Annotated in this window: 55 protein-coding genes (1 of these 55 only partly in view); 31 read left to right on the forward strand and 24 right to left on the reverse strand. The window is 63.1% G+C overall.

The window, feature by feature from the left end; all coding sequences use genetic code 11:
- Window positions 1-102 precede the first annotated feature (102 nt).
- A complete protein-coding gene (locus tag ACGYLA_RS05675; protein ID WP_394430989.1) occupies window positions 103-3015 on the forward strand; it encodes a Hint domain-containing protein in 2913 nt (970 codons plus the stop codon).
- A gap of 71 nt (window positions 3016-3086) precedes the next feature.
- On the opposite strand, the gene ACGYLA_RS05680 is transcribed toward ACGYLA_RS05675, so the two are convergent.
- Complete coding sequence (locus ACGYLA_RS05680; RefSeq protein ID WP_394430991.1) at window positions 3087-3689, reverse strand: NTP transferase domain-containing protein; 603 nt, start codon at window positions 3687-3689, stop codon at window positions 3087-3089.
- Window positions 3690-3831: 142 nt separating this feature from the next.
- Between ACGYLA_RS05680 and ACGYLA_RS05685 the strand changes: the two genes are divergently transcribed.
- A complete protein-coding gene (locus ACGYLA_RS05685) occupies window positions 3832-5142 on the forward strand; it encodes a DUF2254 domain-containing protein (RefSeq protein ID WP_394430993.1) in 1311 nt (436 codons plus the stop codon).
- A gap of 6 nt (window positions 5143-5148) precedes the next feature.
- Here ACGYLA_RS05685 and ACGYLA_RS05690 read toward each other — a convergent pair whose 3' ends face one another.
- Window positions 5149-6456 (reverse strand): HlyC/CorC family transporter, encoded by a 1308-nt coding sequence (locus ACGYLA_RS05690; protein ID WP_394430995.1) that lies wholly within the window; start codon window positions 6454-6456, stop codon window positions 5149-5151.
- Window positions 6457-6544: 88 nt separating this feature from the next.
- On the opposite strand from ACGYLA_RS05690, the gene ACGYLA_RS05695 reads away from it, so the two are divergent.
- On the forward strand, window positions 6545-7375 hold the full coding sequence (locus ACGYLA_RS05695; RefSeq protein ID WP_394430997.1) for a metallophosphoesterase family protein: 831 nt from the start codon (window positions 6545-6547) through the stop codon (window positions 7373-7375).
- Here ACGYLA_RS05695 and ACGYLA_RS05700 read toward each other — a convergent pair.
- The 3 genes from ACGYLA_RS05700 to ACGYLA_RS05710 are packed head-to-tail and all read right to left on the reverse strand — an operon-like array spanning window position 7312 to window position 10093.
- Entirely contained in the window at window positions 7312-8295 is a 984-nt protein-coding gene (locus ACGYLA_RS05700; protein ID WP_136720301.1) for a site-specific tyrosine recombinase XerD, read from the reverse strand. The genes ACGYLA_RS05695 and ACGYLA_RS05700 overlap by 64 nt on opposite strands.
- Window positions 8292-9938, reverse strand: coding sequence for a hypothetical protein (locus ACGYLA_RS05705; RefSeq protein WP_394430999.1), 1647 nt, complete (start codon window positions 9936-9938; stop codon window positions 8292-8294). Before ACGYLA_RS05705 ends, ACGYLA_RS05700 begins: the two co-directional genes overlap by 4 nt.
- A 5-nt stretch (window positions 9939-9943) precedes the next feature.
- The gene (locus ACGYLA_RS05710) at window positions 9944-10093 is read right to left on the reverse strand and encodes a hypothetical protein (RefSeq protein ID WP_007120408.1); all 150 of its coding nucleotides are present in this window, start codon (window positions 10091-10093) and stop codon (window positions 9944-9946) included.
- Between the two features lie 80 nt (window positions 10094-10173).
- Between ACGYLA_RS05710 and ACGYLA_RS05715 the strand changes: the two genes are divergently transcribed.
- Both ACGYLA_RS05715 and aroB read left to right on the forward strand, forming a co-directional pair.
- Window positions 10174-10770, forward strand: coding sequence for a shikimate kinase (locus ACGYLA_RS05715; protein WP_394431001.1), 597 nt, complete (start codon window positions 10174-10176; stop codon window positions 10768-10770).
- Window positions 10763-11869 (forward strand): 3-dehydroquinate synthase, encoded by a 1107-nt coding sequence (gene aroB, locus ACGYLA_RS05720; protein ID WP_394431003.1) that lies wholly within the window; start codon window positions 10763-10765, stop codon window positions 11867-11869. The genes ACGYLA_RS05715 and aroB overlap by 8 nt, the downstream gene beginning before the upstream one ends.
- A 346-nt stretch (window positions 11870-12215) precedes the next feature.
- On the opposite strand, the gene ACGYLA_RS05725 is transcribed toward aroB, so the two are convergent.
- Window positions 12216-12737, reverse strand: a complete 522-nt coding sequence (locus ACGYLA_RS05725; protein WP_394431005.1) for a single-stranded DNA-binding protein — start codon at window positions 12735-12737, stop codon at window positions 12216-12218.
- A 280-nt stretch (window positions 12738-13017) separates the two neighbouring features.
- Between ACGYLA_RS05725 and ACGYLA_RS05730 the strand changes: the two genes are divergently transcribed.
- Window positions 13018-13563: a lytic transglycosylase domain-containing protein gene (locus ACGYLA_RS05730; protein ID WP_394408923.1), complete on the forward strand. Its 546-nt coding sequence runs from the start codon at window positions 13018-13020 to the stop codon at window positions 13561-13563.
- Window positions 13564-13743: 180 nt separating this feature from the next.
- Window positions 13744-14271, forward strand: a complete 528-nt coding sequence (locus ACGYLA_RS05735) for a hypothetical protein (RefSeq protein ID WP_209218906.1) — start codon at window positions 13744-13746, stop codon at window positions 14269-14271.
- Window positions 14272-14376: 105 nt separating this feature from the next.
- Here ACGYLA_RS05735 and ACGYLA_RS05740 read toward each other — a convergent pair whose 3' ends face one another.
- The 5 genes from ACGYLA_RS05740 to miaA form a co-directional block, all read right to left on the reverse strand.
- On the reverse strand, window positions 14377-16467 hold the full coding sequence (locus ACGYLA_RS05740) for a dipeptide ABC transporter ATP-binding protein (RefSeq protein WP_394431008.1): 2091 nt from the start codon (window positions 16465-16467) through the stop codon (window positions 14377-14379).
- 62 nt (window positions 16468-16529) lie between these two features.
- Window positions 16530-17996 (reverse strand): ABC transporter permease, encoded by a 1467-nt coding sequence (locus ACGYLA_RS05745; protein ID WP_394431010.1) that lies wholly within the window; start codon window positions 17994-17996, stop codon window positions 16530-16532.
- 12 nt (window positions 17997-18008) lie between these two features.
- A complete protein-coding gene (locus ACGYLA_RS05750) occupies window positions 18009-19097 on the reverse strand; it encodes an ABC transporter permease (RefSeq protein WP_394431012.1) in 1089 nt (362 codons plus the stop codon).
- A gap of 308 nt (window positions 19098-19405) precedes the next feature.
- Window positions 19406-20182 carry an AraC family transcriptional regulator gene (locus ACGYLA_RS05755; RefSeq protein WP_394431014.1) on the reverse strand — a complete coding sequence of 259 codons (777 nt, stop codon included), beginning with the start codon at window positions 20180-20182 and terminating at the stop codon, window positions 19406-19408.
- 100 nt (window positions 20183-20282) lie between these two features.
- Window positions 20283-21173, reverse strand: coding sequence for a tRNA (adenosine(37)-N6)-dimethylallyltransferase MiaA (miaA, locus tag ACGYLA_RS05760; RefSeq protein ID WP_394431016.1), 891 nt, complete (start codon window positions 21171-21173; stop codon window positions 20283-20285).
- Window positions 21174-21303: 130 nt separating this feature from the next.
- Here miaA and pyrH point away from each other — a divergent pair, with 130 nt between their 5' ends.
- The 13 genes from pyrH (at window position 21304) to lpxB (ending at window position 33551) form a co-directional block, all read left to right on the forward strand.
- A complete protein-coding gene (pyrH, locus tag ACGYLA_RS05765) occupies window positions 21304-22029 on the forward strand; it encodes a UMP kinase (protein WP_067261559.1) in 726 nt (241 codons plus the stop codon).
- Window positions 22030-22202: 173 nt separating this feature from the next.
- The gene (frr, locus tag ACGYLA_RS05770) at window positions 22203-22769 is read left to right on the forward strand and encodes a ribosome recycling factor (protein ID WP_067261561.1); all 567 of its coding nucleotides are present in this window, start codon (window positions 22203-22205) and stop codon (window positions 22767-22769) included.
- Window positions 22770-22817: 48 nt separating this feature from the next.
- A complete protein-coding gene (gene uppS, locus ACGYLA_RS05775) occupies window positions 22818-23555 on the forward strand; it encodes a polyprenyl diphosphate synthase (protein WP_067261562.1) in 738 nt (245 codons plus the stop codon).
- 11 nt (window positions 23556-23566) lie between these two features.
- Window positions 23567-24358, forward strand: coding sequence for a phosphatidate cytidylyltransferase (locus ACGYLA_RS05780; RefSeq protein ID WP_067261564.1), 792 nt, complete (start codon window positions 23567-23569; stop codon window positions 24356-24358).
- A gap of 6 nt (window positions 24359-24364) precedes the next feature.
- The gene (gene dxr / locus ACGYLA_RS05785) at window positions 24365-25540 is read left to right on the forward strand and encodes a 1-deoxy-D-xylulose-5-phosphate reductoisomerase (protein ID WP_394431018.1); all 1176 of its coding nucleotides are present in this window, start codon (window positions 24365-24367) and stop codon (window positions 25538-25540) included.
- A 13-nt stretch (window positions 25541-25553) separates the two neighbouring features.
- Window positions 25554-26897 (forward strand): RIP metalloprotease RseP, encoded by a 1344-nt coding sequence (rseP, locus tag ACGYLA_RS05790; RefSeq protein WP_394431020.1) that lies wholly within the window; start codon window positions 25554-25556, stop codon window positions 26895-26897.
- A 136-nt stretch (window positions 26898-27033) separates the two neighbouring features.
- Complete coding sequence (locus ACGYLA_RS05795) at window positions 27034-27159, forward strand: hypothetical protein (RefSeq protein ID WP_269451576.1); 126 nt, start codon at window positions 27034-27036, stop codon at window positions 27157-27159.
- Window positions 27160-27352: 193 nt separating this feature from the next.
- A complete protein-coding gene (gene bamA, locus ACGYLA_RS05800; RefSeq protein ID WP_394431022.1) occupies window positions 27353-29686 on the forward strand; it encodes an outer membrane protein assembly factor BamA in 2334 nt (777 codons plus the stop codon).
- 4 nt (window positions 29687-29690) lie between these two features.
- Window positions 29691-30275 (forward strand): OmpH family outer membrane protein, encoded by a 585-nt coding sequence (locus ACGYLA_RS05805; RefSeq protein WP_394431024.1) that lies wholly within the window; start codon window positions 29691-29693, stop codon window positions 30273-30275.
- Between the two features lie 81 nt (window positions 30276-30356).
- Window positions 30357-30827, forward strand: a complete 471-nt coding sequence (fabZ, locus tag ACGYLA_RS05810; RefSeq protein WP_067264885.1) for a 3-hydroxyacyl-ACP dehydratase FabZ — start codon at window positions 30357-30359, stop codon at window positions 30825-30827.
- The gene (gene lpxA, locus ACGYLA_RS05815; RefSeq protein WP_394431026.1) at window positions 30824-31606 is read left to right on the forward strand and encodes an acyl-ACP--UDP-N-acetylglucosamine O-acyltransferase; all 783 of its coding nucleotides are present in this window, start codon (window positions 30824-30826) and stop codon (window positions 31604-31606) included. Before fabZ ends, lpxA begins: the two co-directional genes overlap by 4 nt.
- A complete protein-coding gene (locus ACGYLA_RS05820) occupies window positions 31603-32403 on the forward strand; it encodes an LpxI family protein (protein ID WP_394431028.1) in 801 nt (266 codons plus the stop codon). The genes lpxA and ACGYLA_RS05820 overlap by 4 nt, the downstream gene beginning before the upstream one ends.
- Window positions 32400-33551: a lipid-A-disaccharide synthase gene (lpxB, locus tag ACGYLA_RS05825; RefSeq protein ID WP_394431030.1), complete on the forward strand. Its 1152-nt coding sequence runs from the start codon at window positions 32400-32402 to the stop codon at window positions 33549-33551. The genes ACGYLA_RS05820 and lpxB overlap by 4 nt, the downstream gene beginning before the upstream one ends.
- A 6-nt stretch (window positions 33552-33557) precedes the next feature.
- Here lpxB and mnmA read toward each other — a convergent pair whose 3' ends face one another.
- On the reverse strand, window positions 33558-34700 hold the full coding sequence (gene mnmA / locus ACGYLA_RS05830) for a tRNA 2-thiouridine(34) synthase MnmA (RefSeq protein ID WP_394431032.1): 1143 nt from the start codon (window positions 34698-34700) through the stop codon (window positions 33558-33560).
- A 120-nt stretch (window positions 34701-34820) separates the two neighbouring features.
- Here mnmA and ACGYLA_RS05835 point away from each other — a divergent pair, with 120 nt between their 5' ends.
- The 5 genes from ACGYLA_RS05835 to ACGYLA_RS05855 all read left to right on the forward strand — a co-directional run bounded on the left by ACGYLA_RS05835 (window position 34821) and on the right by ACGYLA_RS05855 (window position 40439).
- The gene (locus tag ACGYLA_RS05835) at window positions 34821-35099 is read left to right on the forward strand and encodes a DUF1153 domain-containing protein (RefSeq protein WP_067266163.1); all 279 of its coding nucleotides are present in this window, start codon (window positions 34821-34823) and stop codon (window positions 35097-35099) included.
- A 95-nt stretch (window positions 35100-35194) separates the two neighbouring features.
- Window positions 35195-35902, forward strand: coding sequence for a response regulator transcription factor CtrA (gene ctrA / locus ACGYLA_RS05840; RefSeq protein WP_136720308.1), 708 nt, complete (start codon window positions 35195-35197; stop codon window positions 35900-35902).
- 101 nt (window positions 35903-36003) lie between these two features.
- A complete protein-coding gene (ligA, locus tag ACGYLA_RS05845; protein WP_394431034.1) occupies window positions 36004-38124 on the forward strand; it encodes an NAD-dependent DNA ligase LigA in 2121 nt (706 codons plus the stop codon).
- The gene (recG, locus tag ACGYLA_RS05850; protein WP_394431036.1) at window positions 38121-40211 is read left to right on the forward strand and encodes an ATP-dependent DNA helicase RecG; all 2091 of its coding nucleotides are present in this window, start codon (window positions 38121-38123) and stop codon (window positions 40209-40211) included. The genes ligA and recG overlap by 4 nt, the downstream gene beginning before the upstream one ends.
- A 99-nt stretch (window positions 40212-40310) precedes the next feature.
- A complete protein-coding gene (locus ACGYLA_RS05855; protein ID WP_269451604.1) occupies window positions 40311-40439 on the forward strand; it encodes a hypothetical protein in 129 nt (42 codons plus the stop codon).
- Window positions 40440-40632: 193 nt separating this feature from the next.
- Here the strand turns inward: ACGYLA_RS05855 and ACGYLA_RS05860 are convergent, their stop codons facing one another.
- Entirely contained in the window at window positions 40633-41094 is a 462-nt protein-coding gene (locus ACGYLA_RS05860) for an iron-sulfur cluster assembly scaffold protein (protein ID WP_394431038.1), read from the reverse strand.
- A gap of 75 nt (window positions 41095-41169) precedes the next feature.
- On the opposite strand from ACGYLA_RS05860, the gene hisI reads away from it, so the two are divergent.
- Window positions 41170-41529 (forward strand): phosphoribosyl-AMP cyclohydrolase, encoded by a 360-nt coding sequence (gene hisI / locus ACGYLA_RS05865; protein ID WP_209218889.1) that lies wholly within the window; start codon window positions 41170-41172, stop codon window positions 41527-41529.
- Between the two features lie 9 nt (window positions 41530-41538).
- On the opposite strand, the gene gluQRS is transcribed toward hisI, so the two are convergent.
- The 4 genes from gluQRS to ACGYLA_RS05885 form a co-directional block, all read right to left on the reverse strand.
- Window positions 41539-42396 (reverse strand): tRNA glutamyl-Q(34) synthetase GluQRS, encoded by an 858-nt coding sequence (gene gluQRS / locus ACGYLA_RS05870; protein WP_394431040.1) that lies wholly within the window; start codon window positions 42394-42396, stop codon window positions 41539-41541.
- On the reverse strand, window positions 42393-43007 hold the full coding sequence (locus tag ACGYLA_RS05875; RefSeq protein ID WP_394431043.1) for a class I SAM-dependent DNA methyltransferase: 615 nt from the start codon (window positions 43005-43007) through the stop codon (window positions 42393-42395). The genes gluQRS and ACGYLA_RS05875 overlap by 4 nt, the downstream gene beginning before the upstream one ends.
- 54 nt (window positions 43008-43061) lie before the next feature.
- Window positions 43062-44402, reverse strand: coding sequence for a methylenetetrahydrofolate--tRNA-(uracil(54)-C(5))-methyltransferase (FADH(2)-oxidizing) TrmFO (gene trmFO, locus ACGYLA_RS05880; RefSeq protein ID WP_271693628.1), 1341 nt, complete (start codon window positions 44400-44402; stop codon window positions 43062-43064).
- A 249-nt stretch (window positions 44403-44651) separates the two neighbouring features.
- Complete coding sequence (locus tag ACGYLA_RS05885) at window positions 44652-45437, reverse strand: enoyl-CoA hydratase (RefSeq protein ID WP_394431045.1); 786 nt, start codon at window positions 45435-45437, stop codon at window positions 44652-44654.
- 58 nt (window positions 45438-45495) lie between these two features.
- On the opposite strand from ACGYLA_RS05885, the gene ACGYLA_RS05890 reads away from it, so the two are divergent.
- Complete coding sequence (locus ACGYLA_RS05890; protein ID WP_209218884.1) at window positions 45496-45924, forward strand: PaaI family thioesterase; 429 nt, start codon at window positions 45496-45498, stop codon at window positions 45922-45924.
- Between the two features lie 253 nt (window positions 45925-46177).
- On the opposite strand, the gene ACGYLA_RS05895 is transcribed toward ACGYLA_RS05890, so the two are convergent.
- Window positions 46178-46408, reverse strand: a complete 231-nt coding sequence (locus tag ACGYLA_RS05895; protein ID WP_394431047.1) for a DUF1127 domain-containing protein — start codon at window positions 46406-46408, stop codon at window positions 46178-46180.
- 110 nt (window positions 46409-46518) lie between these two features.
- Here ACGYLA_RS05895 and ACGYLA_RS05900 point away from each other — a divergent pair, with 110 nt between their 5' ends.
- The 3 genes from ACGYLA_RS05900 to rpsI all read left to right on the forward strand — a co-directional run bounded on the left by ACGYLA_RS05900 (window position 46519) and on the right by rpsI (window position 49059).
- Window positions 46519-47934, forward strand: a complete 1416-nt coding sequence (locus ACGYLA_RS05900) for a PLP-dependent aminotransferase family protein (RefSeq protein WP_394431049.1) — start codon at window positions 46519-46521, stop codon at window positions 47932-47934.
- A gap of 160 nt (window positions 47935-48094) precedes the next feature.
- The gene (rplM, locus tag ACGYLA_RS05905; RefSeq protein WP_067266879.1) at window positions 48095-48556 is read left to right on the forward strand and encodes a 50S ribosomal protein L13; all 462 of its coding nucleotides are present in this window, start codon (window positions 48095-48097) and stop codon (window positions 48554-48556) included.
- Window positions 48557-48558: 2 nt separating this feature from the next.
- Window positions 48559-49059 carry a 30S ribosomal protein S9 gene (gene rpsI, locus ACGYLA_RS05910; RefSeq protein WP_067266905.1) on the forward strand — a complete coding sequence of 167 codons (501 nt, stop codon included), beginning with the start codon at window positions 48559-48561 and terminating at the stop codon, window positions 49057-49059.
- A 147-nt stretch (window positions 49060-49206) separates the two neighbouring features.
- Here rpsI and ACGYLA_RS05915 read toward each other — a convergent pair whose 3' ends face one another.
- A complete protein-coding gene (locus ACGYLA_RS05915; RefSeq protein ID WP_271693632.1) occupies window positions 49207-49896 on the reverse strand; it encodes a hypothetical protein in 690 nt (229 codons plus the stop codon).
- Window positions 49897-50134: 238 nt separating this feature from the next.
- On the opposite strand from ACGYLA_RS05915, the gene ACGYLA_RS05920 reads away from it, so the two are divergent.
- Window positions 50135-51130: an LLM class flavin-dependent oxidoreductase gene (locus ACGYLA_RS05920; protein WP_394431052.1), complete on the forward strand. Its 996-nt coding sequence runs from the start codon at window positions 50135-50137 to the stop codon at window positions 51128-51130.
- Between the two features lie 12 nt (window positions 51131-51142).
- On the opposite strand, the gene ACGYLA_RS05925 is transcribed toward ACGYLA_RS05920, so the two are convergent.
- The 5 genes in view from ACGYLA_RS05925 to ACGYLA_RS05945 are tightly spaced (at most 56 nt apart) and all read right to left on the reverse strand, a layout consistent with a single transcriptional unit that may run on beyond the window.
- Window positions 51143-51760, reverse strand: coding sequence for a TetR/AcrR family transcriptional regulator (locus ACGYLA_RS05925; RefSeq protein ID WP_067266873.1), 618 nt, complete (start codon window positions 51758-51760; stop codon window positions 51143-51145).
- Complete coding sequence (gene ppk2, locus ACGYLA_RS05930; RefSeq protein WP_394409020.1) at window positions 51753-52622, reverse strand: polyphosphate kinase 2; 870 nt, start codon at window positions 52620-52622, stop codon at window positions 51753-51755. Before ppk2 ends, ACGYLA_RS05925 begins: the two co-directional genes overlap by 8 nt.
- A 49-nt stretch (window positions 52623-52671) precedes the next feature.
- Entirely contained in the window at window positions 52672-53652 is a 981-nt protein-coding gene (locus tag ACGYLA_RS05935) for an alpha/beta fold hydrolase (protein WP_394431054.1), read from the reverse strand.
- On the reverse strand, window positions 53636-54553 hold the full coding sequence (gene metA, locus ACGYLA_RS05940) for a homoserine O-succinyltransferase (RefSeq protein ID WP_394431056.1): 918 nt from the start codon (window positions 54551-54553) through the stop codon (window positions 53636-53638). Before metA ends, ACGYLA_RS05935 begins: the two co-directional genes overlap by 17 nt.
- 56 nt (window positions 54554-54609) lie before the next feature.
- Window positions 54610-55157: the 3' portion of an ATPase gene (locus ACGYLA_RS05945; RefSeq protein WP_394431058.1), read on the reverse strand. 313 nt of this gene lie beyond the right edge of the window; 548 of the gene's 861 nt are visible here — the last part of the coding sequence; its start codon lies off the right edge, out of view; it ends in the stop codon at window positions 54610-54612.

Raw genomic sequence — 55157 nt, forward strand, 5'->3', positions numbered from 1 at the left:
CCGCTCTGCCGTTCGGCGCTCCATTCCTCAAATTGAAACAGCATCCACTTCCAAGACGGCCGCGTTGCGCGCCGCGTGCAACACCGCTCAGGAGATTTCACAATGATTAGAACACTTGATTTCAATGCGTTCAGCGCAGGCACCATCATTGACGACGAATATGCGGATCTGGGCGTTACGGTTTCGGCCAGCGGCGGTTCTGGCGATGCGATGATCTTTGACAGCAGCAACCCCACGGGCGGCGACAGCGATCTGGCCTCCGACACGCTTGAGGGGCTGTTGATCGTCTCCGAAGATGGCGACCAAAGCGACCCGGACGACAACGCCGGCGGCGGCAGCTTGTTCTTTGACTTCGATGATATGGTGCGCATGAAGGGCGTGACCTTCAAAGACATCGAAGAGACCGGCGGGGAAGGCACCCGTGTCTTCTTTTACGATGACAATGGCGATGTGATCCAAAACCATTATGTGCAGCCCACCGGCGATGGCGGTGAGCGTTTCGTTCAGTTCAACATTGATGGCGTGTCGCGTTTCGAAGTGCGTTTCGAAGGCTCGGGCGCGATCGACAATCTGGTTTTCGACGATGGCCAACCGCAGGGCGGCGGCAATGACGCGCCCGTGGCCGAAGACGATGTGCTTGAGATCGACGAAGACACCTCTGGCACCGTCGACGTGCTGGGCAATGACAGCGACAGCGATGGCGATACGCTGACCGTCACCATGGCAACCTGCCCGGCGGGCCCGGTCGTCATCAATGACGATGGCACGCTGACCTTCACGCCCGACGCGGATTTCAACGGCGACACGACCATCACCTACACCGTGGATGACGGCAATGGCGGCACCGACACCGGTACCGTGAATGTCACCGTGAACCCGGTGAACGACGCCCCCGTCGCCAATGACGATACCGCCGACACCACCGGCACCGATCCGGTCGTGATCCCGGTTCTGGACAATGACACCGATGTGGACGGCGACACCCTGAGCGTGACAGATGCGTCGAGCGATGATGGCACCGTGACCATCAACGACGATGGCACCATCACCTTTGTCGCCAATGACGATTTCACCGGTGACGCGACGATCACCTATACCGTGGCAGACCCCGACGGCCTGACCGACGAAGGCTCGGTGACCGTGACGGTGGGCGACGGCGGTTCGACCCGTGACGGCTATGTCGACGGCACAGCGGGCGCAGACTTGATCGACACCGCCTATACCGGCGACCCCGATGGCGACATGATCGACAATGACGACGCGATCCTGCCCGATGCGGAAGGCGACGACGACTATGTTCGCGCGGGTGACGGCGACGACACAATTCTGGCGGGCGACGGCGATGATATCGTCGAGGCTGGCGCAGGCTCCGACGTGGTCGAGGGCGGTGAGGGTGATGACATGATCACCACCGGCAGCGATGACCTCGCCCCCGATCTGGGCTACCCGGAAAGCGACAGCGACGATCTGGGCTTTGACCCCGACGCCGACCCAGAGAATGACCGCGACTCTGTCGATGGCGGGGGGGGCAATGACACGATCAGCACCGGCGATGACCGCGACACCATCACCGGCGGCACCGGCGATGACGTGATCAACGCTGGCATCGACGACGATATCGTCGACGGCGGTGACGGCGACGACCGGATCGTCGGCGGCGAGGGCAACGACAGCCTGCTCGGCGGCGCTGGCAACGACACGATCTATGCGGGCAACGACCCCGATCTGGGTCTCGACGTGCTCGACATCCCCGACGAAGAGGATGCGTCCAACCCCTTCACCCCCGACCGCAACCCGAACAACGGGATGGACACGGTCGACGGTGGCGCGGGCAATGACGTGATCTATGGCGCCGACGATGCGGACATGCTGCGCGGCGGCTCGGGCGATGACTATATCGACGGCCAGATCGACGATGACGTCATCTCGGGCAACACCGGCGACGACACGCTGCTGGGCGGTCAGGGCAATGACAGCCTCTCGGGCGGTCAGGGCAATGACGAGCTTGACGGCGGCACCGGAGACGACACCCTGCGCGGCAACCGGGACGACGACCTGCTGGTCGGCGGCGAAGGCAATGACCTGCTCGACGGTGGCGGTGAGAATGACACTCTGATGGGCGGCGAAGGCGACGACGAACTGCAAGGCGGTCGGGGCGACGATCTGCTCGACGGTGGCGCAGGGGTCGACGTGATGACCGGCGGTGCCGATCAAGACAGCTTCGTCAACGTCAACGCAGGCGATGATGTCGATGGTGGCAGCGCGGGCGTGGATTACGACACGCTCGACCTGCGCGGCTCTGCCCCCGAGGGTGGCCGTCTGGAGATCACCTATACCTCCGACGACCGCGAAGACGGTTTTGTTGACTACTTCAACCAAGATGGCAGCGATGCCGGGCGTCTGAACTTTGTTGAGATTGAGAATGTGATCCCCTGTTTCACCCCGGGGACCAAGATCGCCACACCGCGCGGTGAGGTGCCGGTCGAGGCGCTTCAGGTCGGTGACCGTGTCATCACCCGCGACAACGGCATCCAGACGATCCGCTGGGTCGGCGCGCGTGAGATGACCGGGGCCGAGTTCGAAATGGCCGCCCATCTCAAGCCGGTGCTGATCCGCAAAGGTGCGCTTGGCAACGATCTGCCCGAGCGTGACATGATGGTCAGCCCCAACCACCGCGTCTTGGTCGCCAACGAGAAGACCGCGCTTTATTTCGAAGAGCGTGAGGTGCTCGTTGCGGCGAAACACCTGACCGGGATGGAAGGCATCGACGTGGTCGAGGTTTCGGGCACCAGCTACATCCATGTGATGTTCGACCGTCACGAGGTGATCCTCTCCGACGGGACATGGACCGAGAGCTTCCAGCCCGGTGACATGTCGCTGGCCGGTATCGGCGAAGAGCAGCGTCAGGAAATTTTTGAACTGTTCCCCGAACTGGCGACGAAAGACGGGATCGAAGGCTATACCGCCGCGCGCCGTTCGCTGAAAAAGCACGAGGCCAGCCTGCTGGTGAAGTAATCCGGCACGAGCCGAGCGTGACACAGTTTGAAAACGGGGCGGGCGACCGCCCCGTTTTTTTCATCTGCGGGCTATTCCTGCTCTGCGCGCCACGCCGCCCAGTCCTCGGGCGTGTCGAGGTCGCGCCGCGCGCGCTGGCCGGGCAGGGGCACAAGCTGCATCCGGTCTGCGGCAGCGCGCACAACCGCGCGGCCCCCGTCATCGCCGCGCAGCTGTTTCAGCTGATCGAAAAGCGCGGCGGCAAAGACGATGGGATGACCGGGCTTGCCGTCCGCCGTGGTCGCGCGCCAGATCAGGGTCTCGCCCGTCAGGTCCACCGCAGCCGCGAGGCGGGCAAGATCGCTGGCCTCAAGCGCGGGCATATCGGCCAGCAGCACCATGGCGGCGGGCGTGTCCAACGGCAGGGCGGCAAAGGCGCGGCGCAGGCTGGCGCCCATGCCCTCTGCGGCCTCGGGAACGGGCAGCGGCGTGATGTCCAACCCGCTAAGCGCCCTGTAGCGCGGGTGCGGCGCGGGCGGCAGGGCGACGGTGACGGGGCCAATGCCCTGCGCCAGCCGTGCCCGACGGCGCAGCAAGGGCTCACCTCCGATATCTTCCATCAATTTGTCACGCCCCCGCATCCGAGTGGAGGCACCGGCGGCGAGGAGGATCACGGGCAAAGGGGCTATCGTCATGCCGCCCAACCTACCGGGCACGGGGGGCGAGGATAAGAGCTTTCTTGCCCCCGCGCCGTCGGGCGGCGTTCCGCGCCGGGCCAGAGTGCAAATTCCGCTAAACCGCCGTTGGCAGGGCGCTTTTTCGTGCTACCCTTTCCCCATGAATATCAAGGACCTGATCCCGCACACGCTGTTTCGCAAAGCCCGCGAATATTCTCGCAAACTTTGGGTGCGGGTGGTTTTCATGGGGTTGCTGGCCTTTGTCGCCCTCGGGCTGACCCAGCTTTTTGAGCCCTTGGTGCCCAAGGAAGTCGCCACGAGGTTGACCGGCGAAGCGGCGGACCGTCTGTTGCAGATCATCGCCGATGCGATGCTGGCGGTCACGATCTTTTCGATTACGATCATGGTCACGGTCTACCGGGCCTCCTCGGCGCAATTCACGCCACGAGCGCATCGGCTGATCATTCAGGACCGCACCACCCAGAATACGCTGGCGGTCTTTATCGGCGCCTATGTCTATGCGCTAGTGGCGATCATCATGCGCGAGTTGGGCATCTATATCGACGAACGCTCTTTCGTGCTGTTCCTGACCACGGTACTGGTGCTGGCGATCATCGTGATTTTCCTGATCCGCTGGGTGCTGCATCTGCAAAGCTTCGGCAGCCTGATCGACACGACCCGCCAGATCGAGGCGGTGACCACCTCATTGTTCAAGGAGCGTCTAAAGACGCCCTGCATGGGCGGCCATCCCCTGACCGGCACGGTGCCCGATGAGGCCCGCCCGATCTTTGCCCCCGAAAGCGGCTATATCCAACATATCTACCCCGAGGCGCTGGACCAGCAGGCGCGCGAGCACGGCGTTGCGATCTATCTGCCGAGGCGGATCGGTGATTTCGTCTTTGTCGGTGAGCCTCTGGTCATGGTCACCCGGCGGGGCAGCCCGCAGGACGCGGAACATGATTGGGACAGTCTAGAGCAAAAGGTTTTGGAGACCGTGCAACTGGGCGATCTGCGCACCTTTGACCAAGACCCGCGTTTCGGCCTGCGGGTACTGGGCGAGGTTGCCTCCAAGGCGCTGTCGCCGGGGATCAACGATGGCGGCACGGCGATTGACGTGATCACTCGCATCGGGCGCGTGCTGTCCTATTATTCAGATGAGGCAAAGCCGGGCGGCAAGGTCGCGCTGCCGAACCTGCATATCCCGCCGATCCCGGCGGACGCGCTGATCGAAGACGGGTTTGGCGCACTGGCCCGCGATGGCGCCTCGGTCGTCGATGTGCAGATGGTCTTGCAAGAGGTGCTGACAGGGCTGATGCAGCACCCCGACCCCGGCCTGTCGGCCGCCGCCCGTGACGCGGCAGAGGATCACCTGCGCCGGGCCTTTGAAGAGGTGCCCTTCGGCCCCGACCGCGCGCGCATCTGGTCCGCCGCCTGCAAGGACGTGCAGGCCGCGGTGGACACCCCGGCCTAAGCCGGATCAGAGGGGGCGGATCTTAAGCTGGGTGATCCGGTTGCCATCCCGCTCGATCACCTCAAAGCGGAAGTTGTGGAAGGAGAAGACCTGCCCCACGGTGGGGATCATCTGCGCCTCATGGATCACCAGCCCGGCCACAGTATTGGCCTCATCATCGGGCAGGGACCAATCGGTCGCGCGGTTGAGGTCACGGATCGTCATCGCGCCTTCCACCATCAGATGCCCGTCGTCCGACTGTTTCAGCGGGTGATCCGCATCGGGGTCAAACTCATCCGTGATCTCGCCCACGATTTCTTCGAGAATGTCTTCAAGCGTGATCAGCCCTTGGAGCGAGCCATATTCGTCCACCACCAGCGCAAAATGCGTGCGACGGCGCAGGAACTGGCGCATCTGTTCGTCCAGGGTCGAGGTTTCGGGCACGAAATAGGGTTTCATCACCACATCGGCCACGTTGAACCCGTTGAGCGCTGCGGCATCGCCCTTGGGGCCGCCGATCAACTTGTACATGGCGCGCAACAGGTCCTTGGCATGGATCACGCCGATGATGTTTTCCGGGTCATCGCGAAAGACCGGCAGGCGGGTGTGGTTCGATTGCAGGCATTTCTCCATGATGTCGGTCGGGTCTGAATCCGCGTCGATCATCTCGATCCCCGAGCGGTGCAGCATGACCTCTTCGACCGCGCGTTCACGCAGGTCGAGCGCGCCCAAAATACGGTCGCGGTCTTCCTTTTCGACGACGCCTTCGGAATGGCCCAATTGCAGCGCTCCGGCGATTTCCTCGCGCACCGCCAGAATGTTGCTGTCGGGGTCGATCTGCACGCCGAATAGCCGCAGCACCCCGCGCACGAAATAGCGCACCGCCGTCACCACGGGCGAGAAGACAAGCACCACGATGCTGATCGGGCGCGAGACCAGCGCCGCCGCCGTTTCGGCATTGGTGATGGCATAGGTCTTGGGCAGTACCTCGGCAAAGACGAGCACCAGAAGCGTCATCACCAGCGTCGCCAGCGCCACGCCGCTTTCACCGAAGAGCCGCGTAAACAGCGCCGTCGCCATAGAGGCGGCAAGGATGTTGACCAAGTTGTTGCCCAAAAGGACCGAGCCGATTAGCCGCTCGTTATCCTCGGTGATCTTGAGCGCGCGGATCGCGCCGCTTGCGCCCTTGTCGGCCTGCGCCCGCAGCTTGCCGCGCGAGGCGGCGGTCAGCGCGGTCTCGGAGCCCGAGAAGAAGCCCGAGAGGACAAGGAGGAACAGGATAATTCCGGTGCTGATCCAGAAAGCGGTGTCAAAAAGGGCGGGGCCCGTTTCCATGAGGTCTAAATCCATCCATTATGTGTTGCGAATGTTATGGGCGCAGGGGCTGCGTCATTCAAGGGTTGCAACGGGGCAGGGTGGTGCGATGCAGGCGAAAATCAACTGTGCGGAGCTTGGGGTTTTGGACGGGCCGGTGCTGTTGTTCGGTGGGCCCTATTCCAACCTTCAGGCGGTCGAGGCGCTGGCGGCTTTCGCCGCGGCGCGCGGCATCGACGGGGGGCAGATGATCTGCACCGGCGACATGGTGGCCTATTGCGGCGCGCCGCGCGAATGCGTGGCGGCAATCCGGGCGCTTGGCTGTGCCGTGGTGGCAGGGAATTGCGAAGTGCAACTGGCCAGCGGGGCCGAGGATTGCGGCTGCGGCTTCGCGCCGGGCAGCAGTTGCGACATGCTTTCGGGCGCGTGGTATGCCCATGCGGCAGGCCAGTTGGACGCGGATGCGAAAGACTGGATGGGTCGCCTGCCGGATGTGGCGGTGTTCTGCCATCAGGGCCAGCGCTATGGCGTGATCCACGGCGGGGTGCGCGATGTGGCGCGGTTCATCTGGTCTGAGAGTGCGGCGGCGGTGTTTGACGAAGAGTGGCAGGCGCTGGAAGACATCGCAGGCCCCGTCGATCACATCATCGCGGGCCACTCCGGTCTGCCCTTCATCCGCGAGACAGCGCGCGGGCGTTGGATCAACGCAGGCGTGATCGGCATGCCGCCCCATGACGGCGGCCAGCAAACGCGGCTGGCGCTGCTCGACGGGGGCGAAGTGGGCTTTCACCGGCTGAGTTACGATGTGGCCGGGGCCGTAGCCGATATGGCCAAGGCGGGCTTGCCGCGCGCCTATGCAGACGCGCTACAAAGCGGTTACTGGCCTTCGGAAGACGTGTTGCCGCCGGGATTGCGGGTGCCGTCCTTGGCGAGGGGGTGACGCTCCAGCACGAGGTCCGAGAGACGCTCTTCCAAGACATGGGTGTAGATCTCGGTCGTGGCGACATCGGCGTGGCCCAGCATGGTCTGGATCGCCCGCAGATCGGCGCCATTGGCCAGCAGATGCGTGGCAAAGGCGTGGCGCAGGGTGTGGGGCGTGACTTTCTCGGGGGGCACGCCGCCGGTCACGGCGAATTCCTTGATTAGCAGATAGAAGCGATGCCGCGTCAGATGCCCCGTCGCCCCGCGGGACGGGAAGAGGTGCCGCGCGGGCGGTTTGCCCTTGGCTTGGGCCGCCTCATCCGCCTTGTCGCGCACCACGAGCCATGCCGCCAGCGCGTCGCGCGCGGGCTCTGACAGGGGCACCAGCCGTTCGCGGCCCCCTTTGCCTGCGATCAGCAGCAGGCGCGGATCGCCCCGCGCGGCGCTGACCGGCAGGCTGACCAATTCACTGACCCGCATGCCGGTGGCATAAAGCAGCTCCATCAGGCAGGTGTTGCGCAGCTGATCGGCCAGCGACCGGCCAGAATTGCGCGCGGCATCGAGCAGCCGGTCGACCTCTTCCTCGGACAGGATCTTGGGCAGGCGTTTGTCCTGCCCCGGCCCGGCGATTTGCACCGCTGGGTTGTCTTCGCGCAGGCCTTCCTCAAAGGCGAAACGGTAAAGCTGTTTGATCGCCGAGAGCCGCCGTGCGCGGGTGGATTTCGCCAGCCCCTGCGCGTCGCAATAAACAAGGTAATCTTCGACCTCGCCGCGGCTGGCGGTCAGGAAATCATGGTTGCGCTGCGCCAGAAAGGAATCGAAATCCTTCAGGTCGCGGCCATAGGCCAGTTGCGTGTTGGTGGCGGCACCCTGTTCGGCGGCGGCGGCCTCCAGAAAGCTGGAGATCCAATGGAAGGTCGGGGTCTGGGACATCATCATTGCTGGAGCAATACAATCTGCAAGGCGGCACGTCGGGCGGTGTCTTCCAATCCGAGGGCGCGTAGGGTGGCTAGGGCGTCGCGGAGCGCCGATGTGTCACCACTCGCCCCGTCATGCAAGAGCGACAATAGGCGCAAAATCGCCATGCCCAATTCCTTGTCCCGCGCCAGCGCCATCAGGTCGGCGCGGGGGGTGGGATTGGCGAAAGCGTCATGCACCGCGGCGGCCAATGGCGCATCGGGCGCGGGGCCGTTGGGCGCGTCGCCCACGGCCACGGCGCGCAGCAATTCGTCCTCGGGGGACTTGCCGATCACCCGCGCCGCGGCGGCCTCGTACTCAGGCGATAGCAGCGCCACATCCCGCGCCAGACGCGCGGCATGGCCCGCCAGCGGAATGGTCGAGAGCGGTTCGGCAAAGAGCGCGGCAAAGGCCACTTCGAGAGAGGCTTCGCGCATCGCCTCCCATGCGGGCGGCAGGGTCTTGGCCACCGCCTCGGCGCTGCCAGTGCGCAGGGCCGTCTCAAACCGTTGCAGCGCCGCGACCCGGTCCCAGACCCCGCCAGAGGCGGCGGGCTGCCTATCGGTGTAAAGCCCCAGCAGCAGGTTATCGGGTAGGGCGCCCGCGCGGGTCAGCCGCTCGGCAGCCTCAAGCTGGGCCTTCCAACCGGCAATGTCGCGCAGATCGGCCACCGCATAGGCGCGGGGCAGGATGTTGGAGGGCAGCGGCTCGCCAATGGTTTCGAACAGGCGGAAGGTCATCGGGTCCATCTGGCGCGGCACGCGCAGCGGTTCGGCCCCTTCGTAGAAATCCGGGTTGAGGAAGCGGTCGAAGAGTTCAAGCTGCGCCTCGGGCAGCAGGCCGAGCGCTTGGGCCGAGCCAAAGGTTAGGGCCGCGTTCTCCCAATTGCCGGCGCGGGCGTTGCAGAAAATCCGGGTGCCATAGTCGCGGGTCAGATGCGGGGATTTCACCAACCGCTCGCAGACGCGATGCTCGGTCCCGGTGAGCAGGGAAAGCTGCATCCACAGGTCGAAATGCGCGGTCGAGGTGGTCACCCCGGCCTGCTCGATCAGCGAGAGCGCCGGGTCTAGGGCGCCAAGCTCCATCAGCTTTTCGCCCCGCGCCAGCGCCAAAAGATCGCCGTTGCGCGCCTCCCCCTGCGGGGCCTGCGCCTCGGCCAGAAGCACGGTGTAGAGCAGCGCCTGCGCGGCGGGCAGATGCAGGTCCGGCAAATCGCGGATGCGGTCGATCAGGGCCGTCGTGTCGCTGCCCAGCCAGATGTCCCCGCGCAGCCCGGTGACAGAGCCGGGCACCAGCCCGATGCGGCGCGGCGCGCCATCGCCCAAGGGCGTGACCTGCACAGGCGGCGGCAGGGCGCTGTCGGCCACGGGCTGTTCCGGCACCCGGCCCGGATTGGGCGGGCGTTTGGGCCGGTTTTCGGGCGGCGATTGCGCGCCCAGCCAGTCGATCACCGAAAGCGGCTGATCATTGGCGGCGGGGGGCTGGTCTTGCTGCTGAGCCGCCTGTCGCGATTCGCGGCCCAGATTTCGGTCTTCTTCGGATTCGGCCAGCAGGGCCGTGGCGCTGACCGAGCAGATCAATGCAGCACAAAGGGCCCGTTTGCCTTTGGACAGGGCGTTTGCCACGCCGCTCAATCCGCTGTCAGCGTGACAGGCTGGCGCGTCTCAATCTGTTCGGGCGAAAAATCCACGCCAAAGAAAGGCCCGACATAGGCATAGCCCACGAGACCGATGAAGCCGACAATCAATAGAAATATCAAAAGCTTAAAAAGTTTACCCATGATTTATGCCTGCCCGGAATTCTGCTATTTTGCCAAACTATATATGGCCTTTTCGCCAAGATCACGTCATTCAGAGAAAAATGAGCGGAATTAAGCACAGCATGACCAATGGCGAGGAAACGCCGCCCCGCTACCGTCTGAACAAGACGGTGGCGCTGGTTGGCATGATGGGCGCGGGCAAGACGGCGGTGGGGCGTGCGGTCTCGGCCAAACTGGGCGCGCCCTTTCTGGATAGCGATGCTGAAATCGAAGCGGCGGCCAATCTGAGTGTGCCCGAGATCTTCATCCGCGACGGGGAGCCGTTCTTTCGCAAACGCGAGACCGAAGTGATCGCGCGGCTTTTGGCCGAGGAACGTTGCATCCTTTCGACTGGCGGTGGTGCCTTTCTGGCCGAGGTGAACCGCGACAATATCGCGGCTTACGGTGTGGCGCTTTGGCTGGATGCGGATTTGGACCTGCTGTGGAACCGGGTGCGCTACAAGGACAGCCGTCCGCTGCTACGCACGGCTGATCCCAAGGCCACGCTGGCCGCGCTTTATCGCGACCGGGTGCCGCTTTACCGGCTGGCGGATCTTTCGGTGCGCTGCGATCCGCGCCTGTCGATTGACGCCATGGCCAACCGGGTGATCGACAAGCTGCTGACAAGGCCCGATGTTTTGGAGAGATTGGATGCGTGAGACGGTTTCCGTCGCCCTGCCGGGGCGGGAGTATGACGTGGTTATCGGGCCGGGCTTGCTGGGGGATGCCGGCGCGCTGATCGCGCCGCTGCTGCGCCGCAAGCGGGTGGCCGTCATCACCGAAAGCCGCGTCGCCGCATTGCATCTGCAATCCCTGTGGGAGGGATTGGCCGCCGAGGGCATCGCGATGTCTGCGCTGGAACTCGCCCCCGGCGAGGGGACCAAGGATTGGGCCAATCTTCAGCGCTGCGTGGACTGGCTGCTTGATGAGCAGGTGGAGCGCGGCGATATCGTCGTGGCCTTTGGCGGCGGGGTGATCGGTGATCTGGTGGGGTTCGCCGCCGCCGTGCTGCGGCGCGGGGTGCGTTTCGTGCAGATCCCCACCTCTCTTTTGGCGCAGGTCGACAGTTCGGTGGGCGGTAAGACCGGGATCAACGCGGGCCAAGGCAAGAACCTGATCGGGGCCTTCCACCAGCCCAGCCTCGTGCTGGCGGATACCGAGGTGTTGGGCACCATGCCCAACCGGGATTTCCTTGCCGGTTATGGTGAGGTGGTGAAATACGGGCTGCTTGGCGATGCGGCGTTCTTTGACTGGCTGGAGGCGCAGGGCCCGGCCCTCGCGGCGGGCGATATGGCCGCCCGGATCGAAGCGGTGCGCCGGTCGGTTCAGATGAAAGCCGATATCGTGGAGCGCGACGAGACCGAGCAGGGCGACCGTGCGCTTTTGAACCTTGGCCATACATTCGGCCATGCGCTTGAGGCCGCGACGGGCTATTCCGACCGGCTGCTGCATGGCGAAGGGGTGGCGATTGGCTGTGCGTTGGCCTTTGAGCTTTCCGCCCGGCTGGGGCTTTGCCCGCAGGAAGACCCAAGCCGTCTGCGCGCCCATTTGGTTCAAATGGGCATGAAGACCGACCTGCGCGACATTCCCGGTGATCTGCCTGAAGCCGAGGAACTGCTACGGCTTATGGGGCAGGACAAAAAGGTGGTCGATGGCCGTTTGCGCTTTGTTCTGGCACGCGGCATCGGGCAGGCCTTTGCGGGGGCCGAGGTGGAGAACGCCGAGGTGCTTGGGCTGCTGCGGGATGCGCTCGGCTGAAGCCCCACGGCTACGGCTTCGCGTAAAGGGCCATCGCCTGCAGTTAAAATTCGGGCTAGGTAATTTTCGGATCAGTTGGCCTGAGACGTGTCTCTGCGCGAGGCTGCTGTCTAGCCGAGGGCCATCGCCTGCCCGCGGGTCGGCGATCCAACCTCGCTTCGTGCCACTTTATGCCTCAACCGTGATGTGCGTTCGCAAAGTCGCGGCTAACCTCACCAAATCGCCTACCCGGTGGGGCGGGCAGGCGATGGCCCGGCGCCTTCGGCTTGATTCCGGGCTGGGTGGTAATCTTGAGCCGTCGCTCAAGGCGGGCAGGGCGCTCCAGCGCCCCACCCAATAGTCTAAATCAGAACGGGATCTCATCATCGAGGTCACGGCTGCCGCCGCCGCCACCGCCGCCCGAAGAGGACGGGCCGCTGTCATAGCCGCCGCCGTAGTCGTTGCCGCCACCGCCGTAGCCGCCACCGCCGCCACCACCGTAGCCGCCGCCACCACCGCCGCCGCCGGAGCCGCCGCCGGGACCGTCGAGCATGGTCAGCGTGCCGCCGAAGCCTTGCAGCACGACTTCGGTGCTATAGCGGTCTGCGCCGGATTGGTCCTGCCATTTGCGGGTTTGCAACTGGCCTTCGATATACACTTTGGAGCCCTTCTTGAGGTACTGCTCGGCGATGCGAACGAGCCCCTCTTGGAAGATCGCCACCGAATGCCATTCGGTCTTCTCGCGACGCTCACCGGTGTTGCGGTCTTTCCATGTCTCCGAGGTGGCGATGCGCAGGTTGCACACTTTGCCGCCGTTCTGGAACGACCGCACCTCGGGGTCGCGCCCGAGGTTGCCGATAAGGATCACTTTGTTCACTGAGCCGGCCATCTTGCCCCCTCGTTTGTCATTGCTGTGTCATTGCGTCGGGCGCGAATCCGAGCGCGCCCAATTCGGCTGTTTATATCGTGCTTGTTCGCCGGATGACACCGGCTTTCCATCCCGCAGCCCATCGCCACGGCCCGCGAAATGGCCGGGATTTCGGGGGCTGGTAGAAGGGGCGCATTTAAGTATACTGCGCGCAATGCAACGGCAGGGGGCAGATATGCGAAAGACGGGACTTTTGGCCGGTCTGGCCGCGGTGAGTTTGACGGTAGCCGGGATCATCGCGATGGGGGCAGTACCAGCGGCTGCCGATATGTTCGCCAGCAAGAACCGCGCGGGGCTCTTCGCCTCGCAGAAAAGCATCCTCGATAATCGGGCATCCAAACAATATTCCGCCTCCGTGCGGCTGCAACCGCCCAAGGTCGTCACCCCGACGAAATGGGATGTGCCGAAATACAACGGGTCTTACAAAGGGGCCTTTCTGACCCATGCCCGCGCCGCGGCCACGCGCCATGGCATCCCGGTCGATCTGTTTTTGCGGCTGGTGCAGCAGGAAAGCGGCTGGAACCCCAAGGCGCTGTCGCACAAGGGGGCGATGGGGCTGGCGCAACTGATGCCGCAGACCGCGAGGGCGCTGCGTGTCGATCCCGCCGATCCGGTGCAAAACCTCGAAGGCGGGGCGCGTTACCTCAAGATGCAGTACCGCGCTTTCGGCAGTTGGGAGCTGGCGCTGGCCGCCTATAACGCGGGGCCGGGGGCGGTGAAGAAATACGGGGGCATCCCGCCCTACAAGGAAACCCGCAATTACGTTAAAGTGATCACGGGCAGTTAAGTCATTGATATTTATGGGCTGGGAGCTGCGCTTGGGCGTTTGTTCGCCTATTTGCACCCCCGCAAGCCTGTCTGGCATCGGCCCCCTCGGGAACCGTCGGGGCAATCGTGGTGTTCTCTGATCAGAAACTTTGCAGCGGGGCATTCTCGCCGCAGAGAGGAAAGATCAAAGGAGAACGACATGCTGACGAATATGAAAAACATCGCCCTTGCCGCTGGTGTAAGCGTTATCGCGCTGAGCGGCTCTGCCTTCGCCGATGACAAGATCATGGTCTCGAAAATCGACGTCGAATCCTCTGTCGCCGCCGCGGCTGACAGCAATGCCATGGATTTCTATCCTGATCTGGAAGAAGACCTGCGCGCCGAAGTGGCAGAGCGCGTGCCGATGAGCAGCGATGGGTCCGATCCGCAGATCAAGATCGACATCCGCAAAATCTCTCTGAACGGCGCGACCATGCTGCCCGACAGCAAGGAATTCAACGAGTTGGAAGGCGTTGTTGATATCACAAGCCCCACTGGTGACAACGCCGGCCTGAGCTTCCCGGTGATGATTTCGGCCTATAGCGGCGATGAGATCGCGCCCGAAGGCTATGTCAACGTGCAGCCGTCCGAGACTGAGTTCTATGTGGCGCTCGTCTCGACCTTCGCGGATGTTGTGGCCGAAGGTCTGGCCAATGTGAACACCGCCGGTTCGCCCGTTGATCCCTAAACCCGGGCCTGATTTGGCCATGCAGGCCGGATCGTCATAACCTCAGGCCGTTCCCCCTTAGATAGCCTGAGGCATGAGGCGTGGTTCTTCGGAACCGCGCCTTTTTCATTCCGCCGCCGTGCCTGTCTCGATCACCGGCTCCATCTCGGCGAATTGCTGGGCCGAGAGGTGGCATTTGATCTGATGGCCGTCGGCCATGATCACCATCGGCGGCACCTCGCGTTCGCACAGATCGCCGGGCACCTGCGACTTCCACCGGCAGCGCGTCTGGAAGGGGCAGCCCGGAGGCGGGTTCATTGCCGAGGGCACGTCGCCATCTAGCACGATGTGTTTCTTTTTCACCTTGGTATCGGCAATCGGCACCGCGCTCAGCAGCGCTTCGGTATAGGGGTGATAGGGCGGGGCAAAGACCTGACCGGTGTCGCCCAGTTCAACCACATGGCCCAGATACATCACCATCACCCGGTCCGAGAGATAGCGCACGATGGACAGGTCGTGGGAGATGAACAAAAGCGTCGTCTTCTGCTCGCGTTGGATCTCCATCAGCAGGTCGGTGACGGCGGCCTGCACGCTCACGTCGAGGGCCGAGACCGGCTCATCCGCCACCACGATCCGCGCATCCCCGGCAAAGGCGCGGGCGATGCCGACGCGTTGTTTTTGCCCGCCCGAGAGTTGGCGCGGCATCCGGCCTGCGAATTCGCGGGGCAGTTTGACCAGATCGAGCAGTTCGAGCATGCGCTGGCGGCGCTCTTTCTCGTTCTTGCCGATGCGGAAGATTTCGAGCGCGCGGATGATCTGCCGCCCCACGGTCATCGAGGGGTTCAGCGTGTCGAAGGGGTTCTGGAACACCATCTGCACATCGGCGACATTCTTGGTCGTGCGGTCATCAATCGGCACGCCGCCGATGTCCCGCCCGTCGAGGTAGATATGCCCCTCGGTCGCCGTCTCTAGCCCCATCAGCACCTTGGCGAATGTGGACTTGCCGCAGCCCGACTCGCCCACGATGGCGAGGGTTTCGCTTTCATGGGCCTCGAAGCTGAGGGATTCATTGGCTTTGACCACTTTGGTATTGCCGCCGCCGAACATGGCATTGGCGGCGACCTGGTAGTATTTCTTGAGCTTGTCCATCTTGAGGACGACCTCACCCACGTCGCCCTTTTCTTTGACCTCCGCCAGTTCCAAGGGCGCTTGCCAGTCGATTTCTTGAAAGCGGATGCAGCGGGTTTCGTGCCGGTCGTTGCCGGGGACGCTCTCCATCGGGATCGGCGCGGCGTCGCAGCGGCCGGGGACGAAATAGTCGCAGCGCGGGCCGAAGTTACAGCCCGGCGGGCGTTCGTGGGGCAGGGGGAAATTGCCCGGGATGGCCTTCAGGGGCCGCGCGTTTTTGTCCGCCCCCGGCAGCGGGATCGAGCGAAACAGCGCCTGCGTATAGGGGTGTTGCATCTCGTCAAAGACATCCTCGATCGAGCCTTTCTCGACCGCCTCGCCCGAGTACATCACGCAGATCCGGTCGCAGGTCTCCAGCACCAGCCCAAGGTTGTGCGAGATGAAGAGCATTGAGGTGCCGTATTTCTTGCCCAAATCCTTCACCAGTTCCACCACCGCAGCCTCGACGGTCACGTCGAGCGCGGTGGTCGGCTCATCAAGGATCAAGAGCGAGGGTTCGGACATCAGCGCCATGGCGATGACGATACGCTGCTGTTGCCCGCCTGATAGCTGGTGCGGATAGGCCTTCAGGATGCGCTCGGGGTCCGGCAGTTTCACGTCCGTGACCACTTGCAAGGCGCGTGCATAGGCTTCCTTTTCGGACATGCCGGCATGGATCATCGGCACTTCCATCAGCTGCTTGCCGATCCGCATGGCGGGGTTCAGGCTGGCCATCGGCTCTTGATAGATCATCGCGATTTCGCTGCCGCGAATGTCGCGCAGCTCTTCGGGGCTCATCTCGCTCAGGTCGCGGCCTTTGAACTTGATGGAGCCGCCGACGATCCGGCCATTGCGACCCAGATCCTGCATCACGCCCAGCGCCACGGTGGATTTGCCGCAGCCGCTTTCGCCCACCAGCCCCACGGCCTCTCCGGGTTGGACGTTGACGGAGAAATCCATCACGGCGGGAATCTCTCGCAGGCGGGTGAAGAAGGAGATCGACAGGTTGTTGATCTCAAGAATGGGACCGTCGTAATCAGTCTTTGGCATTTGGCTCTCCCAGTCGGGGGATCAAAAGGGGCCGGGAGGGCTGGCCCCCCGGAGGATGTTTCTTAGTCGCGCAGGGATTCTTCGCGCAGGCCATCGGCCAAGAGGTTCAGACCCAGCACGAGGCTTAGCAGCGCCAGCGCAGGCGCAATAGCGGCATGCGGGTAGAGCGACAGCAGGCGGCGGCCCGCGTTGATCGTGCTGCCCCAGTCGGGGCTCTCGCTCTCCAGCCCGAGGCCAAAGAAGCCCAGCGTGCCCAGAAGGATCGTGGTATAGCCGATGCGCAGGCAGAAATCGACGATCAGTGGCCCGCGTGCGTTGGGCAGGATCTCCCACAGCATAATATACCACGGGCCTTCGCCACGGGTCTGGGCGGCGGCGACGTAGTCGCGGGTTTTGATGTCGAGTGCCAAGCCGCGCACGATGCGGAACACCGTGGGCGAGTTCACGAAGACCACCGAGACGAAGACCACCAGCACGCCGGGGTCGATGTCGAAGAGGTCGATCATGCTGGGAAGGCCGGGGATGCGGTAGCTGTCCGTCGCCACGATCGCCCCGTCGGTGGAGACCAGCGACAGGTAGAGCCAGCCGACCACCCCAAGCACCACGATCAGAAGCGGCGTGCGGAACGACGGCTGCGTGTAGTAGCGCGCGTTCAACAGCACGGCGAGGAAGATCAGCGGGAAGATGAACAGGAACACCGCCATGTAGTTCGGGATGCCGGTCAGCACGATCTCGGGCGTGACCAGCAGGTAGAAGAGCAGGATCACCGGGAAGGCGAGGATCAGGTTCGCCAGAAAGCTCAGTACCGTATCCAACCGCCCGCCATAGTAGCCCGCAGGCAGGCCCAGCGTGATCCCCACCATAAAGGCAAAGAGCGTTGCCATCGGCGCGATCTGCACCACGACCCAAGACCCTTTGATCAGCCGGGAAAAGACATCGCGGGCAAGGTTATCTCCGCCCAGAAGGAACCAAGGGTATTCGCCTTCATCCGGGCTGCGCAGGGGCGTGCCGGGCAGTTTGTTCTTCATCCCCGAGGTCTGGCTGAGGCTGTCATGCGTCACCAACAGGTCGAACAGCCCGCCGAAGATGCCGGTGTAGACCCAGAACAGGACGATGGCGAAACCGATCATGCCGACGGTGCTGTCAAACAGCTTGCCGTAAAGGCCGAGCCGCCGTTTGAAGTGGATAGAGAGCGCGAAGGTCAGGATCAGCGCGATCCACACGGGCAGCATCTGCTGCGACATGCCGCCGATGATGCCCGCCTGTGGCCCCATGAAGGCGCCTGCGATGATATAGATCATCAGCACGAGGATCAGCAGTGCAAAGAGCAGGATCACCGCACGGTTGACCCCGCCCGCCAGCCCGCCTTGCCGGGCGACGGTGCCATCCGGGTTGATCTGGCGTGCCTCACTGGCGGGAAAGAAGGAAACGACGATCTGCACCGCTACGGCCAAGGCCAGAAGCACCGCGAGACCGAGGAAGATGATATTGAGCCCCGCAAGCGACCCGGTCCATGTCAAAGGTTCCATGTCCAAGCTCCGTTAAGAAATGCGAATGCGCGGGTTGAGGAAAACATAGCCGATGTCCGAGATCAGCTGCGTCACGAGGACGACGATCACCGACACGACCGACACCGCCAGCAGCAGTTCGATGTCGTTGTTGGCCGCGGCCTGCACCAGAAGCCAGCCGAAACCCTTGTAGTTAAACAGCGTCTCGACGATCACCACGCCGTTCAAGAGCCACGGGATTTGCAGCATGATGACGGTGAAGGGCGCAATGAGTGCGTTGCGCAGCGCGTGTTTTAGCACGATCTCTGAGAATTTCACGCCCTTGAGCCTTGCGGTGCGGATATATTGCGCGGTCATCACCTCGGTCATCGAGGCCCGTGTCATCCGCGCGATATAGCCCATACCGTAGAGCGAGATGGTCAGCACCGGCAGGAAGAAGTTCCAGAAGTTCGCATCCTTCATGGCAGAGGTGGCCGAGCCCAGAAACAGTGTTTTGCTGTCGATCCAGCCCCATTCGGCCAGCAGCGGCGATAGGCCAAAGCGCGAGGACGCCAGCACCGCGATGAAGATCACGCCAGAGACATATTCCGGCGTCGCCGTGGTGGCGATGGAGAAGGTGGAGAGCGAGCGGTCGAGCTTGGAGCCTTCGCGCATCCCCGCCAGCACGCCGACGATCAGCGCCGAGGGGACCATCAGCACCAGCACCCAGAACATCAGCTTGCCGGTGAGTGCCAGACGGGTGAGCACCGTCTCGCCCACGGGTTCTTTGAAGACGGTCGAGAAGCCCCAATCGCCTTGCAGGATGCCGCAACGGGTGGGCCGTGCCTCAACCGGGGTGCCGGGGGCGAAACAGCGGCCAAAGGTTTCCTCGGGCGTCTCGCCTTCGGTGACCCAGCCGGGCAGCACGCCCAGCCATTCGCCGAACTTGTCGACCGTGGGTTGCAGATAGCCGCGGTCTTCGAGGTAGCTGGCCACGGCCTCGTCCGACATGCGGAAGTTGCCTTGGGTCTTGGCGAGTTTTTCAAGGTTCGGATAGAGATTGGTCAGCCAGAATACGATGAACGTCAGGCAAAGCGCCGTCAGCAACATCACACCCAGCCGGCGCAAAATGAATAGTCCCATGTGGTCCCCTGTAGCAGGGTCGGGCGGTGACTTGGCCCGACGATGCGGCCTTTTGGCCTTTTTAATTCGTGCGGCGCCTTGGGGGCGCCGGTTCTGTCGTGGCAGGTTTTCTCTGCCTTGTGGCGCTGGGGTGCCGAAGACCTTTTGGCGGTCTTTCTGGCAGCCTGATCGTGTCCATTGCCCCGCCCCTTCGCGGAGCGGTTCAGCCATGAGGCACGGAAATCACCCGCGCGTCAACATTCGGCTGAGGAGTTTGGAGGAGTTTTGCGACATGCTGAGGGTCTGAAAACGACATTTCGGCCCGGCTCTCAGCGCAGTTTGCTGGGGGGCAGGCCGCTGTGCTGTTGCATGAAACGGGTGAAATAGGCGGCAGAGCCGAAGCCCAAGGTGGCGGCGATCTCGACCGCGGTGTGATCGGTCTCGGCCAGCAGGCGACGGGCGGCGTGGCAACTGCGCTCGGTCAGAAGGTCAGCGGCGGATTTGCCGGTGGCCGCTTTGACGGCGCGGGTCAGATGGGTTGGGGTCACGCCGAGAGCTGCGGCGTGTTCGGCCATGCTGGTGCCCTTGGGGGCGCCTTGAGTGACCAAGGCGCAGAACCGCGCGCTCAGCCTGTCGCCTGCCTTGGGTCGGGGGGCGGTATGAGCCTCTGCCATGATCTGGCGGCGCAGCCAGACCGACATCAGCGCCACCTGCGCTTTGAGCGCATCTTGGTGCAGGGGGCGGGCCTGTTGGACCTCCCGTTGGGTCTGTTCGATGAGGGTTGCGATCTCCGATTGCGCGGCCCCATCGCGGATGCGCAATTGGCGCGGGGTCTCGGGCAGGCTTTCGTCACTGTCTTCGGGGATCAGCACCGCATGGCCCAGACATTGATAGCCCAGCTCCAGCGCGAAGAGCGACCGCGCCGGTATCCAAAGCGCATTATGCGGGCTGATGCCGCGGCGTTGGCCATCAAGCAGCAGACGACCTTGGCCCCGGGTGATCCAGATCAAAAGATGGTGGTCGCGATCGTGCGCGAGGGTCAGCCGCCAGTCTTGCCCCGCCGAAAGCTGGGCCAAGGACTGGGTTTGAATCTCTGTCTGGGGCACACAGCGCTTTCGTTGAGAAATGGAAACCTTACAAGGGCAATCATCAACGTCAGGCTAGCGGAGGGTTGGGATAACGCAAGAAATTCCGCCCGTTCGGCGGCTATTCCGGCGTCACCCGCTGCCAATCTGCCATCTTACTGCGCATCCAAGTGCGCTGCCGCTTGGCAAAGCGGCGGGTGGCGACCACGGCGGCTTCGCGGGCGCGGTGCAGCGGCCAATCGCCGTCGAGGTGGCGGATCAGTTCCGGCACGCCAATGGCGCGATGGGCGGGCAGGGATGGGTCATAGCGCGGGCGGAGGGCGGCGACCTCTTCCAAGGCGCCTTGCTCGAGCATCAGGTCAAAGCGCTGCGCGATGCGGGCGTTCAGCCAATCCCGCTCGACATCGAAGACGATCGGCAGACAGTCCGCCAGCGGCAAAAGCGGCGCGCCGGTGTCGCGCTGCCAGTCCGACAGGCCGCGCCCGGTGGCCTGCCAGACTTCCCAAGCGCGCTGCACCCGCGCGCGGTTGCGCTGATCGATGCCGGCGGCGGTCTCGGCGTCCAGCCCGGCCAACAGGTCTTCGAGCGCCATCTCATCGCCTTGCGCGCGGACCTTCGGCGGGGTGGCCGGAATCTCCGCCAGCCCCTGCGTCAGGGCAGAGAAGTAAAGCCCGGTGCCCCCGGTGATGATCACCCGCTGGTCGCCGCCCAGCAGCGGGGCCACTTCGCGCAGCCAATGGCCGGTGGAATAGGGCGCATCTTCGGCCAGATGGCCATAGAGCAGATGCGGCGCGCGGGCCTCTTCCTCGGGCGAGGGGCGGGCGCTGATGATGCGCAGGGGGGCGTAGACCTGACTGGCATCGGCGTTGACGATCACGCCGCCTTGCGCCTCGGCAATGGCGAGGGCAAGGGCGGATTTGCCACTGGCAGTCGGCCCGGCGATCAACACCGGCCGTTCGGGCGGTAAGTCTTGCAACAGGGCGTCCATCTGGGCATTGGGAATATCCGGCATTTCTTTGCGTCTTCCTTACGTCCCGCATTGAACCTTGGGCGTATTTGCGACATTTTGGCGCGAAATGAAAACCCTTCACCGCCGCAAGGCTTAAATCTCCCCCGGTTGGTGAAATAGTAAGGTGTGCCCGATGTCCCAAGACACCCCCCAAGTCTCCTTTAACCGCGTGATGCTAAAGATTTCCGGGGAGGCGCTGATGGGTGACCTCGGCTATGGTCTGCATCCGCCAACCGTCGAACGCATCGCCCGTGAGGTGCAATCGGTGCACAGTCTGGGCGTTGAGATCTGCATGGTGATCGGCGGCGGCAACATCTTCCGCGGGCTGCAAGGCTCGGCGCAGGGGATGGAGCGGACCACGGCGGATTACATGGGGATGCTCGCCACCGTGATGAACGCGCTGGCGATGCAATCGGCGCTCGAAGGCTTGGGCATCCACACCCGCGTGATCAGCGCCATCACCATGAACGAAGTGGCCGAGCCCTATATCCGCCGCCGCGCCGTGCGCCACCTTGAGAAGAAGCGGGTCTGCATTTTTGCCGCGGGCACCGGCAACCCCTATTTCACCACCGACACCGCCGCGACCCTGCGCGCCAATGAGATGTCCTGCGAGGCGATCTTCAAGGGCACCAAGGTCGACGGTGTCTATGACAAGGACCCGGCCAAGTTCGACGATGCGAAACGCTATGATCTGGTGAGCTATGACGACGTGCTGCAAAAGCGGCTGGGGGTGATGGACGCCTCTGCCATCGCGCTGGCGCGGGACAACAACCTGCCGATCATCGTCTTCTCGCTGGATGAACCGGGCGGCTTCCAAGGTATCTTGGCGGGGCAGGGCACCTATACCCGCGTCGGGTAATTCCGCCCGCATTCCACGGCATCGCCCCACGGCGGGGCGATTGACCTGATGCTGCCCGCGTCCCTCACAACAGGGGCGCGGGGCGCGTATGGTGGCGCAACAATGGGCAGTTGTGAAAGCGCCGCGCCACCGTTAGAAAGCCGTAACGCAAGGAAACAACAAGCAGGCTCGCCATGTCAGACGAATTTATGCTCGATACCGATGATCTTGAACGGCGGATGAACGGCGCGATTGCGTCGCTTCGGACCGAGTTCGCATCGCTGCGCACGGGGCGTGGCTCGGCCTCCATGCTGGAGCCGGTGATGGTCGAGGCTTATGGCCAGATGACCCCGGTGAACCAAGTCGGCACCGTCAACGTGCCCGAGCCGCGCATGGTCACGATCAACGTCTGGGACAAGGGTCTCGTCGGCAAGGTCGAGAAGGCCATCCGCGAGAGCGGACTGGGCATCAATCCGCAGCTTAACGGCACCATCATCATGCTGCCGATCCCCGAGCTTAACGAAGAGCGCCGGACCCAGTTGACCAAGGTCGCAGGCCAATATGCCGAACATGCGCGCGTCTCGATCCGCAACATCCGCCGCGACGGGATGGACCAGATCAAGAAAGCCAAGAACGACGGCGCCATGTCCGAGGACGACCAGAAAATCTGGGAAGGCGAAGTGCAGGATCTGACCAACCGTTTCATTACGCTCATCGATGAGCAGCTTGAGACGAAACAGGCCGAAATCATGCAAGTCTGACCCCGCCGAGACGCAGGGAAACAGAACTTGAAAGAAAAAGGTCGAGACATGAGCACCGCCGAAATTCAGCCCCAAACGATACCCGGCGGGCCACGCCATGTGGCGATCATCATGGACGGCAATGGCCGTTGGGCCACCCAACGCGGGCGGCCCCGGCTTTTTGGGCATCATGCCGGGGCCAAACGCGTGCGCGAGATCGTCGAATGCTGCCCCGATGTGGGGGTCGAGTATCTGACGATCTTTGCCTTCTCGACCGAGAATTGGAAGCGTACGCAGGTCGAAGTGGCGGGGCTTATGTCCCTGTTTCGGCGCTATATTTCAAAGGAAATGCGCAGCCTCAGCGACTATGGCGCGCGGGTGCGGTTCATTGGGGATCGTGACCGGCTGGATGACAAGCTGATCAAGCTCATGGGAGAGCTTGAGGCCCATACCGCCCATAACACCCGCATCAATCTGACGATCGCGCTCAATTATGGCGGCCGCGATGAGGTGGCCCGCGCCACGCACCGCTTGGCCCAAGATGTCGCCAGCGGCAAGCTCGACCCCGACAGCGTGGACGAAGAGACCCTGCCGCGCTACCTCGATACCCATGTGTTGCCCGACCCCGATCTGGTGATCCGCACCAGCGGCGAGGCGCGGATTTCGAACTTTCTGCTGTGGCAGTCGGCCTATGCGGAATATGAGTTCATCGACACGCTGTGGCCGGATTTCACCCGCGAGGAATTCGCCCGGCTCTGCGCCGCCTATGGCGGGCGTGACAGGCGGTTCGGTGCGGTCAAGACCTGAGGAGAGCTGCGATGAAATCACCTGAACAATGGTCCGACCTACGCGCCCGCATGCTGTCGGCCAGCGCGATGATCCTGATCGGTCTTTTGGGCATCTGGTTGGGCGGCACCGTCTTTCATCTGCTGGTGGCGCTGATCTGCGGCATGATGGTCTGGGAATTGGTCGGCATGCTGCGCGGGCAGGGGCAGGCGGCGGCTTGGCAATTGGGGCTGGTGACCGCGGCGGCGGTGCTGGCATCGGTCTATCTGCCGGTGGGCTTTGGCCTGCCGCTTTTGCTGGCCCCGGCGCTGGCGGGCTTCGCGCTATTGAGCGCCAATCGCACGCTTTACATGAGTTTTACCGCGCTAATCCTGCTGGCGGGCTTTGGTCTGATCCAGCTGCGCGATGACATGGGTTTTGGCTGGTTGATGTGGCTGGTGCTGGTGGTCGTGGTGACCGATGTGGTGGGCTATTTCGCAGGCCGCGCCATCGGAGGGCCCAAATTCTGGCCCAAGGTCAGCCCCAAGAAAACATGGTCTGGCACCGCCTCGGGCTGGGTCGGGGCGGCTGTTGTCGGGCTGATTTTCTCGTTCAACACGGGCTTTGGCCTGCAACTCGTCGGCATCTCGGTGGCCCTGTCGATGGCCTCTCAGATGGGCGATATGGCGGAGTCGGGCATGAAGCGAAAGATGGGCGTCAAAGACAGCTCGGCGCTGATCCCCGGCCATGGCGGTCTGTTGGACCGTTTTGACGGGATGCTGGGCGCTGCCGTCTTTTTGCTGATCGTCGGGCCGCTGATCGGTTTCCCGCCGGGTGTGAATTGACCCGCTATGCCGCGCAAGATTTCGATACTGGGGGCGACCGGCTCTATCGGTCAGAACACGATTGACCTGATCCGCCGCGCGCCCGACGCCTATGAGGTCGTGGCCCTGACCGGCGCGGGCAATATCGCGCAATTGGCCAAGGATGCCATTGCGCTGAAGGCGGATGTGGCCGTCACCGCGCGTGAAGACCTGCTGGATGATCTGCGCGATGCGCTCAGCGGCAGCGGTGTCGAAGCCGCAGCGGGGGCCGAGGCGATCACCGAGGCCGCCTCGCGCCCGGCGGATTGGACCATGTCGGCGATCATCGGCGCGGCGGGGCTGGCACCGGGGCTGGCGGCGCTGCGCCAAGGTGGCACGCTGGCCCTGGCCAATAAGGAATCGCTGGTTTGCGCCGGGGCGTTGATCATGGGCGAGGCCGTACGCCACGGTGCCACGATCCTGCCCGTGGACAGTGAGCATTCCGCTGTGTTTCAGGCGCTGGTCGGCGAAGACATGGCCGCGGTTGAGCGTGTCATCATCACCGCCAGCGGCGGCGCGTTTCGCGATTGGCCGCTCGAAGACCTTGCCCATGCGACGCTCGACCAAGCCTCAAGCCATCCCAATTGGGACATGGGGCAGCGCATCACCATCGACTCGGCGTCGATGTTTAACAAGGCGATGGAAGTCATTGAGACGCGTGAGTTTTTCGGCGTCTCGCCCGAGGCGATCGAGGTGCTGGTGCATCCGCAGTCGATGATCCATGCGCTGGTAGGTTTCTGCGACGGTGGGCTGATGGCCCATGTCGGCCCCGCGGATATGCGCCATGCCATTGGCTATGCGCTGCACCACCCCGCGCGCGGGCATCTCCCGGTCGAGCGGTTGGACCTGACCAAGATCGGACGTTTCGATTTCACCGCCCCCGATGACGCCCGCTGGCCCGCGCTGCGGCTCGCGCGCGACGTCATGGCGGCGGGCGGTCTGATGGGCGCGGTCTTTAACGCGGCCAAGGAAGTGGCGCTTGATGGTTTCATCGACGGACGGCTGCGCTTCACGCAGATGGCCGAGATCGTCGAAGAGGTGCTGGAGCGCCGCGCCGAAGAGGCCGCGCAGGGCCGCGACGACGTGACACTTGAACTGGTGGCGCAGGCGGACCATCTCGCACGCAAGGCGGCAGAGGCCGCAATTCAGAAAAGGGCAGGGTAGCACGTTGGACATCATGGGATTTTTGCCGGAGTTCGGCGGGCTGATCTGGACGATACTGGCCTTTGTCGTGGCGCTGTCGGTGATCGTGGCGATCCACGAATACGGGCATTACATCGTTGGCCGTTGGACCGGGATCAAGGCGGATGTCTTCAGTCTCGGCTTCGGCCCCGTGCTCTTTTCCCGCGTCGACAGGCGCGGCACGCGCTGGCAGTTCGCGCTGCTGCCCTTTGGCGGCTATGTGAAATTCGCAGGCGATTCCAATGCGGCATCCGGCAAGGATGAAACCGCGATGGAAGCGCTGGCCGACGACCCCGAGGCGCTGCGCCACACGATGCACGGCGCGCCGCTCTATGCCCGCGCGCTGACCGTGGCGGCGGGGCCGGTGTTCAACTTTGCCCTGTCGATCATCATCTTCTTCGCCGTGGCGATGACGGCGGGCACCGCCCGTGATCCGCTGACCGTGGGCGAGCTGCGCGCACTGCCGAGTGACGCCTATGAGTTGGCTCCGGGCGATATTCTGCGCGCGGTCGAAGGCACCCCGGTGCCCTCGCTCTCTGCCGGGGAAGGCTATGGCGATTTCCTGACCAATCTGCCGCAGGAAGCGGTTCTGAGCTATGACGTCACCCGCGATGGCGAAGAGCTAACCGTGCCTGGCCCATATCTGATGCCGCCGCTGGTCAGCAACGTCGCCCCGCAATCGGCGGCGCAAGAGGCTGGTCTGCGCAGCGGCGATGTGATCACCGCCGTGAATGGGCAAGAGATCGTGGCCTTTGGGGAATTGAAAGAGGTGGTCGAAGCCTCCGAAGGGGCCCCGCAGGAGTTGACCGTCTGGCGCGATGGCGAGAGCTTGCCTTTCACTCTTGTCCCCAAAGCCACGGATGAGCCGCAGCCCGATGGCAGTTTCAAACAAAACCTGCGCATTGGCATCGTCGGCGGCATGGCCTTCGTGCCTGCGACCGATACCCCCGGCGTGGGTGAGGCGCTCGGCACCGGTTTGGACAACACTTGGCGCATCATCACCGGCTCGATCTCGGGTCTGCGTGAGATGATCGTGGGCAATATCAGCACCTGCAACCTCAGTGGCCCGGTGGGCATCGCCCAAACCTCGGGCGCGATGGCGAGCCAAGGGGCGCAGTCCTTCATCTATTTCATCGCGGTGCTGAGCACAGCGGTCGGTCTGCTGAACCTCTTCCCGATCCCGGCCTTGGACGGTGGGCATCTGGTGTTCTACGCCTATGAGGCGGTGACCGGCAAACCGCCCAGCGATGGCGCGCTGCGCTTTTTGATGAGCATTGGCATCGCCTTGGTGCTGACCCTGATGCTCTTTGCGCTTGGCAATGATCTGTTCTGCCCCTAAACGGCGCAGGGACAGCGAAAGAGAGCCTGCGCCTTGCCCTTCGGGGCAGGGCGCAATGCCTTCAAATGGCCACAATTGAACAAAATCGTGCCGCAATCTCTGGCTATGGTTCCCCTTCATCAAGAAGGAACCGAAGATGCACGTCTTGCAAGGAACATACCGCGGCCTGAGCCTGCTTTTGGACCTGAACTGGGACCGTGCGTTCTTTGGCGCGGCCATTGCCGCGGCGCTTTCCGCCGGGGCCTTTGTCGCCTCTCTCTGACCGCTGCGAGCTGCCGGATCGGGCAGTTCCACACGATCTTGTCCCATCATGTCATTCCGGCCCAACTTGCCGCATGATATGGTATATTTTTCCCGCCGTTGCTTTTGACAAACCCCGTTAACCTGCGTAGTCAGGTTGACAACAATGTCGTAAAAAACGGGTCGGTGTAATGGGACTGAGGAACGAGGGCAGAATGCCCGTCGAATGGGCGCAGCGCAGCAATGTCGGCAAGACCCTTCGGGGGGCATCGCTTTGTGTCATGCTCTCTGTCGCGTGGCTCGTGCCCGGCAGCCAAGCGCAGGCGCAGCAATATCAGTTCAACACAGTCGTCATCGACGGCAATGAGCGGATTGGCGATAGCGCGATCTTGCGCCGCGCGGGCATCGGGCGCGGGCAGGCGGTGACGGGCGGTCAGTTGAACGACGCCTATCAGAACCTGCAAAACTCGGGCCTGTTCGAATCCGTCTCGCTTGAGCCGCAGGGCGGTACGCTGGTGATCACGGTGGTCGAACTGCCGACGCTGAACCGCGTCAGCTTTGAAGGCAATCGCCGCATCAAGGATGAAATGCTGGCCGAACTCATCGGCTCGACCGAACGGCGGGTGTTCAACCCCAGCCAAGCCGAGCAAGACGCCGCCGCCATTGCGGAGGCCTATAGCAACGAGGGGCGCCTGTCGGCCCGCGTGCAGCCGCGCATCATCCGCCGCGACCAGAACCGCGTCGATCTGGTGTTCGAGATTTTCGAAGGCGACAATGTCGAGATCGAGCGTCTGAGCTTTGTCGGCAACCGCGTCTATTCTGACCGCCGCCTGCGCCGCGTTCTGGGCACCAAACAGGCTGGTCTGTTCCGCCGCTTGGTCAAACGCGACACCTATGTCGAAGGCCGCGTCGAGGCCGACAAACAGTTGCTGCGGGATTTCTACCTCTCGCGCGGCTATGTCGATATGCGCACTGAAGCGGTCAACGCCGAGTTGACCGAAGAGCGTGATGGCGTCTTTGTGGCCTATAACATCACCGAGGGGCAGCAGTTCCGTTTCGGCGAGGTGACGCTGGAATCCGAAGTGCCCGGCCTGAATGCGGCGGCCTATCGCGACCTGCTCAAGATCCGCCCTGGCGTGATCTATTCCCCGACCCTGATCGAGAATGACATCGCCCGGATCGAGCGCCAAGCGATCCGTGATGGTGTCGATTTCCTGCGCGTCGAGCCGGTGATCGACCGCAATGACCGCGATCTGTCGCTTAACGTCACCTACAAACTCTCCCGTGGGGAGCGCATCTTTGTCGAGCGGATCGACATCGAAGGCAACACCACCACGCTCGACCGTGTGATCCGGCGCGAGTTCGACAGCGTGGAGGGTGACCCCTTCAACCCGCGCGAAATCCGCCAAGCAGCGGAACGCATCCGCGCGTTGCAGTATTTCGAGACGGCAGAGGTTAACGCCCGCCAAGGCTCCAGCCCCGAGCAGGTCGTGATCGACGTGGATGTGGAGGAACAACCCACAGGCTCGCTGAACTTCGGCGGCTCCTTCTCTAACAATGACGGTTTCGGTGTGGCGGTCAGCTTCCAAGAGGAAAACTTCCTCGGGCGTGGTCAGCGGTTGAACCTGTCGATCTCCACTGCCGAGGATGCGACGCGCTATGGCGTGACCTTCGTCGAGCCGCGCTTCCTTGGGCGTGACGTGGCGCTTGGTCTCAAGCTGGATTACGCGGAAACCAATTCCTCCTACACTAGCTATGACACCGAACGTCTGGTCTTCCAGCCCAGCCTGACCTTCCCGGTTAGCGAGAATGGCCGTCTGTCGACGCGCTATACCCTCGAAGGGATCGAAATGCTGGAGCGGGACGACGAAGACAACAGCGCGACCATCGCGAATGAAATCGACGAGGGCGCGCTCTTCTCCTCCTCCGTTGGCTATACCTATACCTACGACACCCGCCGCAGCGGGCTGGACCCGACACAGGGCGTTCTGTTCGAGTTCGGACAGGACTTTGCCGGGCTTGGCGGGGACAACGAATATATCAAGACCACGGCCAAGGTCGCGGGCGAGAAGCGCATCTTTAACGAGGAAGTCACCCTGCGTGCCACGCTCGAAGGCGGTGCGCTGTCTTGGAACAGCGGCACCAACCGTGCGGTTGACCGCTTTATCCTCGGCCCGTCGATCATGCGCGGCTTTGAGCCGGGCGGCATCGGCCCGCGTGATCAGAGCAACGGGGTGGACGACGCGCTTGGCGGTAACCTTTTTGCCGTGGCCCGTTTCGAGGCGGAGTTCCCGCTGGGCCTGCCTGAGGAATATGGCATCACCGGCGGCGTCTTCTACGACGTGGGCAACCTGTGGGATCTGAGCGATGTGGACACCTCAGGCGGCACCATCGTCGGCGAAAGCGGTTCGTTCCGTCATGTGATCGGCGTCTCGGTCTTCTGGGACACGCCGCTTGGCCCGCTTCAGTTCAACGTCTCCGACGCGCTGAAGAAAGAGAGCTTTGACAAAGAGCAGAGCTTTGAGGTCACCCTGCGGACCACGTTCTAAGCCCATGCGCCGCGCCTTCATCCCCTTGGTGATGATGCTGGCCGGGGCCGCCCCCGGCCTTGCGCAGCAGGGGCCCTTGGCAGACCCACAGACAAACACGCCCGCCCCGGCGCGGGGCGGCGTGATCAGCCCGGTGCTGACAATCGATTCCGAACGCCTGTTCCGCGACAGTGCCTTTGGCCAGCGCGTCAGCCGCGAGATCGAAGCCCAGAGCGATGAGCTTGCCGCCGAGAACCGCGAGATCGAAGCGGCGCTTGAGGCGGAGGAACGCGAACTCACCGAAAAACGCTCTCAGCTGAAACCGGCGCAGTTCCGGCTTTTGGCCGATGCTTTTGACGAAAAGGTGCAGCGCACAAGGGCAGAGCAGGCGGCGAAGAACCGGGCGCTGAGCGAGGCGCTCGACCTTGAGCGGGAACGGTTTCTGGCCGCTGCGGCCCCGGTGCTTGAACAGTTGATGCGCAATTCCGACGCGGCGGTCATTCTGGAGCGGCGTCGGCTCTTTGTCTCGTCCTCCGCGATTGAGGTCACGGATGAGGCGATTGCGCTTTTGGACGAGACGATCGGCAGCGGGCTGACGGACGCCGAGTAAGCGCCGCCCCCGCCGGGATGCTTGCCCCCAGCCGTCCGAATTGGTAGCCCTTCGGCAACCTTCTGAGACAAAGGACAGTCCATGACCGAAGAGCTGCTGCGCGCCGATATCCAAATGATCCAGCGCATCCTGCCGCACCGCTATCCCTTTTTGCTGGTCGACAAGGTCGAAGAGATCGCGGGCACCGAGAGTGCTGTCGGCTACAAGAACGTCACCATGAACGAGCCGCATTTTCAGGGCCATTTCCCCGGCACGCCGATCATGCCGGGCGTGACGATTGTGGAGGCAATGGCCCAGACTGCGGGTGTGATGGTGGGCACGGCCCTCGGCATGCAGGACCGCGACATGCTGATCTATTTCATGTCCATCGACAAATGTAAGTTCCGCCGCAAGGTTGGCCCCGGCGATGTGCTGCGGATGGACCTCAAGACCCTGCGCGGCAAGCCGGGTGCGAAGATCTGGAAGTTCGGCGGCGTGGCCACCGTTGAGGGTGAAATGGCCGCCGAGGCCGAGTTCATGGCGATGTTGGACCTCCCGCAGGACGCGGCATGAGCAATATCCACCCCAGTGCCGTGATCGAAGAGGGCGCGCAGATCGACCCTTCGGCGCGCGTCGGCCCCTTCTGCATGGTCGGGCCCGAGGTCGTGTTGAAAGCGGATGTGGAACTGAAATCCCATGTCGTCGTCACTGGCCGGACCGAGGTCGGCGCGGGCACGGTGATCTTCTCTTTCGCGGTGATCGGTGAGATTCCGCAGGATCTGAAGTTCAAGGGCGAAGCCAGCCGTCTGGTCATCGGGGAGCGGAACCGCATCCGCGAACATGTCACCATGAACTGCGGCACCGAAGGTGGCGGCGGGGTGACCCGCGTCGGCGATGACGGACTCTTCATGGCCGGGTGCCACATCGCCCATGACGCCGTGGTCGGCAACCGGGTGATCGTGGTGAACAATGCCGCCGTGGCGGGGCATTGCGTGCTCGAAGATGACGTGATCATCGGCGGGCTGTCCGGCATCCACCAATGGGTACGGATCGGGCAGGGCGCGATCATTGGCGCGGTGACGATGGTGACCAACGACGTGATCCCCTACGGCCTTGTACAAGCGCCGCGCGGTGATCTGGACGGGCTGAACCTCGTTGGGCTGAAACGCGCGGGCGTGGCGCGCAGCGACATCACGGCGCTCAGGGCCGCCTTCCAGATGCTGGCGCAGGGCGAGGGGACATTTTCGGACCGGGCGCGGCGTTTGGGGGACGAGACCCAAAGCGATTACGTCCGCCAGATCGTCGATTTCGTCATGGCCGACACGGGCCGTCATTTCCTGACGCCGAAATGAGCCTTGCGCTGATCGCCGGGCGCGGCGGCCTGCCCGCGCGGGTGGCGGCGGCGCAGGACGTGCCGCCTTTGGTCTGCGCCTATGAGGGCTGCGCGCCCGATGGGCTGAAGGCCGATCTGACCTTCCGGTTGGAGACTTTGGGCAGCCTGCTTGCGCATCTTCTGGGCCTTGGCATCCGCGAGGTTTGCCTCTGCGGTGCGATTGACCGGCCTACGCTCGATCCTGCCAAGCTCGACATGCGCACGGCGCCCTTGGTGCCGCAGTTCAAGGCCGCCCTTGCGGCGGGCGACAATGGCGCGCTTGAGGTGATCAAGACGATTTTCGAAGATCATGGCCTGCGGGTGGTTGGCGCTGACGAACTGGTCCCGGACCTGCTGGCCGACAGCGGTGTGCTGTCCCGCGAGCTGCCCGACGGTCAGATACGCCGGGATGCGGCGCGCGGCACGGCGGTGCTGGACGGGTTGGCAAGCTTGGACATCGGGCAGGCCTGCGTGATCGGGCGCGAACAGGTCTATGGGGTCGAGACCATTGGGGGCACGGATCACCTGCTTGCGACCCTGCCAGAAGCGGTGCAGGGCGCGCGCGCAGTGCTCTGCAAAGGCCCGAAAACTGGCCAAATCCGTGAGATCGACCTGCCCACCATCGGCCCCGACACGCTGCGCGCCGCCCATGCGGCGGGGCTGGCGGGCGTGGTGGTCAAGGCGGGCGGCGTGATGTTGCTGGAGCGTGACGCCTGCGTGGCGCTGGCCGATGAACTAGGATTGGTGCTTTGGGTCCGAGAGGGGGACGCGGGATGAAGGTGTTCATTCTGGCAGGCGAGCCTTCGGGCGACCGGTTGGGCGGCGCGCTCATGGCGGGGCTGAAAGAGCTCTGCCCCGAGGTGACATTTGACGGCATCGGTGGGCCGCAGATGATGGCTGAGGGGCTGGAAAGCCGCTTTAATATGGATGAGCTTAGCGTCATGGGGCTGGCCGAGATCCTGCCGAAATACCGCGCGTTGATGGCCCGGATCAACGAGACGGCGCAGGCGGTGGTTGATACCAAACCGGATGTGCTGATCACCATCGACAGTCCGGATTTTTCGCTTCGCGTGGCGCGTAAGGTGAAAGAGCAATCCGACATCAGAACAGTGCATTACGTGGCCCCAACCGTCTGGGCATGGCGCCCCGGCAGGGCCGAGAAGATGGCCCGTTCCGTCGATCACGTCCTGGCGCTTTTCCCCTTCGAGCCGCCCTATATGGAAGCGGCGGGCATGGCCTGTGATTTCGTCGGCCACCCGGTGGTGGCCGAGCCTGTGGCCGATGACGCCGCCGCCGCGTCGTTCCGTGCCGAACACCGTCTCGCTGATGCGCCCTTGTTGCTTGCCTTGCCCGGTTCGCGCCGGGGGGAGGTCTCGCGGCTGGCGCCGGTGTTCCAGCAGGTCGTTGCGCGATTGGTCGAGGCCGAGCCGTCCTTGCGTGTCGTCGTCCCTGCGGCGGCCCCTGTGGCCGCCTTGGTCAAACAGGTCACGCGCAACTGGGCGGGCAACCCGCTGGTGCTGGATCCGCGCGACCAAAGCGTCGAGGCTTTCACCGCCAGCAAACGCGCCGCCTTCCGCGCGGCGGATGTGGCGCTTGCGGCCTCGGGCACCGTATCCCTGGAGCTTGCCGCGGTGAACACGCCGATGGTCATCGCTTATGACATGAATTGGATCAGCCGCCAGATCATCGGTCGGATGCTGCGGGTGGATACGGTGACGCTGGTCAACCTCGTCTCGGAAACCCGCGTGGTGCCGGAATTCATCGGCGCGAACTGCCGTCCCGGCCCGATTGCCGAAGGGGTTTTGCAAGTGCTGCGCGCGCCCGGCGCCCAGAAGGACGCCATGGCGCTGACGATGCAGCGTCTGGGGCAGGGGGGTGAGGCACCCGGCCTACGGGCCGCGCGGGCGGTGCTGGCGCGGCTGTAAGGGCTGTCAGCCGCGGTGAATCCAGCCGCCTCCAAAAATGCGCGTGCTTTCAGGATCATAGAAAACACAGGCCTGCCCGGGAGAGACGCCTTCCTCGGCGGTGAGTAGCTCGACCTCGGCCTCCGTCTCGCTGATCGGGCGCAGGATTGCATCGCGCGGTGGACGGGTAGAGCGCACCCGCACGGCAATATTCCATTCCGCCTGCGAGGTCAGGGGCGCATCGCCCAGCCAGTTGATCTCGCGCACCGGGATTTTGCGGGTGGCGAGCATGGATTTCGGACCGACGACAACCTCTTTCCGCTCAGGATCGAGCTTCACGACGTAGAGCGGATCAGCCAGACCACCGATGCCGAGGCCGCGGCGCTGGCCGATGGTGTAGTGGATCACGCCCTCGTGGCTGCCCAGCACATTGCCCTCGGTGTCGACGATATTGCCCGGATCAGCGGCCTCGGGGCGCAGCTTGCGGATCACGGCGGCGTAGTCGCCGTTCGGGACAAAGCAGATGTCTTGGCTGTCGGGCTTATCGGCGACCTCGAGCCCGTATTTCGCGGCCAGCTTGCGGGTGTCGTCCTTGCTGGGCAGATGGCCCAGCGGGAAGCGCAGGTAGGAAAGCTGCTCCTCCGTGGTGGAGAAGAGGAAATAGCTTTGGTCGCGGTTGCCATCCGCCGCGGCGTGCAACTCGGGGCCGTTGGGGCCCATCTTGCGTTGGATGTAGTGACCGGTGGCCATGCAGTCGGCCTCGAGGTCCTTGGCGGTCTCGAGCAGGTCCTTGAACTTCACCCGCTCGTTGCAGCGGATGCAGGGCACCGGCGTCGCACCGCCGAGGTAGCTGTCGGCAAACTCGTCAATCACGGCGTCCTTGAAGACGTTTTCATAGTCCAAGACGTAATGTGGGAAGCCCATCTCCTCGGCCACGCGGCGCGCATCCTGAATATCGACCCCCGCGCAGCAGGCGCCTTTCTTGGCCAGCGCCGCGCCGTGATCGTAAAGCTGTAGGGTGACGCCCACAACGTCATAGCCCTCGTCCTTGAGCATGGCCGCGACGACGGAACTGTCCACGCCGCCCGACATCGCCACAACGACGCGCGTATCGGCAGGCGCTTTGGCAAAGCCAAGCGAATTGAGCGGCGGGGTCTGATCAAGGGCCATGGGTCTCTCCGGAGTTTGTGCGCGAATATAGGAAAATCCTACCTAGTCACAAGGGCGGGCTTCACGCCGCGTTAAGGCAGGTGGGGGTTATTGGACGCCAAAACAATGGCGGATGATGCGATGTACCTGAAAAAAGTCGATGGGCCACGGTCTGTTACCCTCGCTGACGGGAGCGTGATGTCCCGCGCCGATTTGCCAAGCGCCGATACCCGCAGATGGGTCGCCTCGCGCAAGGCGGCGGTGGTGCGGGGGGTGGTCTATGGGCTGATCACCCAGTCCGAAGCGCTGGAGCGTTACGGCATCAGTGACGAAGAATTTATGGAGTGGTTACATGCGGTTACCGAACATGGGGAGGCGGCGCTGAAAGCCACGGCCTTGAAAAAATATAGACAACTTTAAGTTGTTAATCTATCCTGTCGAGTATCGGTAACGGGTAGTTAACCTTTTTTTGCTCAGGGTGAGCCCATCGTCCAAGATGAGCCGGAGTAACCGAAATGCGTGTATTGTTAGTTGAAGACGACCCAACGACCTCTCGCAGTATCGAACTGATGCTGACCCATGCGAATCTCAACGTCTACGCCACCGACCTGGGCGAAGAGGGAATCGATCTGGCCAAGCTTTACGATTATGATTTGATCCTGCTCGACCTCGATCTGCCGGATATGAACGGCCATGACGTGCTGCGCCAGTTGCGGCTCGCCCGGATCGAGACGCCGATCCTGATCCTCTCGGGCTCCGACGATACGGAAAATAAGCTGCGGGGCTTCGGCTTCGGCGCCGACGATTATTTGACGAAACCCTTTCATCGGGAGGAATTGGTCGCCCGGATCCATGCCATTATTCGGCGGTCCAAGGGGCATTCGCAATCCATCATCAAGACGGGCCAAGTGGCGGTGAACCTTGATGCCAAGACCGTCAGCGTGAACGATACCCCCGTGCATCTGACCGGCAAGGAATATCAGATGCTCGAACTCCTGAGCCTGCGGAAGGGCACGACCCTCACCAAGGAAATGTTTCTTAACCACCTCTATGGCGGCATGGATGAGCCTGAGTTGAAGATCATCGATGTCTTCATCTGCAAACTTCGCAAGAAGCTGAGCCAAGCCACCGGCGGGGAGAGCTATATCGAGACGGTCTGGGGCCGCGGCTATGTGCTGCGCGATCCTGACCCGGTTGAGATGGATTTGGCCGCCAGCGCCTGATCCCCCTCGGCCCCGGCTTGAAATCATTCGCCCTGAAATCGCTAGACCTGCCCCTGATCGCCACCTATCTAAGCGACAGATGACAATATCGGGGGCAGATCGTGACATCCCAGATCGAGGTTGAAGCGCTGACCAAAGCGCAGGCAGAGACGGAATTGGCCCGGCTGGCCGAGGTGCTAAGCGCGGCGAACACCGCCTATCATACGGAGGATGCACCGGAAATCTCCGATGCGGAATATGACGCGCTCAAACGCCGCAATGCCGAGATCGAAGCGCGTTTCCCGAACCTCAAGCGCGCCGATAGTCCCTCAGAACAGGTCGGCGCACCGGTCGCCCAAGGTTTTGGGAAGATACGCCATGCGGTGCCGATGCTCTCGCTCGCCAATGCTTTCGACGCCGAGGAAGTCACCGAATTCGACGCGCGGATCCGCAAATACCTCGGCCTCGGCGCCGATGCGCCGCTGGCCTATACGGCAGAGCCCAAGATCGACGGGCTGTCGCTTTCTCTGCGCTACGAGAACGGCGTGCTGGTCCAAGCCGCCACCCGCGGCGATGGCGCCGTGGGCGAGAATGTCACCGCGAACGCCCGCACGATCAAAGACATCCCGCAAGAGCTCAAGAACGCGCCCGATCTGCTGGAGGTGCGCGGCGAGGTCTATATGAGCCACGCCGATTTCGCGGCCTTGAACGCGCGGCAGGCGGAAAGGGGCGGCAAGACTTTCGCCAACCCGCGCAATGCCGCTGCCGGATCGCTGCGCCAATTAGACCCCGAAATCACCCGCGCACGGCCGCTGCGGTTCTACGCCTATGCCTGGGGCGCGCTTTCGGCCCCTTTGGCCAACACCCAAAAAGGCGCCATCGACCGTTTGGCGGAACTGGGGTTCTCGACCAACCCTTTGACCGCGCTTTGCGCGGGGCCGGGTGATATGGTCGCCCATTACGAGACGATCGAGGCGCAGCGCGCCACGCTTGGCTATGACATTGACGGCGTGGTCTACAAGGTCGATGACCTCGCCCTTCAGGACCGGATCGGGTTTCGCTCGACCACCCCGCGTTGGGCCGTGGCCCATAAATTTGCCGCCGAACTGGCATGGACCCGGCTTGAGAGCATCGACATTCAGGTCGGCCGCACCGGCGCATTGTCCCCCGTGGCGCGGTTGCAGCCGGTGACGGTGGGCGGTGTCGTCGTCTCCAATGCCACGCTGCACAATGAGGACTACATCAAAGGGCTCGACAGCAAGGGTGCCGAAATCCGCGGTGGCAAGGATGTGCGCGTCGGTGACTGGGTGCAAATTTACCGCGCGGGCGATGTGATCCCGAAAGTGGCCGATGTGGACCTCTCAAAACGCCCCGAGGATGCGGCGCCTTTCGTCTTTCCGACCACCTGCCCAGAATGCGGGTCGGATGCGATCCGCGAGCCGGGCGATGCGGTGCGCCGCTGCACCGGCGGGCTGATCTGCCCGGCCCAAGCCGTTGAAAAGCTGATCCATTTCGTGAGCCGCAAAGCCTTTGACATCGATGGCCTGGGCGCCAAACAGGTCGAACAATTCTACCACGACGGCTGGATTGCAGAGCCTGCGGATATTTTCACCCTGAAAGAGCGTTACGGCAGCGGCGTGCAGCAGTTGAAGAACCGCGAAGGCTGGGGGCCGAAATCGGCAGAAAACCTGTTCCAAGCCATTGAAGATCGGCGCGAAATCCCGATGGCGCGACTGATTTTTGCCCTCGGCATCCGCCATGTGGGCGAGGCGGCGTCGAACCTGATCGCGTTGCACTACGGCGATTGGCAGAGTTTCGAGGCCGCCATGGCCGAGGCGCGCGGGCTGGGCGGCCCGGCGTGGGACGATCTGATCGGCGTCGATGGGGTGGGCAGCGTCATGGCGGGCTCGCTCGTCTCGGCCTTCGCGCAAGAGGCGGAGCGCGCCTCCATCGACCGGCTGGTGGCGCATCTGACCGTGATTCCTGCCGAGCGGCCCGACACCGAAGGCAGCCCCGTGGCGGGCAAAACGGTCGTCTTCACCGGCACGTTGGAGAAGATGAGCCGTGCCGAGGCCAAGGCCCGGGCGGAGCGTTTGGGGGCCAAGGTTTCGGGCTCGGTCAGCGGCAAGACCGACATTCTGGTCGCGGGGCCGGGTGCGGGGTCCAAGGCCAAAAAGGCCGCCGAACTGGGGATCGAGACCTTGGATGAAGACGGCTGGCTGGCCCTGATCGACGGCCAATGAGCGGCAGACCGGAACAGCTTTTCCCGCTTTTCGCCGGGCTGGAAACGCTCGAAGGGGTGGGGCCTAAGACCGCGCAATTGCTGGGGCAATTGGGCATCCAAGCGCCGCGCGACCTGATCTTTACCCTGCCGCATGCCGGCATCGACCGCCGTTTGCGCGACAGCGTGAAGGACGCGCATCTGCCCGCGACATTGACCGTCGCGGTCACCATCGGCGCGCATCGCCCGGCCCGCAACAAGGGCGGCGCCTATCGCATCATGGTTGAGGACGCGCAGACCAGTTTTCAACTGGTCTATTTCCACGCGCGGGGTGATTACTGGCAACGCCAATTACCCGAAGGCAGCCGCCGCATCGTCTCGGGCCGGGTGGAGTTTTTCGACGGGATGGCGCAGATGGTCCACCCCGATTTCGCGGTGCCGGAGGATCAGGCCAGCAGCATTCCCGATTTTGAGCCGGTCTACCCGCTGACCTCCGGACTGACGCAGAAACTGATGTACAAGGCCACCCGCGGTGCGTTGAAAAGGCTGCCAGTGGTGGCCGAATGGGCCGATCCGGGGCAGGTGGCGCAGGCCGGCTGGCCCGATTTTGCCGCCGCCGCAGAGGCCGCCCATGATCCGCGGAAGGCCGAGGATCTGACCGCCACCGCGCCCGCGCGCGAGCGGTTGGCCTATGACGAGCTTTTCGCCCATCAGGTGACCTTGGCGCTGGCGCGACAGAATGAGCGGCGCAAGATGGGGCGGGCGAACCGGGGCGACGGGCGGCTGCAACAAAGGGTCCTGTCGTCCTTGCCCTATCGCCCCACCGGCGCGCAGCAGCGCGCCATCGAAGAGATCACCGCCGACATGGGCCGCGAGACCCGGATGAACCGGCTGTTGCAGGGTGATGTGGGGGCGGGCAAAACGCTGGTGGCTTTCATGGCGCTCTTGCGCGCGGTCGAAGCGGGCGGCCAAGCGGTGCTGATGGCGCCGACGGAAATCCTTGCCCGTCAGCACCTTATGGGGCTGCAACCGTTGGCGGAACAGGCGGGCGTTGTGCTGGAACTGCTCACCGGGCGCGACAAGGGGGGCGAGCGTCGGGCCAAGCTCGCGGCGCTGGAACGCGGCGATATTCAGATCCTCGTCGGCACCCATGCGGTCTTTCAGGCGGATGTCAGCTTTGCCGATCTGCGCCTCGCCGTGGTTGATGAACAGCACCGTTTCGGCGTGCGGCAGCGGCTGGAATTGGGCCGCAAGGGGAAGCTTGCCGATGTGCTTGTGATGACCGCTACGCCGATTCCGCGCAGTCTGGCGCTGGCGCAATACGGCGATATGGATGTGTCGATCCTCGACGAAAAGCCCCCCGGGCGGCAGCCCATTCGCACCGCGCTCGTCTCGACGTCACGGATGGATGAGGTTATCGACCGGATGCGCCATGCGATCAGCGAGGGGCGGCAATGCTACTGGGTATGTCCGCTGGTTGAGGAAAGCGAAGTCAGCGATCTCACCGCGGCGGAGGACCGGTTTAAGCGGCTGCGTGCGGCCTTGGGCGAAGGGATCGTCGGGTTGGTTCACGGCCAGATGCCACCTGCCGAGAAGGACGCGGCAATGCGCGCCTTCCAAGCGGGGGAGACCAAGGTGCTGGTGGCCACCACGGTGATCGAAGTGGGCGTCGACGTGCCCAATGCGACAATCATGGTGGTGGAACGGGCAGAAATTTTCGGCCTCGCGCAGCTGCACCAGTTGCGGGGCCGCGTCGGGCGGGGCTCAGGCGCCTCGACCTGCCTTTTGATGTATCAAGCGCCGCTGAGCGAGACGGGCCGCCAGCGGCTTGAGGTGCTGCGCGAATCCGAGGACGGGTTTGTCATCGCCGAAACCGACCTGAAGATGCGCGGCACGGGGGATCTGATTGGCACGGCGCAGTCCGGCGTGCCGCGTTTCCGCGTGGCGGATTTGGAGCGTCAGGCGGGGCTGATGGCGGTGGCGCAATCAGACGCTCGCAAGCTTTTGGTCGATGACCCCAGCCTCGAAGGGCCGCGCGGCAAGGCCGTGAGACTGCTTTTGTGGCTCATGCGGCAGGATGAAGCGATCCGTTTGATAACAGTGGGTTAGAGATCGAAACCTCATTATGTTCGCGGATGTTCTCAAAAAGTTCTTTACTTGCGGGTGAAGAAATGAGAACAAAGAAGCAACACAGATAAGGAGGTATTGATGATGACTTACACTGCCCTGAAATCTATCGCTGTCAGATCACAGGCCACATTGCTGCAAGATGCAGCAGGGGCCGCCGCTTTGATCGTGATGCTGGTGGTGGGTCTGCATCTGCCCGCCTTTATCTGAGTTCTGCCAAGGCTCTCATGCCGCTTTGCCGCTGCATCCGTCCCAATTTGATGCTCCGACTTGCCTGTCTGCGTCGGGTTTCGGCAAAGTGGGTCCCACATGAGGCATGCCGACTGACGCCGCCATCCTTCGCAGGATGTGCGGCGTTTTTTTTAGCTTTTCAGGGGGGAAGGCAGGCTGAGCTTGGCCGCGTTCAGCGTTCGCCCGCTTCGGCAGGTGCTTCGGCCTCTTGCATCGCTTCCGTCAATGCTTCGATGCTGAGCATGATGGAGGCATGGCGGTTTTTATAGGCCGTGGCGGGGGTTAGCACCTCGAAACCGTCGAAAGGGGCATCCGGCACCGGGCCTTCGCCCTTGAGCATGGCGCGCAGTTGATCGCGTGCGGTTGTGATCTGCGCAAGCGATCTGCCGGGGGCGGCATCGCCTACCACGGCGGCGGCGGCTTGCCCCAGAGCGCAGGCTTTCACGTCCTGCTTCATCTCGGCCAGATGCCCATTCTCAATCCGCACATCGACCGTCACGGTGGAGCCGCAGAGCGGCGAGCGGCGTTTCACACTGGCCTGAGGAGCCTCCATGCGGCCCAACTGGGGGATCTCGGCCGCGAGCGCGAGAATGCGCGCGGAGTAGAGCTTGATGAGGTCCGTCTCATCCGACATGGGCTGTTCCTTTTCGTGCTGAAACCCTACATAAGCGCCGCAGAGACAGATGCAAATATTTCCACGAGGTGCCCGATGACATTTGATCCTGCTAGCCTTCAGTTCAACGAAGCGGGGTTGATCCCGGCCATTGCGCAGGACGCCGAGACCCATGAGGTGCTCATGCTGGCGTGGATGAATGCGGAGAGCATCGCGCGCAGCCTCGAGACCGGCAAGGTCACCTATTGGAGCCGTTCGCGGCAGGCGTTCTGGGTGAAGGGCGAAACCAGCGGCAATGTGCAAAAGCTGGTCGAAATGCGTGTCGATTGTGACCGGGACTGCCTGTTGGTGATGGTGGATCAGACCGGGCCGGCCTGTCACACCGGGCGGCGGAGCTGCTTTTACACCGGCATTCAGGACGGTGAAGAGGTCGAACTGATGAAGCCGATGGATTAAGACCGTGCGCTAAAGCCCGACGATTTTACGAATTTCGCCGGGCGTGGCGCCGTTCTCGCGATAGAGCGCGATGGCGCGGGCGTCATCACGTTTGGCCAGTCTCTTGCCGCTGTCATCGCGGATCAGACGGTGGTGGTGATACAGCGGCGTCGGCAGATCGAGCAATGCCTGTAGCACCACATGAATGTAGGTCGCTTCAAACAGATCGGCCCCGCGCGGGACCAGCGTCACCCCCTGCGCGGCGTCGTCGAGCACGACCGAAAGGTGATAGGACGTGCCCATGTCGCGGCGGGCCAAGACCACATCCCCGACCGCGCCGATCAACTCATCAGGGGAGAGGGTGATCTTCCCAGTTTCGGCATTCGGCCCCTGGCCGTTTTCGGTGAAGCTTAGCTTGGTATTGCCAAGGGTTTCCAGTGCCTTACGCATATCGAGGCGCAGCGCGCCAGAGACTTTGGAGTGGCGTGCCGTGCGGCAGGTGCCGGGGTAGATGAGGCCATCGGGGCCGTAGACGGGTTCTGCTCCCTCTTGCGGCGCGCTGGTGGCAGCGGTAATGTCGCGCCGGTTGCAGGTGCAAGCATAGAGCAGGCCGCGCGACCAGAGGGCATCTAGGGCGGCTTGATAGGCCGCCATTCGATCCGATTGCCGCATGACGGGTTGCGGCCAGTCGATGCCCAGCCATGCGAGGTCTTCGTAGATCTGCGCCTCCCACTGAGCGCGCGCGCGGGATTGGTCGATGTCTTCAATCCGCAGCAGAAAATCGCCCCCAGCGGCCTTTGCAAGATCATGGGCCAAGAGTGCGGAAAAGGCGTGGCCGAGGTGCAGAGGTCCGGTCGGGGATGGTGCGAATCTGGTGGTAAGAGTCAATTCTTTTCAATCAGATATACGGTAGACTTCATGTCGATCCCGGGCAGGTGCGGCCCTTCCTCGGCAAAGAGAAGGATCGCCGCGCCGCAATCGGTCCATTCGTGGATCATGCCTAAAGCACCGCGATCTTCCAGCGCCTTTTCATTAAGTGAAAATAGGAGCTTACCGCCCTTTTCTAACCCATGCATCAGCGTATCGAAGAGGCTGATGGGGGCCGCACCGGGGCCGATCACGCCGATGGCACTGATCGCTGCATAAGCCCCGGGCGCAAAGGGAAGTGGCGCGTCAACTTCGAGTTCTAATAGGTTGCGGTATATGTCTTTTTTGCGCGCTTGCTCCAGCATGGCGGCGGAAACGTCGCCGCCGTCGATGGTGGTGAAACCCGCCTGTTTTAGCGCCGCGCCGGACAGCCCGGTGCCGCAGCCGATGTCGAAGATCGGCAGGTCTTTGTCGTCGAGGAATTCTGCGAGCGTGGCAGCGGCGCGGTCGGGCGTGGCATAGCCCTGCGCCTTGATGTCCTCGTCATAGCTGCTTGCCCATTCGTCATAGAGGCTGCGGATCACATGCGTGTCCCGCGCCGCATAGGCCTTGTCAAAAAAATGCTGTGTCATGCCCCTAGGATATGGGGGATGAGCAGGAGGATCCAGTGTTAACCCCCCGTCGCGTTAACCTTGATTAAGCCATGTTTGCCAATCGGCCTTGGCGCGGTCGGTATAGGCTTTGTAACGGTCCTTGCGGCCACGGCGGCCCGATTTCAGCCCTTCGACCGGGGGGAAGAGGCCGAAGTTCACGTTCATCGGCTGGAAGGTTTTTGCCTCGGCCCCGCCCGTGATGTGGGTGATCAGCGCGCCCATGGCGGTGCTGTCGGGCGGGGTGGGCAGGCTGCCGCCCTTGATTTCGGCGGCGGCCATACGGCCCGCCAGCAGGCCCATGGCGGCGCTTTCGACATAGCCTTCGACGCCGGTGATCTGACCCGCAAAGCGGATATTGTCGCGGCTGCGCAGGCGCATCTGGTCGTCGAGCAGTGTCGGCGAGTTAATGAAGGAGTTCCGGTGAATGCCGCCCAAACGGGCGAAGCGCGCGTTCTCCAGTCCCGGAATGCGTTTGAAAACATCTGTTTGCGCGCCGTACTTCATCTTGGTCTGGAAGCCGACGATATTGTAAAGCGTGCCCAGTTTGTTGTCGCGGCGCAGCTGCACCACGGCATGGGCCTTGACCTCGGGCTGGTGCGGGTTGGTCAGCCCCACGGGTTTCATCGGGCCGTGGCGCAGGGTTTCGCGGCCTCGTTCGGCCATCACTTCGATGGGCAGGCAGCCGTCAAAATAGCCCGCGGTTTCGCCCTCGCGGAACTCGGTCTTTTCGGCGGCCAAAAGCGCGTCGATGAAATCCTCGTATTGCTCCTTGTCCATCGGGCAGTTGAGGTAGGCGGTGCGCTCTTCTTCGGTCTCGCCCTTGTCATAGCGTGACTGCATCCAGGCTTTGGACATGTCGATGCTGTCAAAATAGACGATGGGCGCGATGGCGTCGAAAAAGGCCAGCGCCTCGGCGCCGGTTTCAGCCGCGATGGCTTCGGCGAGCTTGCCCGAGGTCAGCGGACCGGTGGCGATGATCCATTTGCCGTCGCGCGGCAGTTCGGTGATTTCGCCATATTCTACGGTGATATTGGGGTGGGCGAGCAGCGTGTCTGTGACGCTTTGCGCGAAGGGGTCGCGGTCCACCGCCAATGCGCCGCCTGCGGGCAGGCGGTTCTTGTCGGCGCAGGCCATGATCAGCCCGTTGGCGGCACGCATTTCCCAATGCAGCAGGCCGACGGCGTTTTGCTCGTCATCATCCGAGCGGAAGGAGTTGGAGCAGACCATCTCGCCCAGAAGCCCGGTTTGGTGGGCGAAGGTTTCAACCTTGGGGCGCATTTCGTGGATCACGACCTTCACGCCCGCGTTCGCCGCTTGCCAAGCTGCCTCTGATCCGGCCATGCCGCCGCCGATGATATGCAATGTATCTGTCATGGAGGCGATGTAGGGCAGGGCAGCGCCGCACGCAACAGGCAAGAAGGGGCGATGAGGCTGCGGAAGAAGAATGGTTTTGGGGTCGCCGCGGCGGGAATGGTCGGTCAGTGAGAGGCTGACCCGGAGGGACCTTCCGCCTGCGGCGACCCAAAATCATCAGGGTTTCTATGCCCTAACATAACTATGCCGTGATTTCGCCAGATTTGCCAGCCCCCGCATGGCAACAAAGGCTGGCGGTTTTGGAAACAATCATTGGGACCAATCGGGGCGGCGTTTTTCCAAGAAGGCGTCGATGCCCTCGCGTGTTTCTGCCTCAAGCATGTTGCGGACCATGACCTCACCAGTGAAGGCGTAGGCTTGTTCGCTGGGCATCTGCATTTGTTGATAGAAGGCGCCTTTGCCATGGGCGATGGCGGTGCCGAGTTTGGCGGCGATCTTCTCGGCCAGTGCGTCGGTCTCTTGGGCCAGTTGGTCGCCCGGCACGGCGCGGTTGATCAGGCCCAGTTCAGCAGCGCGGGGGGCGGAGATGAACTCTCCGGTGGTGAGCATCTCAAACGCCTGTTTGTGCGGGATGTTGCGGGTCAGGGCGACCATGGGGGTCGAGCAGAAGAGCCCGATGTTCACGCCGTTGACGCCAAAGCGGCAGTCATCCGCGGCGATGGCCAGATCGCAGGTGGCGACAAGCTGACAGCCCGCGGCGGTGGCGATTCCATGCACTTGGGCGATGACGGGCTGCGGCAGGCTTTGGATGCGGGCCATCAGGGCGGCGCAGCGGTCGAAAAGGTCTTTGAAACCTGCCGCGCCCCCGTCTTCGGCTTGGCGCATGGCGGTCATTTGGCGCAGGTCGTGGCCCGCGCAGAAGGCTTTGCCAGCGCCGGAAAGGACGATGACCCGCGTGGCGCGGTCTTGGGCCAATTGGTCGAAGCGCGCGTGCAGGGCGGCCAGCATTTCGTCCGACAGGGCGTTCAGCCGTTCGGGGGCGTTCATGCGCAGGTGGGTCACCGGCCCGCGTGCCGTAACGTCAAGAATTGCCACCTTGCCCTCCCCGGTTGATCACGCCAACGTTACGCCGAGGACAGCAGGGAGGACAAGTATGGCCGTGGTGATGGATGCGGAGGCGTTGGAAGCCTTCATGCGGGAGGTGTTCGATCAGGTGGCGGATGATTTCGCCGTGGATCATGTGGCCGAGAACGAGATCACCATGCGCCTGTTGACCAGCCGCCGCCATCTGCGGCCCGGAGGGACTGTTTCAGGCCCATCGATGTTCGCGCTGGCGGATGTTTCGGCTTATCTGGTGACGCTGGCGATGATCGGGCCTAAGGCGCTGGCGGTAACGACGAATTGCTCGATTGATTTTATGCGCAAACCGCTGGCGGATGTGCCGCTGGTGGCCCATGCCAAGCTGCTGAAGCTGGGGCGGCAGCTGTCGGTGACGGATGTGTTGATATATTCCGAAGGGTCGGACAAGCCGGTGGCGCGGGCCGGGCTAACCTATGCGATTCCGCCAGCGTCGATGGGGTGAGGGGCGGAGTTTAGGGTCAGCGCCTGACCGTGGGGTGGCGATTGCGACGCCGGTCCATGCCACTTTATGGCGCAGCCGTGATGCGCCTTCTCGCAAATGCGCCCAGCCTCACCAAATCGCCAGCCCGCCGGGACGGGCAGGCGATGGCCCGGCGCCTGCGGCTTGATTCCGGGCCGAGGAATTCTCAGAGGCCACAAAAAAGGGCCGGGAAAACCCGGCCCGAGGAAGAGGTCTGGCAGTCGCCACAGGGAAGCTACGCCTGCCAGAACACGCGGGAAGCCTCGGCCGAGGCTTGTTCCGGTGTAAGTCCCGCATCTTTAAGCTCCCACGGTTCAAGCGCGGCAAGCGCGATCCGGGTGCGTCGGCGGGCCGCCCATGTGGTCACGACAGCCGCAAAGCGCAGCGCAATCACCGCAGGGACCGGCAGGGCGCGGTATGTCATCAATGTCATTGCATCAGCGGTAAGGGGGCGTGCCTGTGTCATGGGGGAACTCCTTGAAATTGTATTGGCGAAATTGTATTGACACAAAGTGTAGAATGCCTACAGATACAACGGTACAAAGCGCGATACAATTTGACCACAGGAATATTGTAATGGGTACAATTTGGCAGCCGACACTGGCCGAGGGGCAGGGGCCGAAGTACAAGCTCGTCGCGCTGACCATCCGGCAGGGGATCAACTCCGGCGCTCTGACGGTGGGGGATAAGCTGCCGCCGGTGCGGGAACTGGCGTGGCAATTGGGGATTACCCCCGGCACCGTGGCGCGGGCCTATACCATCCTCACCGATGAGGGTCTGTTGGAGGCCGAGGTGGGCCGTGGCACCTTTGTCGCCCCGCCGCAGGCGGCCATCCGCGAAGATGTCTGGAATCGCGAACAAGATAGTTGGATCAAGGAGTTGGAGGTTGCCGATACGGATGCGGTCAGCCTCTTCAGCCCGCGCCTGCCGGACATGGGGCAGGTGGCGCTGATCCGCAGCGCCCTGCGGCAGGTGGCGGATGTGCCAGGCGAGGACCTGATGAACTATCCCACCCGCGACGCCTATGCCCCGGTGCGGCAAGCGGTGGTCGACTGGCTGTCGCATCTCGCCCTCGGGCCGCTGAGCGAGCGTGACGTCGTGCTGTCGCATGGCGGGCAGAGCGGGATTGTATTGGTACTGCAAGCGATCCTCTCGGGGCCGAAGCCGGTGATGCTGGTCGAAGACCTCTCCTACGCCGGGTTTCGCCGCGCGGCGGAGGTGTTGCGGGCCGAGGTGGTCGGGGTGGCGATGGATGCAGAGGGCGTGCTGCCAGAGGCGCTGGACAAGGCCGCGCGCGACAGCGGGGCGCAGGTCTTTTGCACGACGCCGGAGGTGCATAACCCTACGGGCAGCCACACCAGCCTTGAACGGCGGCGCGCGCTTTTGGAAGTCGCCAAGCGGCATGGGTTGGAGATTTTGGAGGATGACTGCTACCGCATGGGCCTCGCCCGCGCGCCGAGTTATCGCTCGCTCTGGCCTGAGCATGTCTGGCATGTCTCTTCGATCTCGAAGGAATTGACGCCTGCCTTGCGGGTGGGGTTTGCGCTGGCGCCTGCAGGCCGCGCGGCGGACCTGCGGCGGGTGGCGGAATATGGCTATTTCGGCCTCGCCCGCCCCTTGGCCGAAGCCACGCGGATTCTCTTGACGGACCCACGGCTCAAGGCGATCTGCGCGGATATTCGCGAAAGACTGGCGGAATATGTCGAAGTGGCGGTGAACCATCTGGGCGGCCACGCTTTGGAATGGTCGCGCGATGTGCCCTTCCTCTGGCTGCAACTGCCGCCGGGGTGGCGGGCTGCCGGGTTCTGCCGCGCGGCAGAGGCGCAGGGCGTGCAGATCCGCTCGGCCGATGAGTTCGCGCTGCGCGATGGCCGCGCGCCCCATGCGGTGCGCATTGCGGTGAACGCCCATGTCTCCCTGCGGTCCTTCGAGGCGGCGATGCAGCGGCTGCGCTGCCTTCTGGACAATCCACCGGAGCAGATCAGCGTGTAGAAATATGGGGTATTATTATACCTAAATCGCAACGTATTGTTTTAGCTGATAAAATCAGGGATTGATGCGCTTGACCCGGCGATGCAGGTGTTTATAACGCCTCCATCAGACACCGGGCGGGGATTCCTCGTTCCGACCAACCTCAAACGGGAATTCATCCATGAAAACCTTTTCTGCGACACCGGCAGATATCGACAAGAAATGGATCATCATCGACGCCGAAGGCGTCGTGCTGGGCCGTCTCGCCTCGATCGTTGCCATGCGCCTGCGCGGCAAGCACAAGCCGTCCTTCACGCCGCATATGGATTGCGGCGACAACGTGATCGTCATCAACGCCGACAAGGTGCAGATGACCGGCAAGAAGCGCGAAGAGCACTTCTACTGGCACACCGGCCACCCCGGTGGCATCAAATCGCGCACCAAGGCACAGATCCTCGAAGGCGCACATCCTGAGCGTGTTGTGACCCAAGCGGTCAAGCGCATGCTGCCCGGCAACCGCCTGAGCCGCCAGATCATGACCAACCTGCGCGTCTATGCGGGTAGCGAACACCCCCATGAGGCGCAGAGCCCCGAAGTTCTGGATGTCAAATCCCTGAACAAGAAAAACACGCGGAGTGCATGAGCATGGCTGACGAAATCAAATCCCTCGACGGTCTGGAAGCAGCCGTGACCGACAACATCGGCGGCGTGCAGGGCACCGAGACCGAAGTGACCCCCCGTGAGCCGGTTCGTGACGAACTGGGCCGCGCCTATGCCACCGGCAAGCGTAAAGACGCGGTCGCCCGCGTTTGGATCAAGCCGGGTTCCGGCAAGGTCATCGTGAACGGAAAGCCGCAGAACGAATACTTCGCGCGCCCTGTGCAGCAGCTGATCCTCGCGCAGCCTTTCGGCATCACCAACACCGAAGGCCAGTTCGACGTGATCGCGACTGTCAAAGGTGGCGGTCTGTCCGGTCAAGCGGGCGCGGTCAAGCACGGCATCTCCAAAGCGCTGCAGCTCTACGATCCCTCCCTGCGCGGTGCGCTGAAAGCGGCAGGCTTCCTGACCCGCGACAGCCGCGTTGTCGAGCGGAAGAAATACGGTAAGGCCAAAGCGCGCCGGAGCTTCCAGTTCTCCAAGCGTTAAGCTTAACGATCAAGTTTGCGAAAGGGCTGCCCTCCGGGGTGGCCCTTTTTCGTTGCGGTGGGCAGGGTTGGCCGCGGGACATGAAAAAGGCCGCCGCGGTTTCCCGCAGCGGCCTTAGGGTCGGATCGCTTCTGATCCCGAGACGGCTTAGCCGCCGATTTCGTAGCTCACGGTGAAGCCCAGCACGCCGTCGCCATCGTTGGTGTCTTCGTAAAGCGCTTCGAAGGTGACGCCGTCACCGAAGTCATAAACGGCACCGGCTTCAGCATAGATGTTGTCGTCACGGTCGCTGTTTCCGATGAGGCCAACGGCGGTCCAACGCTCGGACAGGGGCGCTTCAAACGCGACTTCCTGATCGCTTTCGCCATTGTCGGGGTCGATGATCACGGCGAATGCGCCCGAAGCGTCGCGCCCGATGGGGAAGCCCAGCGTCGCGGTGATCTCTTCGCTGTGGTCTTTGGAATCGTTCAGCCAGATGTAGCCATAGGTCAGGTCCCAGCTCAGGCCCTGACCGAAGTCCGCGCCGTAGCCGAGGTTTGCTTCGAATTCGACGTCATCGGTGGGGTCTTGGTAAAGCGATGTCGCGCTCAGCCCGGTGTGGAAGCCGCCGTAGGTCAGCTCGACAAAACCTTCGACTTCGTTTTCGAGGTGATCGAAATCATCCGACGTGTTGAACCGTGTCGCGGCAGAGACGCCGGCGGTCCAGCCAACCATGGAAGTCATGGTGCGGTCTTCGATGACCGGGTCGAAACCGGTGGTGACGTTTTCCTGCGCATAGGCAGCAGAGGAGAGCAGCCCGGCGGTGAGGCCGAACCCGATAAGATGTTTGATATTCATGGCATTTGCCTAGTTTTGGACCATAGCTTGTCTGCGACTGGCGAGGTCAGGTTGTGAAGGCCCCTCGGATAGGGTGCTCACCGGGGGGCGGCAAGGCCCGATTGCGCATATCTGACATGCGATAGAACATAACATTGTGATCGACGGAAATTTCGCCCAAGCCGTTGGTTTTTCTGGGGCGGCGTGGTTCCGGGCGGGGCTGTGCCTGCCTATATCAGCCCCAACACAGGAGACAGTCATGCAGTATTCAGTTCTTGATCTTGCGCCCGTGCCCGAAGGGTCGGACACCACCACCGCCATCGCCAATTCCGTCGCTCTGGCACAACTGGCCGAGGCTAAGGGCTATCACCGGTTTTGGATGGCGGAGCATCACAACATGCCCGGCATCGCCTCGGCGGCAACCTCGGTTCTGCTCGGGCATGTGGCGGATCACACGAAAGAGATTCGCGTCGGCGCGGGTGGGGTGATGCTGCCCAACCATGCGCCCTTGGCCATTGCCGAACAGTTCGGCACGCTGGCGGCGATACATGGCGACCGGATCGATCTGGGGCTGGGCCGCGCGCCGGGCGGGGATCAGGCGGTGATGCGCGCCATGCGCCGCGGGATGAGCGCGGGCGATCAATTCCCCGATGACGTGGCCGAGTTGATGGCCTATCTTGGCGCGCCCGATCCCCGCGCGCCGGTCCGCGCCCATCCGGGTGAGGGGACGCATGTGCCGATCTGGATCCTCGGCTCCTCGCTCTATGGTGCGCAATTGGCGGCGCATTTCGGGTTGCCCTATGCCTTTGCATCGCATTTCGCGCCAGATGCGTTGGAAGAGGCCACGGCGATCTATCGCCGGGATTTCAAACCGTCCGAAGCCTGCCCGAAGCCGCGTTTCATGCTGGCGGTAAACGTCTTTGCCGCTGAGACGGATGAGGAGGGCGCCTATCTGCGGACCACCATGCAGCAGGCTTTCGCCCGTCTCCGAACAGGACGCCCCGGCAAGCTTCCGGCCCCGGTGCGCGACATTGATGCCGAGATCGGCGCGGGCCTGCGCCAAGGGGTCGACCACGCATTGCGCGTCTCTGCCGTGGGCAGCCCTGAGACGGTGAAACGCCAGTTGGAGACGCTGATCGCGCAGCATCGCCCCGATGAGTTGATCTTGACCGGGCAGATTCACGACCACTCAGCGCGGCTGCGCTCGTTCGAGATTGCGGCGGATGTCTTGCAGGATATGAAAGTGGCGGCCTAAGGGCCGCCGCCGTCACTCGTCAGGGCTGACCAGCCCCAAGCCGCGCAGATAAATCCCGATCCCGGTTTCCAGCAGGTCATCGGGCGGGAAGGGCGAGGCGCGCCCGGGCGAGTTACGGGCGAAAAGCTCAACCACCCCGTGGCTCATCGCCCAGATATGAGCCGAGAACATCGAAGCTGGTGGGCGTTTGTCCGCCGGGATATGTTGGCTGAGGTCTGTGGCCGCGCGTTCCAGCACCGCATTGGCGCGGTTGGCAGCATGGGCCAGTTCCGGCGTACGGTTGACCGAGATGCCGGATTCGAACATCGCGATGTAATGGCCGGGATGTTTGCGGGCGAAGGCAAGATAGGCGCGGCCCGTCGCCTCAAAGGCTTTGAGCGCCGAGGGCTGGCCGGATTGATAGGCGAATTCCATCAAATCGGCAAAGATATCATAGCCTTGATGCGCGGCCTCGGCAATGAGGTCTTCGCGGCCCTCAAAATGGCGATAGACCGCCGCCGGGGTGACGCCCGCGCGTTTGGCCGCCTCGGAAAGGGTGAAACCCGTGGGGCCGCGCTGCTCGATCAACTCAAGCGCCGCGTCGATCAGCGCTTGGCGCAGGTTGCCGTGATGGTAACCGCGCTTAGGCATCCCAGATGTCCGGCCCGCCGCAGATTTCATCGTCGATCTTGCCGATCGCCTTGGCGTCTTTCTGAGGATAGTCGAAACGGTGCAGCAGATGGCGCATGGCCGCGAGACGGGCGCGGCGTTTGTCGTCGGAGCGGATCACCGTCCACGGGGTTTCATCCGTATGGCTGCGCAGCAGCGTCTCGGCGATGGCGGCGGAATATTCCTCCCATTTCGACAGACCTTTGACGTCGATGGGGCTGAGCTTCCACTGTTTCAGCGGATCGGACTCGCGCGACAACATGCGGCGCAACTGCTCGGCCCGGCCCACGTTGAGCCAAAATTTAATCAGGTGAATGCCGTCTTCGACGAGCATCTGTTCAAACGGGGTGACCTGTTCAAAGAAATGCGCGCGCTGTTCGGGCGTGCAAAAGTCAAAGACCTTTTCCACCACCCCGCGATTGTACCAAGAGCGGTCATAGAAAACCATCTCGCCCGCTGTTGGCAAGTGTTTGATGTAGCGCTGAAAATACCACTCGCCCTGCTCGGTTTCGGTGGGTTTCGACAGGGCCACCACACGGGCGGAACGGGGGCTCAGGTTTTCACGCATACGGCGGATCGTGCCGCCCTTGCCAGCGGCGTCGCGCCCCTCAAAAACCATGACGACGCGCTGCCCGGTTTCGCGCACCCAGGATTGCAGTTTGACCATTTCGATCTGCAAACGGTCATAGTCGCGCTCATAGGTCTTGCGCGACAGACGTTCGTCATGCGGGTAGCTGGGCGAAAGGATATCGTCCTTGTCGGCCCGCTGGATCGCTTGGCGGATGTCCTCGGGGGCGTCGTTCTCGTAAAAGGCGCTGATCGCGCCGTCAAAGGGCAGGTCCATGGGCGCTCCTTGCGGATTGTTCTTGTTTCAATATGGGATGTTAAGGCGGTTAACGCAAACCGGCACGGGCGGCGGCGCGGTCGATGGCATCGACCACGGCCTGCGGGTCGGCGTGATGGGGCATATGGCCCATGCCGGGCAGGCGGGTCAGGGCGCCGTTGGGGATGTCTTTGATCAGTTCCTCGGCGTGAATATGCATCGGGACAATGGTATCGGCATCGCCGTGAATGATTTCGACAGGCATGGTTAGGCGGTCATATTGCGCTGCCATTTCAACCACATGCGGGCGAAGCTGGTGGACCTGCTGCGCATTGGCGCGGCTGGCGCTGCGGCGCAGGGTCAGGCCCGTGCCGATGTGATCGGCATAGCCTTCGGGCGCTTGCTGTGGGGCAAAGATCGCCGCGATGCTGCTTTGCACCACGCTGTCTGGCACAAAGGCGGTGACGGCAGGGATAAAGAGCGCCCCGCCAAGCCGTGAGGCGCTGACGTTATAGAGCCAGCCCAGACCGCCGGGCCAAGGCTCCGACACCGCAGAGACCAGCACCAGCGCTGCGGTCTCATCAGGGCGGTGCAGCCCCCATGCCAGCGCCACGGCCCCGCCAAAGGAATGGCCCAGCACGATGGGGTTTTCGACGCCCAGTTGATCCGCCGCTTTCTGCAAGAGTGCGGCCTGTTCCTGTGGCGACTCGCCGCGCGGGTTCCAAGGGCCGCGCGCGCCGGGCAGCCGGGCGGTATAGCCCATGCCGGGGCGGTCGAACATGATGACGCGGTAGCGGTCGCTCAGCCGCTCAGCGAAGCCCAGAGTAAAATCTCGCAGGTTGCCGCTGGCCCCGTGGATCAACACCAGATCCGGCCCGCTGCCGATGATCTTGGCATGGACCGTCAGGCCGTCGACCGTGATGATTTCCCCCTCAGGCGGATGGCTTGCCTCGGCCCGCGCCTCATGCCGCGCGGCGCGCCATTGGACGAGCGCGGTAAGCAGCGCCAGCCCGAGGAGGAGGGCAAGCAGCAGTTTAATGGCCGATCTCATTCATATCAAAGGGGGTGGTTTGGTATATCTCGTTGATCCAATTGCCATAAAGCAGATGCGCATGGCTGCGCCAGCGGTTCACCGGCGTGCGCGCGGGGTCATCTTCGGGGTAGTAGTTGCAGGGCACGTTGATCGGCACGCCATTCTCGACATCGCGGTCATACTCTTGCTTGAGCGTGTCGCGGTCGTATTCAAAATGGTTAAAGACATAGAGCGCGCGGTGCGCGGGGTCTTCGATCAGACAGGGGCCAACCTCATCACTGCCCAAAAGCGTGGTCAGGCCGGGATGGGCGTCAACCTCATCTTGGCGCATCTCGGTCCAGCGCGAGACGGGCACGGTGCAATCATCCGAAAAGCCGCGCAAATAGGGCGAGGCGGGCGCGAGGTTGCGGTGCCGGAAACAGCCGAAAGCCTTTGCGCTCAGCATGTGTTTCTTGACGCCGTGGAAGTGGTTGATCATCGCCATGCCGCCCCAGCAGACGCCAAAGGTGGAGTGGATATTGGTCTGGGTCCATTCCATCACCTCGCGCAGCTCGTCCCAATATGTCACCTCGTCAAAGTCGAGATGTTCGATCGGGGCGCCGGTGATGATCAGCCCGTCGAACTTTTCGGCCTTCATCTCCTCAAAGGGGCGGTAGAAGCTCTCCATATGTTCGGCGGCGGTGTTGCGGGTCCGGTGGTCGGACATGCGGATGAGGCTCAGTTCAATCTGCAAGGGCGTGGCACCGATCAGCCGGGCAAACTGGTTCTCGGTCTGGATTTTCTTGGGCATTAGGTTCAGAAGGGCGATGCGCAGGGGGCGGATGTCTTGCCGCGAGGCCAGTTCCTCGTCCAGAACCATGACCCCTTCGTTGCGCAGAACGTCGAAGGCAGGCAGGCGGGAGGGGATCTTGATGGGCATGAGACAGGTCTTTCAGGGGTGGCCAATGCAGTCAGATAATCTTGGGCGGGGCGGGTTCAACCGCCCGCGGGCAGGTGGCGGGCAATGAGGTCGGTAAAGTCTTCGGGAGCTTTCAACGCGTCGATATCGGCGGGGGTGATGGTGACACCCCATTTCGACATCGCCACATAGCGGGGTTGGCGGTGCGACAGGGCGGCGGCATAGGTCCAGCGGATGAAGTCGTCGGGGTTCACCGCGTCCTCTGTAATGTTCTTTTCGGCCAGATAATCGGCCCATGCCCGGGCGAGGAATTCGGGCTGATAGGCCATCGGCTTGGGGGCTTTGTCAAAGCGTCGGATGAGTTCCTCGGTATGGGCCTCGTCGCCCTTGATCCAGACCAGCAGACATTCCTCGGCCAATTGCCGCAAGAGCGGGTCGTTCGGGTCTTCGGGGTCGACCCATTCGCAGATCGAGCCACCGGTGTCGCAGATGAAATGCGGATAGCCATAGAGCGCTTCGGCGCGGGTGGCGAAATAGGCGGTGTCTTGCAGCGCGCTGATCTCGGCCCGGCGGAAAGCCTCTTGCCGTTTGGCGTATTCTGCCATCGGCAGTCCGCCGCGCGAAG

Source organism: Sulfitobacter sp. 1A13679 (genome assembly GCF_043557115.1).
GTDB classification, from domain to species: Bacteria; Pseudomonadota; Alphaproteobacteria; order Rhodobacterales; family Rhodobacteraceae; genus Sulfitobacter; species Sulfitobacter faviae.

What these genes read in the sequence shown, in the direction of transcription:
- uppS (WP_067261562.1), top strand. Translation starts at nt 22,818, where the DNA reads ATGAGCACCGCCGAAATTCAGCCCCAAACGATACCCGGCGGGCCACGC.
- ACGYLA_RS05780 (WP_067261564.1), top strand. Translation starts at nt 23,567, where the DNA reads ATGAAATCACCTGAACAATGGTCCGACCTACGCGCCCGCATGCTGTCG.
- ACGYLA_RS05680 (WP_394430991.1), bottom strand. Translation starts at nt 3,689, where the DNA reads ATGACGATAGCCCCTTTGCCCGTGATCCTCCTCGCCGCCGGTGCCTCC.
- dxr (WP_394431018.1), top strand. Translation starts at nt 24,365, where the DNA reads ATGCCGCGCAAGATTTCGATACTGGGGGCGACCGGCTCTATCGGTCAG.
- miaA (WP_394431016.1), bottom strand. Translation starts at nt 21,173, where the DNA reads ATGCCGGATATTCCCAATGCCCAGATGGACGCCCTGTTGCAAGACTTA.
- ACGYLA_RS05715 (WP_394431001.1), top strand. Translation starts at nt 10,174, where the DNA reads ATGAGCGGAATTAAGCACAGCATGACCAATGGCGAGGAAACGCCGCCC.
- ACGYLA_RS05710 (WP_007120408.1), bottom strand. Translation starts at nt 10,093, where the DNA reads ATGGGTAAACTTTTTAAGCTTTTGATATTTCTATTGATTGTCGGCTTC.
- ACGYLA_RS05915 (WP_271693632.1), bottom strand. Translation starts at nt 49,896, where the DNA reads ATGAATATCAAACATCTTATCGGGTTCGGCCTCACCGCCGGGCTGCTC.
- ACGYLA_RS05890 (WP_209218884.1), top strand. Translation starts at nt 45,496, where the DNA reads ATGGCCGTGGTGATGGATGCGGAGGCGTTGGAAGCCTTCATGCGGGAG.
- ACGYLA_RS05805 (WP_394431024.1), top strand. Translation starts at nt 29,691, where the DNA reads ATGCGCCGCGCCTTCATCCCCTTGGTGATGATGCTGGCCGGGGCCGCC.
- ACGYLA_RS05735 (WP_209218906.1), top strand. Translation starts at nt 13,744, where the DNA reads ATGCTGACGAATATGAAAAACATCGCCCTTGCCGCTGGTGTAAGCGTT.
- ACGYLA_RS05675 (WP_394430989.1), top strand. Translation starts at nt 103, where the DNA reads ATGATTAGAACACTTGATTTCAATGCGTTCAGCGCAGGCACCATCATT.
- frr (WP_067261561.1), top strand. Translation starts at nt 22,203, where the DNA reads ATGTCAGACGAATTTATGCTCGATACCGATGATCTTGAACGGCGGATG.
- trmFO (WP_271693628.1), bottom strand. Translation starts at nt 44,402, where the DNA reads ATGACAGATACATTGCATATCATCGGCGGCGGCATGGCCGGATCAGAG.
- mnmA (WP_394431032.1), bottom strand. Translation starts at nt 34,700, where the DNA reads ATGGCCCTTGATCAGACCCCGCCGCTCAATTCGCTTGGCTTTGCCAAA.
- fabZ (WP_067264885.1), top strand. Translation starts at nt 30,357, where the DNA reads ATGACCGAAGAGCTGCTGCGCGCCGATATCCAAATGATCCAGCGCATC.
- ACGYLA_RS05860 (WP_394431038.1), bottom strand. Translation starts at nt 41,094, where the DNA reads ATGTCGGATGAGACGGACCTCATCAAGCTCTACTCCGCGCGCATTCTC.
- recG (WP_394431036.1), top strand. Translation starts at nt 38,121, where the DNA reads ATGAGCGGCAGACCGGAACAGCTTTTCCCGCTTTTCGCCGGGCTGGAA.
- ACGYLA_RS05820 (WP_394431028.1), top strand. Translation starts at nt 31,603, where the DNA reads ATGAGCCTTGCGCTGATCGCCGGGCGCGGCGGCCTGCCCGCGCGGGTG.
- ACGYLA_RS05745 (WP_394431010.1), bottom strand. Translation starts at nt 17,996, where the DNA reads ATGGAACCTTTGACATGGACCGGGTCGCTTGCGGGGCTCAATATCATC.
- ACGYLA_RS05855 (WP_269451604.1), top strand. Translation starts at nt 40,311, where the DNA reads ATGATGACTTACACTGCCCTGAAATCTATCGCTGTCAGATCACAGGCC.
- rseP (WP_394431020.1), top strand. Translation starts at nt 25,554, where the DNA reads ATGGGATTTTTGCCGGAGTTCGGCGGGCTGATCTGGACGATACTGGCC.
- aroB (WP_394431003.1), top strand. Translation starts at nt 10,763, where the DNA reads ATGCGTGAGACGGTTTCCGTCGCCCTGCCGGGGCGGGAGTATGACGTG.
- ACGYLA_RS05935 (WP_394431054.1), bottom strand. Translation starts at nt 53,652, where the DNA reads ATGAGATCGGCCATTAAACTGCTGCTTGCCCTCCTCCTCGGGCTGGCG.
- ACGYLA_RS05835 (WP_067266163.1), top strand. Translation starts at nt 34,821, where the DNA reads ATGTACCTGAAAAAAGTCGATGGGCCACGGTCTGTTACCCTCGCTGAC.
- hisI (WP_209218889.1), top strand. Translation starts at nt 41,170, where the DNA reads ATGACATTTGATCCTGCTAGCCTTCAGTTCAACGAAGCGGGGTTGATC.
- bamA (WP_394431022.1), top strand. Translation starts at nt 27,353, where the DNA reads ATGCCCGTCGAATGGGCGCAGCGCAGCAATGTCGGCAAGACCCTTCGG.
- ACGYLA_RS05725 (WP_394431005.1), bottom strand. Translation starts at nt 12,737, where the DNA reads ATGGCCGGCTCAGTGAACAAAGTGATCCTTATCGGCAACCTCGGGCGC.
- pyrH (WP_067261559.1), top strand. Translation starts at nt 21,304, where the DNA reads ATGTCCCAAGACACCCCCCAAGTCTCCTTTAACCGCGTGATGCTAAAG.
- ACGYLA_RS05700 (WP_136720301.1), bottom strand. Translation starts at nt 8,295, where the DNA reads ATGATGATGTCCCAGACCCCGACCTTCCATTGGATCTCCAGCTTTCTG.
- lpxA (WP_394431026.1), top strand. Translation starts at nt 30,824, where the DNA reads ATGAGCAATATCCACCCCAGTGCCGTGATCGAAGAGGGCGCGCAGATC.
- ACGYLA_RS05920 (WP_394431052.1), top strand. Translation starts at nt 50,135, where the DNA reads ATGCAGTATTCAGTTCTTGATCTTGCGCCCGTGCCCGAAGGGTCGGAC.
- ACGYLA_RS05795 (WP_269451576.1), top strand. Translation starts at nt 27,034, where the DNA reads ATGCACGTCTTGCAAGGAACATACCGCGGCCTGAGCCTGCTTTTGGAC.
- ACGYLA_RS05895 (WP_394431047.1), bottom strand. Translation starts at nt 46,408, where the DNA reads ATGACACAGGCACGCCCCCTTACCGCTGATGCAATGACATTGATGACA.
- lpxB (WP_394431030.1), top strand. Translation starts at nt 32,400, where the DNA reads ATGAAGGTGTTCATTCTGGCAGGCGAGCCTTCGGGCGACCGGTTGGGC.
- ctrA (WP_136720308.1), top strand. Translation starts at nt 35,195, where the DNA reads ATGCGTGTATTGTTAGTTGAAGACGACCCAACGACCTCTCGCAGTATC.
- ACGYLA_RS05925 (WP_067266873.1), bottom strand. Translation starts at nt 51,760, where the DNA reads ATGCCTAAGCGCGGTTACCATCACGGCAACCTGCGCCAAGCGCTGATC.
- ppk2 (WP_394409020.1), bottom strand. Translation starts at nt 52,622, where the DNA reads ATGGACCTGCCCTTTGACGGCGCGATCAGCGCCTTTTACGAGAACGAC.
- ACGYLA_RS05900 (WP_394431049.1), top strand. Translation starts at nt 46,519, where the DNA reads ATGGGTACAATTTGGCAGCCGACACTGGCCGAGGGGCAGGGGCCGAAG.
- metA (WP_394431056.1), bottom strand. Translation starts at nt 54,553, where the DNA reads ATGCCCATCAAGATCCCCTCCCGCCTGCCTGCCTTCGACGTTCTGCGC.
- ACGYLA_RS05740 (WP_394431008.1), bottom strand. Translation starts at nt 16,467, where the DNA reads ATGCCAAAGACTGATTACGACGGTCCCATTCTTGAGATCAACAACCTG.
- ACGYLA_RS05750 (WP_394431012.1), bottom strand. Translation starts at nt 19,097, where the DNA reads ATGGGACTATTCATTTTGCGCCGGCTGGGTGTGATGTTGCTGACGGCG.
- ACGYLA_RS05875 (WP_394431043.1), bottom strand. Translation starts at nt 43,007, where the DNA reads ATGACACAGCATTTTTTTGACAAGGCCTATGCGGCGCGGGACACGCAT.
- ACGYLA_RS05730 (WP_394408923.1), top strand. Translation starts at nt 13,018, where the DNA reads ATGGGGGCAGTACCAGCGGCTGCCGATATGTTCGCCAGCAAGAACCGC.
- ACGYLA_RS05695 (WP_394430997.1), top strand. Translation starts at nt 6,545, where the DNA reads ATGCAGGCGAAAATCAACTGTGCGGAGCTTGGGGTTTTGGACGGGCCG.
- ACGYLA_RS05685 (WP_394430993.1), top strand. Translation starts at nt 3,832, where the DNA reads ATGAATATCAAGGACCTGATCCCGCACACGCTGTTTCGCAAAGCCCGC.
- rpsI (WP_067266905.1), top strand. Translation starts at nt 48,559, where the DNA reads ATGGCTGACGAAATCAAATCCCTCGACGGTCTGGAAGCAGCCGTGACC.
- rplM (WP_067266879.1), top strand. Translation starts at nt 48,095, where the DNA reads ATGAAAACCTTTTCTGCGACACCGGCAGATATCGACAAGAAATGGATC.
- ACGYLA_RS05690 (WP_394430995.1), bottom strand. Translation starts at nt 6,456, where the DNA reads ATGGAAACGGGCCCCGCCCTTTTTGACACCGCTTTCTGGATCAGCACC.